The organism is Labrys sedimenti (assembly GCF_034424805.1).
GTDB classification, from domain to species: domain Bacteria; phylum Pseudomonadota; class Alphaproteobacteria; order Rhizobiales; family Labraceae; genus Labrys; species Labrys sedimenti.
Map to the genome: position 1 here is coordinate 509379 of NZ_JAXOUF010000001.1, position 57671 is coordinate 567049.

General features: G+C 63.1%; 52 protein-coding genes and 1 tRNA gene (1 of these 53 only partly in view). 42 read left to right on the plus strand and 11 right to left on the minus strand.

Features of this window, described 5'->3' with window-relative positions; all coding sequences use genetic code 11:
• From U1R88_RS02335 to U1R88_RS02345, 3 genes are all read left to right on the plus strand, one after another.
• On the plus strand, positions 1-297 hold the final stretch of the coding sequence (locus U1R88_RS02335; protein ID WP_322430487.1) for a homoserine dehydrogenase. It extends 1029 nt beyond the left edge of the window; the window shows 297 of its 1326 coding nt (coding positions 1030-1326); the start codon falls outside the window, past its left edge; its stop codon occupies positions 295-297.
• A gap of 88 nt (positions 298-385) precedes the next feature.
• A complete protein-coding gene (glpX, locus tag U1R88_RS02340) occupies positions 386-1384 on the plus strand; it encodes a class II fructose-bisphosphatase (protein WP_068282496.1) in 999 nt (332 codons plus the stop codon).
• On the plus strand, positions 1384-1827 hold the full coding sequence (locus U1R88_RS02345) for a GNAT family N-acetyltransferase (protein ID WP_322429804.1): 444 nt from the start codon (positions 1384-1386) through the stop codon (positions 1825-1827). The genes glpX and U1R88_RS02345 overlap by 1 nt, the downstream gene beginning before the upstream one ends.
• 23 nt (positions 1828-1850) lie before the next feature.
• Here the strand turns inward: U1R88_RS02345 and U1R88_RS02350 are convergent, their stop codons facing one another.
• Positions 1851-2924, minus strand: a complete 1074-nt coding sequence (locus tag U1R88_RS02350; RefSeq protein WP_322429805.1) for a class I SAM-dependent methyltransferase — start codon at positions 2922-2924, stop codon at positions 1851-1853.
• Between the two features lie 409 nt (positions 2925-3333).
• Here U1R88_RS02350 and U1R88_RS02355 point away from each other — a divergent pair, with 409 nt between their 5' ends.
• The 24 genes from U1R88_RS02355 (at position 3334) to ilvD (ending at position 28563) form a co-directional block, all read left to right on the plus strand.
• The gene (locus U1R88_RS02355; RefSeq protein ID WP_322429806.1) at positions 3334-4140 is read left to right on the plus strand and encodes a glycosyltransferase family 2 protein; all 807 of its coding nucleotides are present in this window, start codon (positions 3334-3336) and stop codon (positions 4138-4140) included.
• A 75-nt stretch (positions 4141-4215) separates the two neighbouring features.
• A complete protein-coding gene (locus tag U1R88_RS02360) occupies positions 4216-4407 on the plus strand; it encodes a DUF4089 domain-containing protein (protein ID WP_068282506.1) in 192 nt (63 codons plus the stop codon).
• A complete protein-coding gene (locus tag U1R88_RS02365) occupies positions 4404-5822 on the plus strand; it encodes an AtzE family amidohydrolase (RefSeq protein WP_068282513.1) in 1419 nt (472 codons plus the stop codon). The genes U1R88_RS02360 and U1R88_RS02365 overlap by 4 nt, the downstream gene beginning before the upstream one ends.
• 129 nt (positions 5823-5951) lie before the next feature.
• On the plus strand, positions 5952-6629 hold the full coding sequence (locus U1R88_RS02370; protein ID WP_322429807.1) for a COG3904 family protein: 678 nt from the start codon (positions 5952-5954) through the stop codon (positions 6627-6629).
• 96 nt (positions 6630-6725) lie between these two features.
• Positions 6726-6802: transfer RNA gene (locus U1R88_RS02375), tRNA-Asp, on the plus strand.
• Positions 6803-7284: 482 nt separating this feature from the next.
• The gene (locus U1R88_RS02380) at positions 7285-7650 is read left to right on the plus strand and encodes an NADH-quinone oxidoreductase subunit A (RefSeq protein WP_068282520.1); all 366 of its coding nucleotides are present in this window, start codon (positions 7285-7287) and stop codon (positions 7648-7650) included.
• On the plus strand, positions 7641-8228 hold the full coding sequence (locus U1R88_RS02385; protein WP_322429808.1) for a NuoB/complex I 20 kDa subunit family protein: 588 nt from the start codon (positions 7641-7643) through the stop codon (positions 8226-8228). The genes U1R88_RS02380 and U1R88_RS02385 overlap by 10 nt, the downstream gene beginning before the upstream one ends.
• Before the next feature lie 11 nt (positions 8229-8239).
• Positions 8240-8851, plus strand: coding sequence for an NADH-quinone oxidoreductase subunit C (locus tag U1R88_RS02390; RefSeq protein ID WP_068282525.1), 612 nt, complete (start codon positions 8240-8242; stop codon positions 8849-8851).
• A gap of 86 nt (positions 8852-8937) precedes the next feature.
• Positions 8938-10125: an NADH-quinone oxidoreductase subunit D gene (locus tag U1R88_RS02395; protein ID WP_322429809.1), complete on the plus strand. Its 1188-nt coding sequence runs from the start codon at positions 8938-8940 to the stop codon at positions 10123-10125.
• A 153-nt stretch (positions 10126-10278) separates the two neighbouring features.
• Positions 10279-11370 (plus strand): NADH-quinone oxidoreductase subunit NuoE, encoded by a 1092-nt coding sequence (nuoE, locus tag U1R88_RS02400; protein ID WP_322429810.1) that lies wholly within the window; start codon positions 10279-10281, stop codon positions 11368-11370.
• A 75-nt stretch (positions 11371-11445) separates the two neighbouring features.
• Positions 11446-12747 (plus strand): NADH-quinone oxidoreductase subunit NuoF, encoded by a 1302-nt coding sequence (gene nuoF, locus U1R88_RS02405; protein WP_322429811.1) that lies wholly within the window; start codon positions 11446-11448, stop codon positions 12745-12747.
• Positions 12748-12925: 178 nt separating this feature from the next.
• On the plus strand, positions 12926-15004 hold the full coding sequence (gene nuoG, locus U1R88_RS02410) for an NADH-quinone oxidoreductase subunit NuoG (protein WP_322429812.1): 2079 nt from the start codon (positions 12926-12928) through the stop codon (positions 15002-15004).
• Between the two features lie 9 nt (positions 15005-15013).
• Positions 15014-16063, plus strand: coding sequence for an NADH-quinone oxidoreductase subunit NuoH (gene nuoH / locus U1R88_RS02415; RefSeq protein WP_322429813.1), 1050 nt, complete (start codon positions 15014-15016; stop codon positions 16061-16063).
• The gene (nuoI, locus tag U1R88_RS02420; RefSeq protein ID WP_149255045.1) at positions 16060-16578 is read left to right on the plus strand and encodes an NADH-quinone oxidoreductase subunit NuoI; all 519 of its coding nucleotides are present in this window, start codon (positions 16060-16062) and stop codon (positions 16576-16578) included. The genes nuoH and nuoI overlap by 4 nt, the downstream gene beginning before the upstream one ends.
• Positions 16579-16683: 105 nt before the next feature.
• On the plus strand, positions 16684-17292 hold the full coding sequence (locus U1R88_RS02425; protein WP_068282540.1) for an NADH-quinone oxidoreductase subunit J: 609 nt from the start codon (positions 16684-16686) through the stop codon (positions 17290-17292).
• Positions 17293-17295: 3 nt separating this feature from the next.
• Positions 17296-17604, plus strand: coding sequence for an NADH-quinone oxidoreductase subunit NuoK (gene nuoK, locus U1R88_RS02430; RefSeq protein ID WP_068282543.1), 309 nt, complete (start codon positions 17296-17298; stop codon positions 17602-17604).
• 4 nt (positions 17605-17608) lie between these two features.
• Positions 17609-19753: an NADH-quinone oxidoreductase subunit L gene (gene nuoL, locus U1R88_RS02435; RefSeq protein ID WP_322429814.1), complete on the plus strand. Its 2145-nt coding sequence runs from the start codon at positions 17609-17611 to the stop codon at positions 19751-19753.
• Positions 19753-21252: an NADH-quinone oxidoreductase subunit M gene (locus U1R88_RS02440; protein WP_322429815.1), complete on the plus strand. Its 1500-nt coding sequence runs from the start codon at positions 19753-19755 to the stop codon at positions 21250-21252. The genes nuoL and U1R88_RS02440 overlap by 1 nt, the downstream gene beginning before the upstream one ends.
• Positions 21253-21266: 14 nt before the next feature.
• Positions 21267-22697, plus strand: a complete 1431-nt coding sequence (nuoN, locus tag U1R88_RS02445) for an NADH-quinone oxidoreductase subunit NuoN (protein WP_068282548.1) — start codon at positions 21267-21269, stop codon at positions 22695-22697.
• A gap of 13 nt (positions 22698-22710) precedes the next feature.
• Positions 22711-23466 (plus strand): biotin--[acetyl-CoA-carboxylase] ligase, encoded by a 756-nt coding sequence (locus tag U1R88_RS02450; protein WP_322429816.1) that lies wholly within the window; start codon positions 22711-22713, stop codon positions 23464-23466.
• A 183-nt stretch (positions 23467-23649) separates the two neighbouring features.
• Positions 23650-25320: a ribonuclease J gene (locus tag U1R88_RS02455; protein WP_322429817.1), complete on the plus strand. Its 1671-nt coding sequence runs from the start codon at positions 23650-23652 to the stop codon at positions 25318-25320.
• Positions 25321-25354: 34 nt separating this feature from the next.
• The gene (locus U1R88_RS02460) at positions 25355-26182 is read left to right on the plus strand and encodes a patatin-like phospholipase family protein (protein WP_322429818.1); all 828 of its coding nucleotides are present in this window, start codon (positions 25355-25357) and stop codon (positions 26180-26182) included.
• A 6-nt stretch (positions 26183-26188) separates the two neighbouring features.
• Entirely contained in the window at positions 26189-26542 is a 354-nt protein-coding gene (locus U1R88_RS02465) for a DUF3734 domain-containing protein (RefSeq protein ID WP_322430488.1), read from the plus strand.
• Positions 26543-26721: 179 nt separating this feature from the next.
• Positions 26722-28563 carry a dihydroxy-acid dehydratase gene (gene ilvD / locus U1R88_RS02470; protein ID WP_322429819.1) on the plus strand — a complete coding sequence of 614 codons (1842 nt, stop codon included), beginning with the start codon at positions 26722-26724 and terminating at the stop codon, positions 28561-28563.
• Between the two features lie 150 nt (positions 28564-28713).
• Here the strand turns inward: ilvD and U1R88_RS02475 are convergent, their stop codons facing one another.
• Positions 28714-29196 (minus strand): GNAT family N-acetyltransferase, encoded by a 483-nt coding sequence (locus U1R88_RS02475; protein ID WP_322429820.1) that lies wholly within the window; start codon positions 29194-29196, stop codon positions 28714-28716.
• Positions 29197-29271: 75 nt separating this feature from the next.
• Entirely contained in the window at positions 29272-29931 is a 660-nt protein-coding gene (locus U1R88_RS02480; RefSeq protein WP_068282561.1) for an alpha/beta hydrolase, read from the minus strand.
• A gap of 391 nt (positions 29932-30322) precedes the next feature.
• Between U1R88_RS02480 and U1R88_RS02485 the strand changes: the two genes are divergently transcribed.
• The 10 genes from U1R88_RS02485 to U1R88_RS02530 all read left to right on the plus strand — a co-directional run bounded on the left by U1R88_RS02485 (position 30323) and on the right by U1R88_RS02530 (position 38602).
• Positions 30323-31498, plus strand: coding sequence for a cysteine desulfurase family protein (locus U1R88_RS02485; RefSeq protein WP_322430489.1), 1176 nt, complete (start codon positions 30323-30325; stop codon positions 31496-31498).
• 54 nt (positions 31499-31552) lie between these two features.
• Complete coding sequence (gene sufB / locus U1R88_RS02490; RefSeq protein WP_068282566.1) at positions 31553-33025, plus strand: Fe-S cluster assembly protein SufB; 1473 nt, start codon at positions 31553-31555, stop codon at positions 33023-33025.
• 54 nt (positions 33026-33079) lie between these two features.
• Complete coding sequence (gene sufC / locus U1R88_RS02495) at positions 33080-33826, plus strand: Fe-S cluster assembly ATPase SufC (RefSeq protein ID WP_068282568.1); 747 nt, start codon at positions 33080-33082, stop codon at positions 33824-33826.
• A gap of 2 nt (positions 33827-33828) precedes the next feature.
• The gene (sufD, locus tag U1R88_RS02500; RefSeq protein ID WP_068282571.1) at positions 33829-35151 is read left to right on the plus strand and encodes a Fe-S cluster assembly protein SufD; all 1323 of its coding nucleotides are present in this window, start codon (positions 33829-33831) and stop codon (positions 35149-35151) included.
• 110 nt (positions 35152-35261) lie between these two features.
• Complete coding sequence (locus U1R88_RS02505) at positions 35262-36506, plus strand: cysteine desulfurase (protein ID WP_322429822.1); 1245 nt, start codon at positions 35262-35264, stop codon at positions 36504-36506.
• A gap of 11 nt (positions 36507-36517) precedes the next feature.
• On the plus strand, positions 36518-36901 hold the full coding sequence (locus U1R88_RS02510; RefSeq protein ID WP_068282576.1) for an SUF system Fe-S cluster assembly protein: 384 nt from the start codon (positions 36518-36520) through the stop codon (positions 36899-36901).
• 111 nt (positions 36902-37012) lie between these two features.
• Positions 37013-37390, plus strand: a complete 378-nt coding sequence (locus U1R88_RS02515) for a HesB/IscA family protein (RefSeq protein ID WP_068283007.1) — start codon at positions 37013-37015, stop codon at positions 37388-37390.
• Positions 37391-37403: 13 nt separating this feature from the next.
• Complete coding sequence (locus U1R88_RS02520) at positions 37404-37769, plus strand: TfoX/Sxy family protein (RefSeq protein ID WP_322429823.1); 366 nt, start codon at positions 37404-37406, stop codon at positions 37767-37769.
• Between the two features lie 33 nt (positions 37770-37802).
• A complete protein-coding gene (locus tag U1R88_RS02525) occupies positions 37803-38072 on the plus strand; it encodes a DUF1467 family protein (protein ID WP_311938224.1) in 270 nt (89 codons plus the stop codon).
• Positions 38072-38602 (plus strand): DsbA family protein, encoded by a 531-nt coding sequence (locus U1R88_RS02530; RefSeq protein WP_322429824.1) that lies wholly within the window; start codon positions 38072-38074, stop codon positions 38600-38602. Before U1R88_RS02525 ends, U1R88_RS02530 begins: the two co-directional genes overlap by 1 nt.
• Positions 38603-38755: 153 nt before the next feature.
• On the opposite strand, the gene U1R88_RS02535 is transcribed toward U1R88_RS02530, so the two are convergent.
• On the minus strand, positions 38756-38989 hold the full coding sequence (locus tag U1R88_RS02535; RefSeq protein ID WP_322429825.1) for a DUF2842 domain-containing protein: 234 nt from the start codon (positions 38987-38989) through the stop codon (positions 38756-38758).
• 331 nt (positions 38990-39320) lie between these two features.
• On the opposite strand from U1R88_RS02535, the gene U1R88_RS02540 reads away from it, so the two are divergent.
• Positions 39321-40406, plus strand: coding sequence for a COX15/CtaA family protein (locus U1R88_RS02540; RefSeq protein WP_322429826.1), 1086 nt, complete (start codon positions 39321-39323; stop codon positions 40404-40406).
• Here the strand turns inward: U1R88_RS02540 and U1R88_RS02545 are convergent.
• The 5 genes from U1R88_RS02545 to U1R88_RS02565 form a co-directional block, all read right to left on the minus strand.
• On the minus strand, positions 40385-41671 hold the full coding sequence (locus tag U1R88_RS02545; protein ID WP_322430490.1) for an O-acetylhomoserine aminocarboxypropyltransferase: 1287 nt from the start codon (positions 41669-41671) through the stop codon (positions 40385-40387). The two genes, U1R88_RS02540 and U1R88_RS02545, sit on opposite strands and share 22 nt — an antisense overlap.
• A 155-nt stretch (positions 41672-41826) precedes the next feature.
• On the minus strand, positions 41827-42348 hold the full coding sequence (locus U1R88_RS02550; RefSeq protein WP_322429827.1) for a CoA-binding protein: 522 nt from the start codon (positions 42346-42348) through the stop codon (positions 41827-41829).
• Positions 42349-42378: 30 nt separating this feature from the next.
• A complete protein-coding gene (locus U1R88_RS02555) occupies positions 42379-42981 on the minus strand; it encodes a hypothetical protein (protein WP_322429828.1) in 603 nt (200 codons plus the stop codon).
• 5 nt (positions 42982-42986) lie between these two features.
• Positions 42987-43766, minus strand: a complete 780-nt coding sequence (locus tag U1R88_RS02560; RefSeq protein WP_322429829.1) for an NAD kinase — start codon at positions 43764-43766, stop codon at positions 42987-42989.
• A 367-nt stretch (positions 43767-44133) separates the two neighbouring features.
• Complete coding sequence (locus U1R88_RS02565; protein ID WP_322429830.1) at positions 44134-46815, minus strand: Rne/Rng family ribonuclease; 2682 nt, start codon at positions 46813-46815, stop codon at positions 44134-44136.
• Between the two features lie 787 nt (positions 46816-47602).
• On the opposite strand from U1R88_RS02565, the gene U1R88_RS02570 reads away from it, so the two are divergent.
• The 4 genes from U1R88_RS02570 (at position 47603) to U1R88_RS02585 (ending at position 53730) form a co-directional block, all read left to right on the plus strand.
• Positions 47603-48925, plus strand: a complete 1323-nt coding sequence (locus U1R88_RS02570; protein WP_322429831.1) for an N-acetylmuramoyl-L-alanine amidase — start codon at positions 47603-47605, stop codon at positions 48923-48925.
• Positions 48926-49175: 250 nt separating this feature from the next.
• Positions 49176-51584 (plus strand): penicillin-binding protein 1A, encoded by a 2409-nt coding sequence (locus U1R88_RS02575; RefSeq protein ID WP_322429832.1) that lies wholly within the window; start codon positions 49176-49178, stop codon positions 51582-51584.
• 174 nt (positions 51585-51758) lie between these two features.
• A protein-coding gene (prfB, locus tag U1R88_RS02580) for a peptide chain release factor 2 (protein WP_156771346.1) occupies positions 51759-52890 on the plus strand; the annotation gives its coding sequence in 2 pieces (ribosomal slippage) (positions 51759-51827 and positions 51829-52890; 1131 coding nt in all).
• A 54-nt stretch (positions 52891-52944) separates the two neighbouring features.
• Entirely contained in the window at positions 52945-53730 is a 786-nt protein-coding gene (locus tag U1R88_RS02585) for an inositol monophosphatase family protein (protein WP_322429833.1), read from the plus strand.
• Positions 53731-53772: 42 nt separating this feature from the next.
• On the opposite strand, the gene U1R88_RS02590 is transcribed toward U1R88_RS02585, so the two are convergent.
• Both U1R88_RS02590 and U1R88_RS02595 read right to left on the minus strand, forming a co-directional pair.
• On the minus strand, positions 53773-55437 hold the full coding sequence (locus U1R88_RS02590; RefSeq protein WP_068282610.1) for an L-lactate permease: 1665 nt from the start codon (positions 55435-55437) through the stop codon (positions 53773-53775).
• Between the two features lie 241 nt (positions 55438-55678).
• Positions 55679-57508 (minus strand): PHA/PHB synthase family protein, encoded by a 1830-nt coding sequence (locus U1R88_RS02595; protein ID WP_082979424.1) that lies wholly within the window; start codon positions 57506-57508, stop codon positions 55679-55681.
• Between the last annotated feature and the right edge of the window lie 163 nt (positions 57509-57671).

Here is a 57671-nt window from a genome sequence, read left to right on the forward strand (position 1 = left end):
CAGGCCCATAAGGGCGGGTACTATGTTCGCCTTTCGGTGGCGGACAGGCCGGGTGCCGCGGCGGGCATCGCCACGCGCATGGCCGAGCGCGGGATCTCGCTGGAGTCGATCGTGCAGAAGCACCGCGGCGGCAAGGTCTATGGCGGTGACGATCCGAGCAAGGTCGCCGGCGCCGTGCCCGTCATCCTCATCACCTATGCCACGACCGAAGCCGATATTCGCGGAGCCGTCGATGCCATGGTTGCCGATGGCTACATCGTGGAAACGCCGCAATTGATCCGCATCGAGCGCGAGTAAGCAGCATCCCAGGGCGTGTCGCCAGGCAGGTTTTCTGCCTCGGACGCCAAGCCATAACTGACGACACACTCTAACAACGGAGGAAGCCATGTCGGAGATTATTCAGGTCAAGCCGACGGATGTCATCGAGCGCATCCTTTCCCTTGAACTGGTCCGTGTGACCGAACGCGCCGCCGTTGCCTCGGCATTGCTGCGTGGACGAGGGGATGAAAAGGCCGCCGACAAGGCGGCGGTCGACGCCATGCGGCGCGAGCTCAACAAGATGCCGATCGACGGCACCGTGGTGATCGGCGAAGGCGAGCGCGACGAGGCGCCGATGCTGTTCATCGGCGAGAAGGTCGGCAACGGCCTGGGCCCGAAAGTCGACATCGCCGTCGACCCGCTGGAAGGCACCACGCTCTGCGCCAAGGACATGCCGGGTTCGATCGCGGTGATGGCGATGGCCTCGGCCGGTTCGCTCCTCAACGCACCGGACGTCTATATGGACAAGATCGCCATCGGCCCCGGTTATGCCGAGGGTGTCGTCGATCTCGACGCCAGTGTGGAAGACAATCTGCATGCCCTGGCCAAGGCCAAGGGCGTCAAGCCGCGCGAACTGACGGCGCTGGTGCTCGATCGTCCGCGCCACGCGCCGATCATCGAGGCGATCCGCAAGGTCGGCGCCTCGATCCGCGTCATCACCGACGGCGATGTTGCAGGCGTCATCTTCACCACCAATGCGCATGAGACCGGCATCGACATCTATCTGGGCATTGGCGGCGCTCCTGAAGGCGTGCTGGCAGCTGCGGCGCTGCGCTGTGTCGGCGGCCAGATGCAGGGGCGCCTCATCCTCGACACCGAGGCCAAACGCGAGCGTGCCCTGAAGATGGGCGTCACCGACCCGAGGCGCAAATACAAGATGGAGGAACTCGCCTCCGGGGACGTCATCGTTGCCGCGACCGGCGTGACCGACGGGGCTCTGCTCCAGGGCGTGAAGTTCCGCGGGCCCGTGATCACCACCGAGACGGTGATCTACCGTTCGCTCAACGGCACGGTGCGCCGCATCCATGGCGAACATCGCCAGATGTCGAAATTCAATCTCGACTGATGGATATCCGTGCGCTCACGGCCGAGGAACGCCCTGCCTGGGAACCGCTCTGGCAGGGTTACCTCACTTTCTACAAGGCGTCGGTGCCCGAGGAGACGACGGCACTGACCTGGGCGCGGTTCCACGACCCCGCCGAGCCGATGTCTGCCTATGGCGCCTTCATCGACGGCAGGCTGGCCGGCATCGTGCATCTGATCCTGCATCGCTCGACCTGGACGCCGGGCCCCTATTGTTATCTGCAGGACCTGTTTACGGCCGAATGGGCTCGCCGCCGGGGTGTCGCCCGCGGCCTGATCGAATGGTCGTATCAGGAAGCCACGCGCTGCGGCGCCAGCCGCATCTATTGGCTGACGCATGAAAGCAATGTCGAGGCCCAGGCCGTCTACGACCAGGTGGCATCCCGTTCGGGCTTCATCCAGTATCGGAAGATGCTGCCGGCCTGAACGGCCGGCAGGCCTTGCCTCGGTCACGGCTTCGCTTCGAGGATGAGATTGAACGGCGTTTCCGTTGCGCGCCGGAAGCGGGTGAAGCCGGCTTCCGTCGCCACCTTGCGCAGACGCGCCTCGCCGGCCTGGGCACCGAGTGCCAGGCCGACCTCCTGATCCAGCGAAGCCGGCGTGCAGATGACGGTGGAGGCTGCATAGTAGACGCGTCCGACCGGATTGAAATTGTCCTCGAGCCGGTCATTGGCGAAGGGTTCCACCAGCATGCAGGTTCCGTCCGCCGCCATCGTGGACCTGATATGGCGCAAGGCCCCGACCGGATCGCCCATATCGTGCAGGCAATCGAAGAAGCAGACGAGATCGTAGCCGTGCGCCGGCACCGACTTGGCCGTGCTGACCTCGAATGTGACGCGGCCGGCCATGCCGGCAGCCTCGGCAGCGCTCCTGGCATCGTCGATCGAGCCGGGATGATAGTCGAAGCCGTAGAAGCGCGAATTGGGGAAGGCCCGGGCCATGATCATGGTCGAGACGCCGTGCCCGCAACCGATGTCGGCAACGGTCGCGCCTTGCTCCAGCTTTTCCACCACGCCCTCCAGGGCAGGCAGCCATTCCTGCACGAGGTGGTGGCGATAGGCGGTGCGGAAAAAACGGGCCGTGCCGCAGAACAGGCATTTGTCCCGCTTGTCCCAGCCGACGCCTCGGCCGGTGCGGAACGCATCGGAGATGGCGGGTTCGTCTCGCAGGGTTGCGGCGACGAGATCGCCCACGGCGCCCAGGAAGACGGGGCTGTCCTCGTCGGCGAAGACTGCCGCCTGTTCCGGTTGCATGGAAAAGCGGGCAGTTCCGGGATCGTAGACCACATAGTCCGAGGCGGCCTGGGCAGCCAGCCATTCGCGTATGTAGCGCTCGGAGGTATCGGTCTTCTCGGCGAGTTGCTGGGAGGTCATCGGCCCTGCCTCGGCAAGGGCCTTGTAGAGGCCGAGCTTGTCACCGATGAGGAGCAGCGACGCGTTCATCGCAGCACCGACATCATTGAGCATCTTGCCCATGAAGGCGTTGAGTTTGTCCGGGTCTATCGTTCCATTCTGTACGGCCATCGCTGTTCTCCTGTCGTCGAATGCGGCCTGCCGTCGCCGGCATCGGACTCCCTTGGCGATGCGATCCTAGTGTCCTTCGTTTCGAGACAGGTGTGGGGCATCGCTGCCTGACGACAGCAATCCGCGACTTGAACCATGAAAATTGACGACGCTTGAACTGGTTCGATCACGAGACGAAAGCGGAAGGTTTGCATGACGCCGCGCCGGGAACCCATGCCGGCGACGATGACATCTTCGTCCTGGCTGGATCTTTCGTTACAACCCTGATTTGCGCACGACGAATACTACCACAACAGGGTAGAGGCTGCTCCTGGCCATTAGGCGGATGCCGCAGCGTCGGTTCGGACAAAATCTCCGGCTTGCGGCTGATGGGCTGGCCATTTTTCGAGGCTTCGATTAGATCACCGGCATGTCGCCACCCGTACCAGCATCCGGGCAGCCCGGCCTGCCGCCCCTATCCGTCTTCATCATCGCCTTCAACGAGGCTGATCGCATCGGTGCGACGATCGAGGCCGTGCGCGGCCTGACGGATGACCTGATCGTGGTCGACTCAGGGTCGACCGACGGCACGCAGGCGATCGCCGAGAAGTTAGGCGCCAGGGTGATCCACAATTCCTGGCCCGGCTACGGCCCGCAAAAGCGCTTTGCCGAGACCCAGTGCCGCCACAACTGGATCCTCAACATCGATGCGGACGAGGTGGTGTCGCCGCAACTCTCGGCAGAGATCCGCGCCCTTTTCTCGGGTAACGGACCCGAAGCGGACGGGTACGAGATCAGCATCGCGGAAGTCTTTCCGGGGGAAAGGGAACCCCACCCCTGGGGGTACACGCTGGCGCCGGTGCGGCTCTATCGATTCGATCGCGGCCGCTATGCCGATTCGACCGTGCATGATCGCGTGCATTTCAACGACCAGCCGCGGATCGCTCGGCTGAAGGGGCGCATCCATCATTATTCGATCCGCTCGCTCGGTGATGAAATCGCCAAGTTGAACGCCTATACCGAGCAGCAGGCCGAAGATCTCGACAAGAGAGGCAAGACACTCAGCAGCTGGCGAATTCTGACCGAATTCCCTCTCAACTTCCTGAAGGCCTATATTGGGCGTCGTCATTTCGTTCGCGGCCTCTACGGCATCGCGACGGCGACGAACTATGCCTATTTCCGTTTTCTTCGCCTGGCCAAGCATATGGAGCGACGCCGTCTACGCAAACTTCGGTGATGCCGTATCATTTGGCTTGTCTTCGGGAGACGAAGGAGGGACAGTCCGCCTACATCTTTCTCGAGGGGCGATGCGATGAGCGGCAAACCCGAATTCGATGCGCAGGCGGTCATCGATGCGATGGCACCGATGATCGGAATCGAAATCGATCCCGATTTTCGTGAAGGTGTTGCCGCAAATCTGAAACTGACTGCCGATCTGGCACAACTGGTGCTGTCCTTTCCGGTCGAGGATGGCGACCAGCCCGCTGCGGTCTTCGAAGCATGACCAGCCTGCTCGATCAGGGCTGCTCGCCGCAACTGGGCATTCTGGAAATCTCCACCGGCATCCGCAGCGGCCGATTCACGGCCCGTGCTGCGATCGAGCATGCTCTCGCGCGCATCGAACGGCTGGACGGCAGGGTAGGGGCCTTCACGGCGGTGCTCGCCGAGCGTGCGCTGGCGCGGGCCGATGCCATCGATGCCCGCCATGCCGCCGGCAAGCCGGTCGGGGCCTTGGCTGGCGTCCCCTTCGCCGTGAAGAATCTCTACGATATCGCCGGCCTCGTCACCCTGGCAGGTTCCCGGATCAACCGGGACAACCCGCCGGCCACGCGGGATGCGACGCTGATCGAACGCCTGGAGGGGCAGGGGGCGATCTGCGTGGGCGCGCTCAACATGAGCGAATACGCCTATGATTTCACCGGCCAGAACCCGCATGAGGCGCCTTCGCGAAATCCCCATGCTCTCGACCATCTGGCCGGCGGGTCTTCCAGCGGCCCCGCCAGCGCGGTGGCGGCGGGTTTCGTGCCGTTGGCGCTCGGCAGCGACACCAATGGCGCGATCCGCGTGCCGGCCTCCCTGTGCGGGCTGTTCGGCCTGAAGCCGACCTTCGGGCGTCTCAGCCGCGCACGCAGCTTTCCCTTCGTCGCCAGCCTGGACCACATGGGCCCGCTGGCCCGCTCGGCCCGCGACCTCGCCTTCGCCTATGATGCTATGCAGGGGCCCGACCCCGACGATCCGAGTTGTGCCCAGCGCCCGGCGCAACCGGCCCTGTTCGAACTCGGGCGGGGCATCGAGGGGCTTCGTATCGCCGTGGCGGATGGTTACTTCCGCCCGGAGGGCAATCGCGATGCCCTGGAGGCCGTACGGCGCTGTGCCAAGGCACTCGACGCCAGTGAGGTCGTCGAGATCCCCCAGGCGGCCGTCGCCCGGGCAGCGGCCTTCCTGGTCACCATTACCGAGGGCGGGGCGCTCCATCGCGACAGGCTGCGTACGCGTGCCAAGGATTTTGCGCCGGGCGTCCGGGACCGTTTGATCGCCGGCAACATGGTGCCGGCGACCTGGGTGAGCGCGGCGCATCGCTTTCGTCATTGGTTCCGGGCGGAGATGCATCGGATCTTCGAACGAATCGATCTGATTCTAGCCCCGGCCACGCCGTGCCGCGCCCCCAGAATCGACGCGACCACCATCGAGGTCGGTGGCCAGGCCATGCCCGTTCGCGCGAATCTGGGACTGTTCACCCAGCCTATTTCCTTTATCGGGCTGCCTGTGGTCACGGTGCCGCTCTGGAACGAGGGCGAGAAACTCCCGATCGGCGTGCAGATCATCGCCCCCGCCTGGCGGGAGGATCTGGCCTTGCGTGCAGCCTGGGCGCTGGAAACGGCGGGAGTCGTGAGGGCGCCGGTAGCCGATATCGAATGAAGCCCGATCCGTCGGGCCATGGTGCGTTGCGATTTGGCGGAATCGCCAGGAAACGCAAAGGCGCGTAGAACCGAAGAGTGAGAGCAGACAAACGCCACACGCGTTTTGCTCGAAGGAAAAGCGGACATAATGGTGAGTTCTTTGTTGCGTGCCATCGGGTTGGGGGCGCTTGCGCTCGGGCTGTGCTGGAGCGCCCTGTCGCAGCCGGTCTTTGCTGCTGCCATGGATTTCAAGGTGGTGAGCCTGTCCTTCGGCTCCAAATGCGGCAAGCGTTGCCCTGGCGTGATGGTCGCCAATGGCGAGATGACGAGCGGCACGGTGGAGCGTTTCATCGCCTTCGCTCAGCAGGCCTCGAAACTCGGCACCAGCAACGTTCTGATCATCGATTCGCCTGGTGGCCATCTGGTCGAGGGGGTCAATCTCGGCCATGTGCTGCGCAAATTGCGCACGAGCGTCTTCGTCGGGCGCGTCGTCACGTTGGGCGGGCAGACGATTGCGGTCAATGGCTCCTGCATGTCGGCCTGCGTCTATGCGCTGATGGGGGGCAATAAGCGATTCGTCCCCACGGGATCGCGAGTCGGCGTGCACCGCGAATATCTGCCCAACAGTTCCGGCAGCGATCCGCTCTCGGTTCTGCGCAGCACGCGGCGATTCCCCGAAGTGACCCAGATGCTGCGTGCCTATTCGAAAAAAATGGGCGTGAACCCCGCTTTGATCGATCTAGCCGAGCAATATGGCGTCGGAAGCATCCGAATTCTGACGCCTGAGGACATCAAACGCTTTCGGCTGGCCCGCATTGCGAACTGAATTTCGAGTGCGTTGCGAATTGACGCTTGACACTGTGCGGGAGGCCCTCTAATCACCGCGCCACGCCAGCACGGTTCGCCGCCGCTGACGAGAGACGGGGGTGTAGCTCAGTTGGTTAGAGCGTCGGCCTGTCACGCCGAAGGTCGCGGGTTCAAGTCCCGTCACTCTCGCCATTTTGTGACAAAAAGCCAGCCTTCGGGCTGGCTTTTGCATTTTCAGCCCGGCAATATTCGCAAGTGTTCGGTTGCAAGCAGGCACTGTCTTGCAACTCATAACGGCTATGCGCCAAGATCATGCCAGAATCGCCCGATATTCTGCCGCAGTGCGGTAGGAATCTCTTGGCTGGAACGCTTCCAAGCTTGCGCCTCCCATAGCCGTGGTTTAAGGCTCGCTGCAGGTCGTCCACGACGCAGCGTGAAGGTGGTTTTCCAAAGCGCTGTAGAGGGATGACCGGCGTGAGCGCCGCTGTCGAAGCCCGCCCATGCCCGTATCGTCCAAACGTGGCGACCCCGAGTTCAAGCGCTCCCGGTCGATCACAGCTGGAGCAAAGCGCGTTTCAGCGAAAACGCCGCATTGCTCCAACTCTTTGTCTCGACGCGTCTTTGCGATTCTTGGTGAGCTCACCGGGTCGCAAAACGCTATAGGGTTCGTGCTGATGGACAACCTTCTCGCCGGCTATCTGCCGCTTATCATCTTCATCGGGGTCTCGGCCGTCATCGGCTTGGCGCTTCTGGTGGCGCCCTTCCTCGTGGCGTATCAGCGCCCGGATCCGGAAAAACTCTCCGCCTATGAGTGTGGGTTCAACGCCTTCGACGACGCGCGCATGAAGTTCGACGTGCGCTTCTATCTGGTGTCGATCCTGTTCATCATCTTCGATCTCGAAGTGGCATTCCTGTTCCCCTGGGCGATCACGTTCAAGGAAGTCGGCCTGTTCGGCTTCACCTCGATGATGATTTTCCTGGCCGTGCTGACCATCGGCTTCGTTTATGAGTGGAAGAAGGGCGCGCTCGAATGGGATTGAACCTGGAGACATCAGGCGGCACGCTGGTGGCGCCGGCGCCCAAGGGCATCATCGACCCGAATAGCGGCAAGCCGGTCGGGTCGACCGACCCGTTTTTCGTCGACATCAATGCCGAGCTGGCTGATCGCGGCTTCCTCGTTACTTCCGCCGACAACCTGATCAATTGGGCCCGCACCGGCTCGCTGATGTGGATGACTTTCGGCCTCGCCTGCTGCGCGGTCGAGATGATGCAGGTCTCGATGCCGCGCTATGATGTCGAGCGCTTCGGCTTCGCCCCGCGTGCTTCACCGCGCCAGTCGGACGTAATGATCGTCGCAGGCACGCTGACCAACAAGATGGCGCCGGCCCTGCGCAAGGTCTACGACCAGATGCCCGAGCCGCGCTATGTCATCTCGATGGGCTCCTGCGCCAATGGCGGCGGCTACTATCACTATTCCTATGCGGTCGTGCGCGGCTGCGACCGCATCGTGCCGGTCGACATCTACGTTCCTGGCTGCCCGCCCACGGCCGAAGCGCTGCTCTATGGCGTGCTGCTGCTGCAGAAGAAGATTCGCCGTACCGGCACCATCGAGCGTTGAGCGGAGCTGACATGGCAAACTCTGAAACTCTGCAGGGGATCGGCGAGGCGCTCCAGGCTGCTTTTCCGCAAGCCGTCTCCGATGTCCTGCATGCCTTTGGCGAGCTGACCGTCACCACCGATCCCGACAACATCCTGGCTGTGCTCAAGCACCTCAGGGACGACGCCGGAACGCGCTTCGTTTCGATCATCGATGTCTGCGGCGTCGACTATCCGGCGCGCGAAAAGCGCTTCGACGTGGTCTACCACCTGCTGTCGCCGACCAAGAACGTCCGCATACGCGTCAAGGTGGAAACCGACGAGGCGACCCCGGTTCCCTCGGCCGTCTCCCTGTTCCCCGGCGTGCTCTGGTTCGAGCGCGAAGCCTACGATCTCTACGGCATCCTGTTCACCGGCCATCCGGACCTGCGGCGGCTGCTGACCGATTACGGCTTCGACGGACATCCCTTGCGCAAGGACTTCCCGATGACCGGGTTCGTCGAGGTGCGCTGGGACGACGAGGCCAAGCGCGTGGTCTACGAGCCTGTCAGGCTCAACCAGGAATTCCGCAACTTCGATTTCCTGTCACCGTGGGAAGGGACAGAATATGTCCTGCCCGGTGACGAGAAGGCGAAGGCAGGCTGACGCGCTCCCGCGCGCCGGATCAGGACTAGCAAGACTCTCGAAATGGCTCCGAACCAGCTGGCCAACTCGGAAAGTTTGGAAACGACATGAACGACCAACCGCATCTACGCAATTTTGCGATCAATTTCGGCCCGCAGCATCCGGCGGCCCACGGCGTGTTGCGTCTGGTCATGGAGCTCGACGGCGAAGTGGTCGAGCGGGTCGATCCCCATATCGGCCTGCTGCATCGCGGTACGGAGAAGCTGATCGAAGCCAAGACCTTCATGCAGGCCATCCCCTATTTCGATCGGCTCGATTACGTCGCGCCGATGAACCAGGAGCATGCCTATTGCATGGCCATCGAGCGCCTGCTCGGCATCGAGGTGCCCAAGCGCGGCCAGCTCATCCGGGTGCTCTATTCGGAGATCGGCCGCCTGCTCTCGCATCTGCTCAACGTCACCACGCAGGCCATGGACGTCGGCGCGCTGACCCCGCCGCTGTGGGGCTTCGAAGAGCGCGAGAAGCTGATGATCTTCTACGAGCGTGCTTCGGGCAGCCGCATGCATGCCGCCTATTTCCGTGCGGGCGGCGTCCATCAGGACCTTCCGCCCGAACTGATCGACGATATCGAGGCTTTCTGCGACCCTTTCCTCAAGGTCTGCGACGATCTGGAAGGCCTGCTCACCGACAACCGCATCTTCAAGCAGCGCAATGTCGATATCGGCATCGTTTCCCTGGACGATGCCTGGGCCTGGGGTTATTCGGGGGTGATGGTACGTGGTTCGGGCGCTGCCTGGGACCTGCGTAAATCGCAGCCCTATGAATGCTATGCCGAACTCGATTTCGACATTCCGATCGGCAAGAATGGCGACAATTATGATCGCTACTGCATCCGCATGGAAGAGATGCGTCAGTCGATCCGCATCATGAAGCAGTGTTGCGCGCTTCTGCGCGCCACGAGCGGGCCGGTTTCGGCGGCCGACAACAAGGTCGTACCGCCCAAGCGCGGCGAGATGAAGCGCTCGATGGAAGCGCTCATCCACCATTTCAAGCTCTATACCGAGGGCTATCACGTGCCGGCCGGCGAGGTCTACGCGGCGGTCGAGGCACCCAAGGGCGAATTCGGCGTCTATCTGGTCTCGGATGGCGGCAACAAGCCTTATCGCTGCAAGATCCGCGCACCGGGTTTTGCGCATCTGCAGTCGATGGACTGGCTGTGCCGCGGCTACATGCTGGCCGACGTTTCAGCCATTCTCGGTTCTCTCGACATCGTGTTCGGCGAAGTCGATCGTTGATTTTGGGTCGCAACCGGCCTTGAGCCGGTTGCAAAAGCGTCTTGCGATTTGAGGGCATCATCCTGAATTGCAAAGACGTGTCGAAACCAGGAGTGAGAGTGAAAGTGCGTTTGCGAAGACGCGCTTTGCTCTAGCAGTTAAAGAGGAATGCGCATGTCCGTCCGCAGGCTCGCGCCCCAGGAACTCCAGCCGGCAAGCTTTGCCTTCACGTCCGAAAACGAGGCGTGGGTGGAAAAGCAGATTGCCAAATACCCGTCCGGCCGCCAGGCCTCGGCGGTGATTCCGCTGCTGTGGAAGGCGCAGGAACAGGCCGGCGGCTGGGTGTCCCAGGCAGCGATCGAGGTGATCGCGGCGCGCCTGGGCATGGCGAAGATCCGCGTTCTGGAGATCGCGACCTTCTACACCATGTTCAACCTGGAGCCGGTCGGCAAATATTTCATCCAGCTCTGTGGTACCACGCCCTGCCAACTGCGTGGCGCCGAGGCGATCCGCGACATCGTCAAGAAGCGCGTCGGTCCGGAGCGTCACGTGACCGCCGATGGCAATTTCTCATGGCTGGAGGTCGAGTGCCTCGGGGCTTGCTGCAATGCTCCGATGGTGCAGATCAATGCCGATTTCTATGAAGATCTCACCCCCGAGATCATGGAACGCATCATCGATGATCTGGCTGCCGGCAAGGAAGTGAAGCCGGGGCCGCAGAACGGCCGCTTCTCGTCCGAACCGGAGGGGGGAGCGCAGACGCTGACCGATCCGGCGCTCTATGACGGCTCGGTCATCGGCTCCTGGAAGAAGCGCTTCGAGGAAGAGAAAGCCAAGCTGGAAACCGCCAAGGCCGAGGCGGCCAAGGCTGAAGCCGCGAAGGCTGCCGGTACGCCCGCTCCTCCCGCTCCCGTTCCCGCGACGACGGCGGCACCCGTGGCTGCAGCTCCGGCGGCTGCACCTGCACCAGCCGCTCCGGTTTCCGACGAGCACAAGCCGGTCCTGCTGAAGGCCGCTCGCGAGGGCGGGCCGGACGATCTCAAGCTGATCCACGGCGTCGGTCCCAAGCTCGAGGAAATGCTGCACCAGATGGGTGTCTATCACTTCGATCAGATCGCCACCTGGAACGACACCAACCTCGCCTGGGTCGACCAGAATCTCGGCACTTTCAAGGGCAGGGCTCTGCGGGACGGCTGGATCGAGCAGGCCAAGAAATTGGCGACCGGCTGGCGCCCCGAAAACCCGGCCGGCGAAAAGTTGGATTGAAGTGGGCGGGAAGGGCCCTGACGCCGTTCTTCCCATCTGAGCGTTTTAAGAAGTTTCATTATTGACAGGTTCGCCATGCTTGCTGATCGCGACCGCATCTTCACCAATCTCTACGGCCTCCAGTCGCCTGGGCTGCAGGCGGCCATCAAGCGTGGCTCGTGGGATGGTACCAAGCAGATCCTCGAGATGGGCCAGGACTGGATCATCAACGAGATGAAGGCTTCGGGCCTGCGGGGGCGCGGCGGCGCCGGCTTCCCGACCGGCCTGAAATGGTCCTTCATGCCCAAGAAGTCGGATGGGCGGCCGAGCTACCTCGTCGTCAATGCCGACGAGTCCGAGCCGGGCACCTGCAAGGATCGCGAGATCATGCGGCATGACCCGCAGCATCTGGTCGAAGGCTGTCTGATCGCCTCCTTCGCCATGAATGCGCATGCCTGCTACATCTATATCCGTGGCGAATATATCCGCGAGCGCGAGGCCCTGCAGCGCGCTGTCGACGAGGCCTACGAAGCCGGCCTGATCGGCAAGAACAACAAGAATGGTTGGGATTTCGATCTCTACGTGCACCATGGTGCCGGCGCCTATATCTGCGGCGAGGAGACGGCGCTGCTCGAAAGCCTCGAGGGCAAGAAGGGCATGCCGCGCATGAAGCCGCCCTTCCCGGCGAATATGGGTCTGTATGGCTGCCCGACCACGGTCAACAATGTCGAGTCGATCGCCGTTGCTCCCACCATCCTGCGGCGCGGGGCCGGCTGGTTCGCCGGTATCGGCAATCCCAACAATGTCGGCACCAAGCTCTTCTGCGTGTCGGGGCATGTGAACAAGCCCTGCAACGTCGAAGAGGCGATGGGCATTCCCTTCCGCGAGTTGATCGAGCGCCATTGCGGCGGCATCCGCGGCGGCTGGGACAACCTGAAGGCGGTCATTCCGGGTGGATCGTCGGTGCGCATGGTGCCGGCCGAGCAGATCATCGACACGCCGATGGATTTCGACTCGCTGTCGAAGCTGCGGTCGGGCCTGGGCACTGCCGCCGTCATCGTGATGGACAAGTCCACCGACGTGGTGCGCACCATCGCCCGGCTTGCCTATTTCTACAAGCATGAGAGCTGCGGCCAGTGCACGCCTTGCCGCGAGGGCACGGGCTGGATGTGGCGCGTGCTCACCCGCATGGCGGAGGGACGTGCCCAGAAGCGCGAGATCGACATGCTGCTCGACGTCACCAAGCAGGTCGAGGGACATACGATCTGCGCTCTGGGCGACGCGGCGGCCTGGCCGATCCAGGGCTTGATCACCCATTTCCGTCATGAGATCGAAGCGCGCATCGATCAATATGCCGCCAACCCCCACTCCACCCCTGTCCTGCAGGCGGCGGAATAACAGGCCGGCTCCCGCCGGTTGCAACTTATCAGGGCCGGGATCGCCCCCCGTTTCCGGCCTTTCAGAGCGCTGAATTTTCGTTTCTCGATGTTGATCGCGGCACGGAATTTTGCGAAGTCGAGTTTGGAAAGAGTCTGGATTGCGTCTTGTAGTCCAGGCCTGATCGTCAAGGTTATCCATGGCCAAGTTGATCGTCGACGGACAGGAAATCGAGGTCCCGGCGGAGTACACGCTCCTCCAGGCCTGTGAGGTCGCGGGTGCCGAGATCCCGCGTTTCTGCTTCCACGAGCGCCTGTCGATTGCCGGCAATTGCCGCATGTGTCTGGTCGAGGTGAAGGGCGGTCCGCCCAAGCCCACGGCGTCTTGCGCCATGGCGGTACGCGACCTGCGTCCAGGCCCGAACGGCGAGCCGCCGGTGGTGCTCACCAAGAGCCCCATGGTCAAGAAGGCCCGCGAAGGGGTGATGGAGTTCCTGCTCATCAACCATCCGCTGGACTGCCCGATCTGCGACCAGGGTGGCGAGTGCGACCTGCAGGACCAGGCCATGGCCTACGGCGTCGACAAGAACCGCTATGCCGAGAACAAGCGCGCGGTCGAAGACAAGTATATCGGCCCGCTGGTCAAGACAGTGATGAACCGCTGCATCCATTGCACGCGCTGCGTCCGCTTCACCACCGAGGTGGCCGGCGTCTCCGAGCTCGGCGCCATCGGCCGTGGCGAGGATATGGAGATCACCACCTATCTGGAAAAGGCGATGAGCTCCGAACTGCAGGGCAATGTCATCGACCTCTGCCCCGTCGGCGCCCTGACCTCCAAGCCCTATGAATTCCATGCCCGCCCGTGGGAGCTTTCCAAGACCGAATCCGTCGATGTGATGGATGCGGTGGGCTCCGCCATCCGCATCGATGCGCGCGGCCGGGAAGTGCTGCGTATCGTGCCGCGCACCAATGAGCTGGTGAACGAGGAGTGGATCTCCGACAAGACCCGCTTCATCTGGGACGGCCTGCGTACCCAGCGCCTCGATCGGCCTTATCTGCGTGTCGATGGCCGCCTGAAGCCGGTGAGCTGGCAGGAGGCCTTTGCCGCCATCGCGGCCAAGGTGAAGGCGGCCAAGCCCGAGCGCATCGGCGCCATCGCCGGCGATCTCGCCGCAGTGGAAGAGCTGTTCGCGCTCAAGGACCTCATCGGCAAGCTCGGCTCGAAGAACCTCGACGCCCGCCAGGACGGCGCCAAGATCGATCCCGCCTTGGGCCGCGCCAGCTATCTTTTCAACCCGACGATCGCCGGTCTCGAAGAGGCCGACGCAATCCTGCTGGTCGGCACCAATCCGCGCAAGGAAGCGTCGGTGCTGAATGCGCGCATCCGCAAGCGCTGGCTTCGTGGCGCCAAGGTCGGCTTGATCGGCGAGCAGGTCGACCTGACCTACACCTATGATTATCTTGGCGCCGGCCCCGATACTTTGGCCGAGCTCGCCGCCGGCAAGGGCTCCTTCGCCGATCTGCTCAAGGGCGCGGCAAAGCCGGTCATCATCGTCGGTGGCGGCGTCTACGCCCGCACCGACGGCGCCGCCCTGCTGTCGCTGGCCGCCAAGGCTGCCCAGGCGCTCGGCGTGGTCAAGGACGGCTGGAACGGCTTCGGCGTGCTGCACAATGCCGCTTCGCGCGTCGGCGCTCTCGATGTCGGCTTCGTGCCGGGTGAGGGCGGTCTCGATGCTGCCGGCATGGCCAAGGCCGGTGCGCTCGACGTGCTCTTCCTGCTGGGCGCGGACGAGGTCACCATCGAACCGGGCGCCTTCGTGGTCTATCAGGGCAGCCATGGCGACCGCGGCGCGCATCGTGCCGACGTCATCCTGCCGGCGGCTGCCTATCCCGAGCGCTCGGGACTGTTCGTCAACACCGAGGGCCGGGTCCAGCTCGCCAACCGTGCGGCGTTCCCGCCCGGCGAGGCACGTGAGGACTGGGCGATCCTGCGGGCGCTGTCGGAAGCCCTTGGCGCCAAGCTCGGCTACGACTCGCTCGCTGCCTTGCGCAAGGTCCTGTTTGCCGCCATTCCCCATCTCGGCCGCATCGGTGACGTTGCAGCTGCGGATGCATCGGGCGTCACAGCCCTGGCCAATCTTGGGGGGGACTTCGACAAGGCGGCTTTCGCCGCTGCAATCGGCGATTTCTATTTGACCAATCCCATCGCGCGCGCTTCGGCCGTGATGGCGCAGTGTTCGCAGCTCGCCTCGGGCGCGCTGCCGCTGGCGGCGGAGTAAGGACAGGCCATGACGATCTGGGAAACACTCCTGTGGAAGGTGGGCCTGCCGGCGCTGCAAAGCGTGGTTCTGCTGGTCTGCCTGCTTGTCTTCATCGCCTATTACCTGCTGGCCGACCGTAAGGTCTGGGCGGCCGTGCAGCTGCGCCGCGGTCCCAACGTCGTCGGGCCGTTCGGGCTGTTCCAGTCCTTCGCCGACCTGCTCAAATTCGTGCTCAAGGAGCCGGTGATCCCGGCGGGCGCGAACAAGGGCGTCTTCCTGCTCGCTCCTTTCGTCACCTGCGTCCTGGCGCTGGCCGGCTGGGCGGTGCTGCCGGTCGCGGCGGGCACGATGATCGCCGACATCAATGTCGGTATCCTCTATGTCTTCGCCATCTCCTCGCTCGGTGTCTACGGCACCATCATGGCGGGCTGGGCCTCGAACTCGAAATATCCCTTCCTCTCGGCCCTGCGCGCCGCCGCCCAGATGGTCTCGTATGAAGTCTCCATCGGCTTCGTCATCATCACCGTGCTGCTCTGTGCCGGTTCGCTGAACCTCACGGCGATCGTCGAGGCGCAGCACAGCCGCGGTCTCGCCAGCCTGATCGGTCTGCCCTGGCTGACCTTCCTGAACTGGTACTGGCTGCCGCTCTTCCCGATGTTCATCATCTTCTTCATCTCGGCCCTGGCCGAGACGAACCGGCCGCCCTTCGATCTGGCCGAGGCCGAGTCCGAACTCGTGGCCGGCTTCATGGTCGAATATGCCTCGACGCCCTACCTCTTGTTCATGCTGGGCGAGTATGTGGCGATCATGACCATGTGCGCCCTGACCACCATCCTGTTCATGGGGGGCTGGAGCGCGCCGATCGATCTGCCGCCTTTCACCTGGATCCCGGGCTTCATCTGGTTCCTGGTCAAGGTGACCTTCGTGTTCTTCATGTTCGCGATGGTGAAGGCCTTCGTGCCGCGCTACCGCTATGACCAGCTGATGCGTCTCGGCTGGAAAGTCTTCCTGCCGCTGTCGATCGCCATGGTCGTGATCGTCGCAGGCTTCCTCCAGATCACCGGATGGGCACCATGACCGCCGCCAATCCCAGCCGGCCGCGCGTCGGCTTAGATCAGGCCGCCAAGGCCCTATTCCTGAAGGAATTCGTTTCGGCCTTCTTCTTGTCGATGCGCTACTTCTTCAAGCCGAAGGCCACGTTGAACTATCCCTTCGAAAAGGGCCGGCTGTCGCCGCGCTTCCGGGGCGAGCACGCCCTGCGCCGTTATCCCAACGGCGAGGAGCGTTGCATCGCTTGCAAATTGTGCGAAGCGATCTGCCCGGCCCAGGCCATCACCATCGAGGCCGGCCCGCGCGGCAATGACGGCACGCGGCGGACCACCCGCTACGACATCGACATGGTCAAGTGCATCTATTGCGGCTTCTGCCAGGAAGCCTGCCCGGTGGATGCCATCGTCGAGGGGCCGAACTTCGAGTTCGCCGTCGAGACGCGTGAAGAGCTTTTCTACGACAAGGAGCGTCTTCTGGCCAATGGTGACCGCTGGGAGCGGGAGATCGCCAAGAACATCGCCAAGGACGCACCTTATCGCTAGGCGCCGCGCGGACCTGACGGACCGAGTTTGTTTGTATGTGCTTCAGCCAGGCTGAAGCGGTTTGAGACTAGACGGCACGGAAACGGGCCGGAGAGGGGTTTGAACATGAATGTGGCGACAGCCTTCTTCTACCTGTTCGCCTTTGTTTGCGTGGCATCGGCCTTGATGGTCATCCTGTCGCGCAACCCTGTGCATTCGGTGCTCTATCTGATCCTGGCCTTCGTCAACGCGGCCGGCCTGTTCATGCTCACCGGGGCCGAGTTCCTCGCGCTGATCCTGATCGTGGTCTATGTCGGCGCCGTCGCCGTGCTCTTCCTCTTCGTGGTGATGATGCTCGACGTCGACTTCACCGAGTTGCGCCAGGGCTTCCTGCAATATCTGCCGATCGGTTTCCTGGTCGGCCTGATCGTGCTGATCGAGCTCTTGATGGTGGTGGTCGGCTGGGCGATCTCCCCCGGCATCGTGGTCAATCCGCAGACGCAGATCGACACCTCCGTCACCAACACCGAGGCGCTCGGCCGCGTGCTTTACACGCAATATGCCTTCTTCTTCCAGGGCGCCGGCCTGGTGCTGCTGGTGGCGATGATCGGCGCCATCGTGCTGACGCTGCGCCACAAGGAAGGCGTCAAGCGCCAGAATCCGGCCCTGCAATCGGCGCGCACCAAGGCGCAGTCGGTCGAGGTCATCAAAGTTCAGCCAGGGCAGGGGATCTGACACATGGCCGTCGATCTTTCCCATTTTCTCGCTGTCGCCGCCGTTCTCTTCACCATCGGCGTGCTCGGGATTTTCATCAACCGCAAGAACGTCATCGTCATCCTGATGTCGGTGGAGCTCATCCTGCTTGCGGTGAACATCAATATGGTCGCCTTCTCCGCGGCGCTGCACGACATTACGGGCCAGGTCTTCACCCTCCTGATCCTGACCGTCGCTGCCGCCGAGGCCGCGATCGGTCTGGCCATTCTGGTGGCGTTCTACCGTAACCGCGGTTCGATCGCCGTCGAAGATATCAACGTGATGAAGGGCTGAGGGCGTGTATAACGCAATTGTCTTCCTGCCGCTCCTCGGCTTCCTGATTGCCGGCCTCGCCAACATGCTGACCTGGCGCCTGGCGCCGGCCGATGCTGCCGAGACCTCCGGGCATGGCCATGGCGACCATGCGCATGGTGGTCACGGGCACGACGCACATGGCCACGAAGCACATGGCCATGACGACCACGGTCATGACTCCCATGCTCACGACGATCATCACGCCGTCGAGGAATCTCCGCATTCGCCCGGCAAGATCCGTTTTGCCGAATACATCACGACCGGCCTGCTGTTCGTGTCCTGCCTGCTGTCCTGGGTCGCCTTCATCAATGTCGGCTTCAACGGCGCCACCGCTTCGGTTCCGGTCCTCGACTGGATCCATGTCGGCAAACTGCAGATCGACTGGGCCCTGCGCGTCGATACGCTGACGGCCGTGATGCTGGTGGTGGTCACCACCGTGTCCTCGCTCGTCCACCTCTATTCCATCGGCTACATGGAAGAGGATCCTTCGCGGCCGCGCTTCTTTGCCTATCTGTCGCTGTTCACCTTCGCCATGCTGATGCTGGTGACCTCCGACAATCTGGTGCAGATGTTCTTCGGCTGGGAAGGCGTAGGCCTGGCCTCCTATCTCCTGATCGGTTTCTGGTACAAGCGCCCCACGGCCAATGCCGCCGCCATCAAGGCCTTCGTGGTCAACCGCGTCGGCGATTTCGGCTTCTCGCTCGGCATCTTCGCGGTGTTCGTGATCTTCGGCCAGGTCGGCTTCGAGGGCATCTTCAAGGAAGCCGCCAGCAAGGCCGAGACCAGCATCCACTTCCTCGGCTATACGTTGCCGGCACTGGAAGTCGCCTGCTTCCTCTTGTTCATGGGAGCCATGGGCAAGTCGGCGCAGTTCCTGCTGCACACCTGGCTGCCGGACGCGATGGAAGGCCCGACGCCGGTTTCCGCGCTCATCCATGCCGCCACCATGGTCACGGCGGGCATCGTGATGGTGGCGCGCCTGTCGCCGCTGTTCCAGCATGCCCCGAATGCGCTCGCCTTCGTCACCTTCATCGGTGCCACCACGGCCTTCTTCGCTGCCACGGTCGGCCTGGTCCAGAACGACATCAAGCGCGTCATCGCCTATTCGACCTGTTCGCAGCTCGGCTACATGTTCGTGGCGCTGGGCGTCGGCGCCTACAATGTCGGCGTGTTCCATCTGTTCACCCACGCCTTCTTCAAGGCGTTGCTCTTCCTGGGTGCCGGCTCCGTGATCCATGCCATGCATCATGAGCAGGACATGCGGCATATGGGCGGCCTGAAGTCGAAGATCCCGCTGACCTATTGGGCGATGATCATCGGCACCCTGGCGCTCACCGGCTTTGGTGTTCCCTTCACCCAGATCGGCTTCGCCGGCTTCAACTCCAAGGACGGCATCATCGAGGCCGCCTGGGCTGCCTATGCCGAAGGCGGTCGCCTGATCCCGCTCTATGCCTTCTGCATGACGGTGATCGCGGCCCTGATGACCTCCTTCTACTCCTGGCGCCTGATCTACATGACCTTCCATGGCCAGACCCGGGCCGATGCGCATACCTATGACCACGCGCATGAATCGCCGATGCCGATGATGATCCCGCTGGCGGTACTGTCGGTCGGCGCGGTGATCGCGGGCATGGTGTTCCACCATTCCTTCGCCACCGAGGAAGGGCTGGAGCATTTCTGGCGCGAGGCGGTTTCACTGGGCGAGGGCACCAAGATCCTCGAGGGCATGGAGCATGTTCCGTGGCTCGTCCATCTGGCGCCTTTCGCGATGATGGCCATCGGCTGGGCCACGGCCTATTACATGTACATCGTCAAGCCCTCGGTGCCGGCGGGCATCGCTGCCCGCAATCCGCTGCTCTACAACTTCCTGCTCAACAAGTGGTATTTCGACGAGTTGTATGACTGGGCCTTCGTCCGCCCGGCCAAGTGGCTCGGCCGCTTCCTGTGGAAGAAGGGCGATGGTGCCGTCATCGACGGTCTCGGCCCCGACGGTGTCTCCGCTCGCGTCGTCGACGTCACCCGCGGCGTCGTCAAGCTGCAGACCGGCTATCTCTATCACTATGCCTTCGCCATGCTGATCGGCATTGCGGCCTTGTTCACCTGGTCCATGCTCGGAGGCACGCACTGATGTCCTGGCCGGTTCTTTCCGTCACGACCTTCCTGCCCTTGGTGGGCGTGGTGCTGATGCTCGTGCTTCGGGGTGACTCCGAAAGCGTGAAGCGCAATTCGCGCATCATCTCGCTGTGGACCACCATCGCGACCTTCGTCGTCTCGCTCTTCCCGTTGTTTGCCTTCGATCCGACAAACACCAGCTTCCAGTTCGTCGAGAACACCAACTGGCTCGGCGGCACCACGGGCGGGGCGATCAACTATCGCATGGGCGTCGACGGCATTTCGCTGCCCTTCGTCATCCTGACCACCTTCCTGATGCCGTTCTGCATCCTCGCCTCCTGGCGCTCGATCCAGAACCGCGTGCGCGAATACATGATCGCCTTCCTGGTGCTGGAGACGCTGATGATCGGCGTGTTCTGCGCGCAGGACATCGTGCTGTTCTACCTGTTCTTCGAAGGCGGCCTGATCCCGATGTTCCTGATCATCGGCATCTGGGGCGGGCAGCGGCGCATCTATGCCAGCTTCAAGTTCTTCCTCTACACGCTGCTCGGCTCGGTGCTGATGCTGATCGCCATCATGGCGATGTATTGGAATGCCGGCTCCTCGGACATCGCCGTGCTGCTCAAGCACCCGTTCCCGGTGCAGATGCAGACCTATCTGTGGCTGGCTTTCTTCGCCTCCTTTGCCGTGAAGATGCCGATGTGGCCGGTGCACACCTGGCTGCCCGACGCCCACGTGGAAGCCCCGACGGCGGGTTCGGTCATCCTGGCCGGTATCCTCCTGAAGATGGGCGGCTACGGCTTCATCCGCTTCTCCCTGCCGATGTTCCCGGCGGCCTCCGAATATTTCGCGCCGCTGGTGTTCACCCTCTCCGTCATCGCGATCGTCTACACCTCGCTGGTGGCGCTGATGCAGGAGGACATCAAGAAGCTGATCGCCTATTCGTCGGTCGCCCATATGGGCTTCGTCACCATGGGCCTGTTCTCGATGAACGAGCAGGGCGTGCAGGGTGCGATCTTCCAGATGATCTCGCACGGCATCGTCTCGGGTGCGCTGTTCCTCTGCGTCGGCGTGGTCTATGACCGCATGCATACCCGCGAGATCGCGGCCTATGGCGGCCTGGTCAACCGCATGCCCTGGTATGCGCTGGCGCTGATGGTGTTCACCATGGCCAATGTCGGCCTGCCCGGCACCTCAGGCTTCGTCGGCGAGTTCCTCACGCTGGTGGGCGCTTTCTCGACCAACACCTGGGTGGCCTTCTTCGCCACGTTCGGCGTGATCCTGTCGGCGGCGTATGCGCTTTGGCTCTATCGCCGTGTCGTCTACGGCGCGCTGGAAAAGCCGAGCCTAGCCGGCATCGCCGACCTCACCGGCCGGGAGTTCATCATCCTGGCCCCGTTGGTGCTGCTCACGATCTATTTCGGCGTCTATCCCAAGCCGATCCTGAACATGAGCGAAGCCGCCGTCACCCATCTCATCCAGGCGGCGAAAGCTGCCAGCGTTGCGCTTAACTGATCCGAAGGCGAGCCATGTCTGCTTCTGAAATTGCAACGGCGCTTCCGGAAATCGTTCTGGTCCTCGGCGCCATCGCCTTGCTGATGATCGGTGTCTTCTCGGCGCCGCGCGGCTACGGCCTGGTCACCACGCTTTCGGTGGTGCTGCTGGCCGTCGTCGCGGTGCTGGTGGCCATGAGCACCGATGGCAAGGCCTTCAACGGTTCCTTCAGCGTCGATGCCTTCGCCCGCTTCACCAAGATCCTGGTCCTGATCGGCTCGGGAACGGCGATCGTGATGTCGAGCGACTTCCTGCGCTCGCGCGGCATCGAGAAGTTCGAATATCCGGTGATGATCCTGCTGGCCACCACCGGCATGATGATGATGCTGTCGGCCAACGATCTCATCGCCCTCTATATCGGGTTGGAATTGCAGTCGCTGGCGCTCTACGTCATCGCTTCCATCCATCGCGACGACCTGAAGTCCACCGAGGCGGGCCTGAAATATTTCGTCCTCGGTGCGCTCTCCTCGGGCATGCTGCTCTATGGCGCGTCGCTGATCTACGGCTTTGCCGGCACCGTGTCGTTCACCGGCATCGCCACCGCGGTGCAGGGGCATGTCGGCCTCGGCCTGGTCTTCGGCATCGTCTTCCTGCTCGCGGGCCTGGCCTTCAAGATCTCGGCCGTGCCCTTCCATATGTGGACGCCCGATGTCTATGAGGGCGCCCCCACCCCGGTGACTACCCTGTTCGCCGGCGCGCCGAAGATTGCCGCCATGGGCCTGCTGGTCCGCGTGATCATCACCTCCTTCCCGGCGGCCCTCGCCCAGTGGCAGCAGATCGTGGTGTTCATCGCCATCGCCTCGATGGCTCTCGGCTCCTTTGCCGCCATCGGCCAGAGCAACATCAAGCGACTGATGGCCTATTCGTCGATCGGCCATATGGGCTTTGCCCTGGTCGGCCTGGCGGCGGGTACCTCCGAGGGCGTGCAGGGCGTGCTGATCTATCTGGCGCTCTATCTGGCCATGACCATCGGTACCTTCGCCGTGATCCTGTCGATGAAGCGCAAGGGCGCCTATGTCGAGAGCGTCAGCGATCTTGCCGGCCTGTCGAGCAAGCAGCCGATCATGGCCTATGCGCTCGCTGCGCTGATGTTCTCGCTGGCGGGCATTCCTCCGCTCTCCGGGTTCTGGGCCAAGTGGTATGTGTTCGTCGCCGCCGTGCACCAGGGCCTGTGGCCGCTGGCAATCCTCGGCGTGCTTTCCAGCGTGGTGGGTGCCTTCTATTATCTGCGCATCATCAAGGTGATGTTCTTCGACGAGCCGGCCGAGGAGTTCGAGCCGATGTCGGCTTCGCTCGCCGGCGTGCTTGCCATCGCAACCGTCGTGACGGTGTTCTTCATCGTCTGGCCGACGCTGGTGACCGGTCCGGCCGCGGCGGCGGCCGCCTCGCTCCTGCCCTCGGGCTGATGCGCCCGGGGCAATGAAACTCGGAGCAGGGGCACAGGCGGCAGGCTTCCGTCATCTTCACTTCGACTCGATTGGTTCGACCAACGTCGAGGCCCTGCAGCGCGGCCAGGATCGCCTGTGGGTGACGGCCGGCCAGCAGGTCTCCGGCAAGGGGCGGCGCGGCCGTCCCTGGAGTTCCCCGCAAGGCAACCTCTATGCCTCGCTGCTGCTGGTCGATCCCGCCGAGCCGAGGCGGGCCGCCGATCTTTGTTTCGTTGCCGCCCTCGCGCTCAGCGATGCGGTGCTTGCAACCGCACCGCGCGCTGCTGCGGCGCTCGCCTTGAAATGGCCCAATGACGTCTTGATCGGCGGAGCCAAGCTTGCCGGTATCCTGGTCGAAGGCGCCCATGCCGGCGGCGGCTTTTCGGCGGTGATCGGTTGCGGGGTCAATATCGCCAGCCACCCGGAAGGCACACCCTATCCGGCCACGCATCTGGCGGCGAGCGATGCCGCCATCAATGTCGAGACCTTTTTTGCCGCCTTGACGGATGGCTTTGCCCGGCGCCTGGAGCAATGGCAGCGCGGCGCCGGCTTTGCCGCCATCCGCGAGGCCTGGCTGCAGCGTGCCGCCGGCATCGGACGCCGCATCGTGGTGCGCTTGCCCTCGGGTGACATCGATGGCGTGTTCGAAGCACTCGACGCTGAGGGCGTGCTGATCCTGCGCGACGATGCCGGGGCGCGGCGCGAAATTTCGGCAGGCGAGATCTTCTTTCCGGGCCTGATCCCTTGAGCAAGGCGCGTTCTGGGGAAACGCTCTTTAGCCCGAATGCTTTCGTTCGACGCGTCTTTGCGGTTCTTGGTGATTCCGCCGGATCGCAAAACGCTTTAATTCATCCGATTCATGAAGAGTTTGGCTGCCCTCGCTGCAGCCCGATGCGAATAATGGGGCCTGCGCGCCCGTAAGGAACCAGACATGGCACGCGATACCACCGACCTCGTCTTCTGCGCCCTGGGCGGCATCGGCGAGATCGGCATGAACATGGCGCTGTACGGCTATGGCCCGGCGAACAAGCGTCAATGGCTGATGGTCGATTGCGGCGTCTCATTTGGCGACGATAGCCTGCCCGGCGTCGACCTCGTGATGCCCGATACCCGCTTCATCGAAGCCCAGCGCAAGAATTTGACAGGCATCGTGATCACCCATGCGCATGAAGATCATTTCGGCGCGCTCATCCATCTGTGGCCGAAGCTCCAGGTGCCCGTCTATGCCACCAAGTTCACCGCGGCCTTGCTGGAAGCCAAGCGACTGCACGATCCCGATGCCCCCAGGATCGATCTGCGCATCATCCCCTCCCGCGCGCGGTTCAACCTGGGGCCGTTCGACGTCGAACTGATCAATGTCGCCCATTCCATTCCGGAGTCGAATGCGCTGGCGATCCGTACTCCCGCCGGCATGGTCGTCCACACCGGCGACTGGAAGATCGACGAGACGCCGGTGATCCCGCCCACGACCGATGCCGAGCGGCTGAAGGCACTGGGCGACGAGGGGGTGCTGGCCCTGGTCTGCGATTCCACCAATGCGATCCGCGACGGGCGTTCGCCCTCCGAGCGCGACGTCGCCAAGAACCTGGCGGAGATCATCGCCGCCAAGAAGGGCAGGGTGGCAGTGACCACCTTCGCCTCCAATGTCGGGCGCATCCGCTCGATCGCCGAAGCCGCCATGGCGAACGATCGCAGCGTGGTGATCGTCGGGCGGGCCATGGAGCGGGTCTGCCAGGTCGCGCGTGAATGCGGCCTGCTCGACGGCATTCCCGATTTCCTTTCGCCGGAAAGCTACGGTTTCCTGCCGCGCGAGAAGGTGGTTTGCGTGCTCACCGGCAGCCAGGGTGAGCCGCGCGCCGCGCTGGCACGCATCGCCCGCGGCGAACACCCCGAGGTGACCCTGGCCAAGGGCGACACGGTGATCTTCTCCTCGCGCACCATCCCGGGTAATGAGAAGGCCGTCGGCAACATCATCAACGGTCTCGTCAAGCAGGGTGCGGAGATTGTCACCGACCGCAACCAGCTCGTGCATGTCTCCGGCCATCCGCGGCGCGGCGAACTCACCGACATGTATCACTGGACGCGGCCGAAGATTGCCATTCCCGTGCATGGCGAAGCCTGGCACCTGGCCGAACATGCCGAACTCGCCCGTTCGCTCGGCGTGCCGGAAGTCGTCGCGGCTGGTGACGGCCAGATCATCGCGCTGCGCGAAGGTGATACCAAGGTGGTGGACGAGGCACCGACGGGGCGCATCTGCCTCGACGGTGACGTACTGATCAATGCCTCCGAGGAGACCATCCCCCAACGCCGGCGCCTGTCCTGGTCCGGTGCTGTCTCGGTTGCGCTCGCTCTGTCGGACAAGGGCGAGATCGTCAACGAGCCGGATGTGAAATTCTCCGGCCTGCCGCTACGCGTCGGCGACGGCCGCCTGATGGACGACGTCATCGCCGACGCCGCCTTGCTGGTGATCGACAGCCTGCCCAAGCCCAAGCGGCGCGATCCGGACGCGGTCGAACTGGCCGTGGAGCGCGCGGTGCGTTCGGCCGTGAATGCGGTGTGGGGTAAGAAGCCGGTTTGTCATGTGATCGTGCTGGTCGTCTGATAGCCGGCCAGGGTTCGCAGGATGGAACCTCGCCGTGACAGATGCAGATCGAACCCGCACCCGCTGTACCCGCAAACCCGTCGATGCCGAGGACGAGCGCAACGGTTTTCAGCGTATCGCCCTGCTATTGCAGGGCGGAGGCGCGCTCGGTGCCTATCAGGCCGGCGCCTATCAGGCGCTTGAGGAACGGGGCGTCCAGCCCAACTGGATTGCCGGCATATCGATCGGTGCCATCAACGCTGCCCTGATCGCCGGCAACGCCCCCGGCGAACGCGTCGCCAAGCTCCGGCGTTTCTGGGAGATGGTGAGCGACCCGCCCTTCGAGCCGGCTCTCGAATGGGTCCGCCTGTTTGCCCGGGAAGGCGATCGCCAGCACAGGCTGGTGAACCAGCTGCTGGCCGGCCAGGTTCTATTGAAAGGGGCGCCGAAATTTTTCGAGCCGCGCTTTCCGCCGCCCTATTTCATGCCGGCCGGCTCCGTCGGCGCCACCAGCTTCTATGACACCGCCCCTTTGAAGCAGACTCTACTGCAACTGGTCGATTTCGATCGGCTCAACAGTGGCGAGACACGCTTTGCAATCGGGGCGTTCAACATCGCCAGTGGCAATTTCGCCTATTTCGACAATGGTAACGGCGCGGCGCGCATCACGCCGGAACATATCATGGCAGGCGGCGCTTTGCCGCCCGGCTTTCCGTCGATCGAGATCGAGGGGCAGTTCTACTGGGATGGTGGCCTGGTCTCCAACACGCCGTTGCAGTGGATCCTGGAGCAGCAGGATCTCGATACACTCGCCTTCCAGGTCGACCTGTGGAGCGCCCGCGGTGACATTCCAAAGGACATGGCCGAGGTCGAGGTCCGGTAGAAGGAGATCCAACATTCCAGCCGCACGCGGGCGGCGACCACTCGCGCCCGCGAACGCCAACGCCTGCGCGGCGCCCTCAAGCGCATCCTGGCGGAGTTGCCGGCTGATTTCGGCCTGGAGCAGGATGTCGAGCTGCTCAGCGAGGCGGTCGAGCGCAAGGCCTGCAATGTCGTGCAACTGATCTACAGGGCGCGCAATTATGAAGGGGCCAGCAAGGACTATGATTTCTCCCGGCTGATGATGGAAGAGCATTGGGCCTCCGGCTACGAGGATGCCTGCCATGCGCTCGACCATCCGGAGATCTTCCGCAAGCCCCGCAATGCCGAAGCGTTCGCCAGCTTCGATTTCGGCAGAGGCTAACGCTCCCGGGACGACAGGCGTCTCGCCTGCATCTTCCTTTCCGACGAATGTTATGTTTTCTCTTGGGAGAGCAGGCAAGACGCCTGCGCTCCCAGGAGGAAACAAGCTTGCCATTGCCGGCCGGGCGGCTCATATACGAACGCTTTCCCGCCTGATTTAACGAACGCACAGAGACGCCGATGCCCGCCTATCGTTCCCGTACCACCACCCATGGCCGCAACATGGCCGGTGCCCGTGGCCTCTGGCGCGCCACCGGCATGAAGGACGGGGATTTCGGCAAGCCGATCATCGCGGTCGTCAACTCCTTCACCCAGTTCGTGCCCGGCCATGTCCATCTCAAGGATCTCGGGCAGTTGGTCGCCCGCGAGATCGAGCAGGCCGGCGGCGTTGCCAAGGAATTCAACACCATCGCGGTGGATGACGGCATCGCCATGGGCCATGACGGCATGCTCTATTCGCTGCCTTCTCGCGAGCTGATCGCCGACAGCGTGGAATACATGGTCAATGCCCATTGTGCCGACGCGATGGTCTGCATTTCCAACTGCGACAAGATCACCCCCGGCATGCTGATGGCGTCCCTGCGCCTCAACATCCCGACGGTGTTCGTCTCCGGTGGTCCGATGGAGGCCGGCAAGGTCATCCTGGGCGGCAAGACCAAGGCGCTGGATCTTGTCGATGCCATGGTCGCCGCCGCCGACGACAAGGTCTCCGACGAGGACGTCAAGGCGATCGAGCGCTCGGCCTGTCCGACCTGCGGCTCCTGCTCGGGCATGTTCACCGCCAATTCGATGAACTGCCTCACCGAGGCCCTCGGCCTGTCGCTGCCCGGCAACGGCTCGACGCTCGCCACCCATGCCGATCGCAAGCGCCTCTTCGTCGAGGCCGGCCATCTCATTGTCGATCTGGCACGCCGCTATTACGAACAGAATGACGAGAGCGTGCTGCCGCGCCAGGTCGCCAGTTTCGGCGCTTTCGAGAATGCCATGACGCTCGACATCGCCATGGGCGGTTCGACCAACACGGTGCTGCACATCCTGGCTGCCGCGCATGAAGGCGAAATCGCCTTCACCATGGACGACATCGACCGGCTGTCGCGGCGCGTGCCCGTGCTCTGCAAGGTCGCCCCGGCCGTCAGCCACGTCCATATGGAGGACGTCCACCGGGCCGGCGGCATCATGGGCATTCTCGGCGAACTCGATCGCGCCGGCCTGATCAACCGCGATCTTCCGACCGTGCATTCGGCCACCATGGCGGATGCGCTGGAACGCTGGGATATCGTGCGCACCAAGAGCGAGAGCGTACGCGAATTCTTCAAGGCCGCGCCGGGCGGGGTGCCGACCCAGGTCGCCTTCAGCCAGGATCGGCGCTGGGACGACGTCGATATCGACCGCGAGAAGGGCGTGATACGCTCAGCCGAGCATGCCTATTCCAAGGATGGCGGGCTCGCGGTGCTGAAGGGCAATCTGGCGCTCGACGGCTGCATCGTGAAGACCGCCGGCGTCGATGAATCCATCCTGAAATTCGCCGGCCCCGCCGTGGTGTTCGAGAGCCAGGACGCGGCCGTCGACGGCATCCTGAACGGCAAGGTCAAGGCCGGCGACGTCGTCGTCATCCGCTATGAAGGACCGCGCGGCGGGCCGGGCATGCAGGAAATGCTGTATCCGACCAGCTACCTGAAGTCGAAGGGCCTGGGCAAGGCCTGCGCCCTGATCACCGATGGCCGCTTTTCCGGCGGCACGTCGGGCCTGTCGATCGGCCATGCCTCGCCGGAAGCGGAAGAGGGCGGCACCATCGGCCTGGTCGAGCCGGGTGACCGCATCGAGATCGACATCCCCAACCGCACCATCGTGCTGGCCGTGCCGGAAGCCGAGCTCGATCGCCGCCGCGCCGCCAAGGGAGCCGCCCCCTGGCGCCCGGCCGCACCGCGCAAGCGCAAGGTCACCACGGCGCTGCGCGCCTATGCCGCCATGGCCACCAGCGCCGCCAAGGGCGCCGTGCGCCAGGTACCGGATTTCGATTGAGCCCGGCGTGCCGGTCTTCTGAACTTCATCGAGAGATGGAGTGGGACCGGCACTTTCTTCCTGGGATCGCCCGCTTCCAGCCGGCTCTTCCTCATCGGCGGGTGCAGTGCTTCCAAGAGCCGGCTGGAAGCCGGCGGTCCCGGAACATCCTCAGCCGCCTCTAGCCAGCTTCTCCAGTGCCTCGCCGGTCAGGCGGCAGCCGATCCATTCCTTGCGCAGCACCGCGCCCTGCCTTTCGTAGAAGCCGATGGCGGGCTCGTTCCAGTCGAGCACCGCCCATTCGAAGCGGCCGAGCTTTTCCGTGACACAGCGCTGGGCGAGATGGCGGAGCAGGGCCTGGCCGATGCGGTGGCCGCGAAACGCTTCCTTCACGAAGAGATCTTCGAGATAGATGCCGTGGCGGCCGAGGAAGGTCGAGTAGTTGTAGAACCACAGGGCGAAACCGGCGGTCTCGCCTTGCCACTGGGCTATCTCGCAGAAGACGCGCGGGTTGGGGCCGAACAGGCTGGCGCTGATGTCGGCTTCGGTGGCGACCGCCTCATGTTCGAGCTTCTCATAAAGCGCCAAGCCGCGGATCAAATCCAGCACGGTTGCGGTATCGGCCGGTTCGGCGCGGCGGATGGTCAGGGACATTGTCGTGCTCCAACAAAAAGCCCGCCTTGCGGGCGGGCTGACTGTGTTGCCTGAAACCGTGATTTCAACGCTAACTCAGGCTGCGTCGATATCGTTCAGGCCGAGGCGCTTGTCGAGATAGGACGAGCAGGAGGCGATCAGCTCATCCGTCTTGTTGTCGAAGAAATGGTTGGCGCCGGGGATGACCGACTGCTCGATGACGATGCCCTTCTGCGTCTTCAGCTTGGAGACCAGGGTCTCGACATCCTTGAGCGGCGCAACGCGATCGGCGTCGCCATGCACGATCAGGCCGGAGGACGGGCAGGGGGCAAGGAAGGAGAAGTCGAAGCGATTGGCCGGAGGCGCCACCGAGATGAAGCCTTCGATTTCCGGGCGGCGCATCAGGAGCTGCATGCCGATCCAGGCCCCGAACGAGACGCCGGCGATCCAGCAGGACTTGGCATCGGGCGTCACCGCCTGCACCCAGTCGAGCGCTGAGGCAGCATCGGAAAGCTCGCCCGCGCCGTGGTCGAAGGAGCCCTGGCTGCGGCCGACGCCACGGAAATTGAAACGCAAGGCCGAAAAACCGCGCTGCACGAAGGCATAGAACAGGTCGTAGACGATCTTGTTGTTCATCGTCCCGCCAAATTGCGGATGCGGATGCAGGACGATCGCAATGGGGGCTCCACGCTGCTTGGACGGCTGGAAGCGGCCTTCGATGCGGCCTGCCGGGCCGGTGAACGTAACTTCGGGCATATATTGAGTTGCCTTTTTCGTGTGCCAGAGCAGAGCTCGGTTGATCCGAACGGTTCCCGTGAGTCGAGTTCCGCGAGAACTTCGAAACCTCGCAGGATATCCGGGCCCTCCCTAGGGCGGACCACGAATTCCCGCTTGGGCTTCGCGCTCCGGCTCCGATGACTGGCCTTGACGGCTGAGGGAGGCAGGAGTATGACTTTAGAATAATTCTAATGACTTAGAGACATTCTAAAGTAGCCCATCGCTTGAATGCGATGCGCTTTGATCCATGCGCCGATGAGGACGCATTGCACCCAGCCCGCGTTCGGGTAGCGCTTCTTAACACGAAGAGCAGGGCGTTTTGCAAGCTTTTCCGCATTGGCAGAGCGGCAGAACAACGGATTTTTGGGGTTTGACCAGGTCGCGCACCTATCTGGACCACAATGCAACCACGTCGTTGCGGCAGGAGGCTCGCGCCGCTATGCTGTCCGCGCTGGATCTTTGTGGTGCGCCGTCTTCCGTTCATGCCGATGGGCGTGCGGTGCGCAGGGTGGTTGAGGCTGCGCGCCATGACGTCGCCGATCTTGTCGGCGCGCTCGCCAAGAACGTGGTTTTCTGCGCCTCCGCTACGGAAGCCAACAATCTGGCCCTCAATCTCGACTGGCAACGCCCCGGTAAGCCTCCCCTCCGGCGCATGGCTGTATCCAGCGTGGAGCATGCCAGCGTATTGAATGGCGTGCGTCCGCAGAACACCGAACTCGACCTCCTGCCGGTGGATGGAAATGGGGTGCTCGATCTCGGTGCACTCGAGGCCCGGCTTGCCACCTGGCGCGAATGCGGAGAGACGGGCCTGGTTTCGGTGATGCTGGCCAACAACGAGACCGGAGTGGTGCAGCCGGTGGCCGAGATCGCCGCTCGCGTGCGTGAAGCCGGCAGCCTGTTTCATTGCGACGCCGCGCAGGCCGCCGGGAAGATAGCGTGTTTTATCAATGAGATAGGAGCGGATCTTCTGACGATTTCGAGCCACAAGCTCGGCGGTCCGCTCGGCGCCGGCGCCTTGGTGCTGGCCAGCGACGGCTTGCACCAGCCCAATGCCCTCATCCGCGGCGGTGGCCAGGAGAAGGGTTTGCGGGCCGGGACCGAGAACGTGCCGGCACTCGCCGGCTTCGGCGCGGCAGCGCACGCCGCAGCGCGGGACCTTGCGGCTTATGGGCAGGAGAGCCTTGTCCTGCGTTCGAAGCTGGAGACCGCGTTGCGGGACGCATCGCCGGATATCGTGCTGTTCGGCGGGGGCGTGGAGCGCCTGCCGAACACGCTGAATTTCGCCGAACCGGGGATGGCGGCGGAAACGACGTTGATCGCGCTGGATCTTGAGGGTATCTCCGTCTCCTCGGGATCTGCCTGCTCGTCGGGCAAGGTGAAGGTCAGCCATGTGCTGACGGCGATGGGCGTGGCGCCGGCGCTGGCCGGTTGCGCCTTGCGCGTGTCGCTGGGACGGGAAACCACAGTCCAAGAGATCGAGTTTTTTGTCGCGACCTGGAAAAGGCTGCGCAAGAACTTACATGACAGAAGGCATCGGGCGGCTTAAACCCCCGTCCGATCTGTAAAATTTGCTGCTTTCGGGCGGCACCAGGAGACCAACATGCCTGCAGTCCAGGAAACCGTCGAACAGGTCCGGGCGATCGACGTCGACCAGTATAAATATGGCTTCGTCACGGACATCGAGATGGAGCTTGCGCCCAAAGGCCTGTCCGAAGAGATCGTTCGCTATATCTCGGCCAAGAAGGGCGAGCCTGACTGGATGACCGAATGGCGCCTCGACGCCTACCGGCGCTGGATCACCATGCAGGAACCGACCTGGGCGCGCGTTGAATATCCGCCGATCGACTTCCAGGATCTCTATTACTATGCGGCGCCCAAGCAGAACGCCGCGCCGAAATCGCTCGACGAGATCGATCCGGCCATTCTCAAGACCTATGAAAAGCTCGGCATTCCCCTGCGCGAAGTCGAGATCCTCGAAGGTGTGGCGCCGGCCAACCGCATCGCCGTCGACGCGGTCTTCGACTCGGTTTCCGTCGTCACCACCTTCAAGGATGAACTGAAGAAGGCCGGCGTGATCTTCTGCTCGATCTCCGAGGCGTTGCGCGAGCATCCGGACCTGGTGAAGAAATATCTCGGCACCGTGGTGCCGACCACCGACAATTTCTACGCCACGCTGAACTCGGCCGTGTTCTCTGACGGTTCCTTCGTCTACGTGCCGCCGGGCGTGCGCTGCCCGATGGAGCTGTCGACCTATTTCCGCATCAATGAGGAAAAGACCGGCCAGTTCGAGCGCACTTTGATCATCGCCGACAAGGGCGCCTACGTCTCCTATCTCGAAGGCTGCACCGCCCCGAGGCGTGACGAGAACCAGCTCCATGCCGCCGTGGTCGAGCTGATCGCGCTCGAGGACGCCGAGATCAAATATTCCACCGTGCAGAACTGGTATCCGGGTGACTCCGAGGGCAAGGGCGGCATCTATAATTTCGTCACCAAGCGTGGCGATTGCCGCGGTGCGCGCTCGAAGATCTCCTGGACCCAAGTCGAGACCGGCTCGGCCATCACCTGGAAATACCCGTCCTGCATCCTGCGCGGCGAAGGCTCCCAGGGCGAGTTCTACTCGATCGCAGTCTCGAACGGCCGCCAGCAGGTCGATAGCGGTACCAAGATGATCCATCTGGGCAAGAACACCAAGAGCCGGATCATCTCAAAGGGCATCTCGGCCGGCCATTCCAACAACACCTATCGCGGCCTTGTCTCTGCCCATCGCAAGGCCACGGGCGCCCGCAACTTCACCAATTGCGATTCGCTGCTGATCGGCGAGCACTGCGGGGCGCACACCGTGCCCTATATCGAGTCGAAGAACTCGACCGCGGTGTTCGAGCATGAGGCCACCACCTCGAAGATCTCGGACGATCAGCTGTTCTACTGCCTCCAGCGCGGCCTGTCGGCCGAGGAGGCCACGGCCCTGATCGTCAACGGCTTCGTCAAGGACGTGCTTCAGCACCTGCCGATGGAATTCGCGGTCGAAGCGCAGAAGCTCATCTCCATCAGCCTCGAGGGCAGTGTCGGCTGAGCCGGCGCATCACATCTTTCACGCTGCGGCGTCACTATTTCCAGGAACTCTACGATGCTCGAAATCAAGAACCTCCATGCCGAAATCGACGGCAAGCCGATCATCCAGGGGCTGAGCCTCACGGTGAAGGACGGCGAAGTCGCAGCGATCATGGGCCCGAACGGCTCCGGCAAGTCGACCCTCTCCTATATCCTGGCCGGCAAGGAGGATTATGAGGTCACGCAGGGCGAGATCCTGCTCGACGGCGAGAACATCCTCGAGATCCCGGTCGAGGAGCGCGCGGCGCGCGGCGTCTTCCTGGCCTTCCAGTATCCGCTCGAAATTCCCGGCGTCGCCACCATGACCTTCCTGAAGGCCGCCTTGAATGCCCAGCGCAAGGCGCGCGGCGAGGCCGAGCTTTCCACGCCGGACTTCATCAAGCGCGTGAACAGCGCTGCCGACGAGCTTAAGATCTCGAAGGAAATGCTGCGCCGTGCCTTCAATGTCGGCTTCTCGGGCGGCGAAAAGAAGCGCATGGAAATCCTGCAGATGGCACTGCTGCAGCCGAGCCTCGCCGTGCTCGACGAGACCGATTCTGGCCTCGACATCGACGCTTTGCGCATCGTGGCCGACGGCGTGAACGCGCTGCGCTCGCCCAAGCGCTCCTTCATCGTCATCACCCACTATCAGCGCCTGCTCAACCACATCGTTCCCGACAGCGTGCATGTCCTCTCCAAGGGGCGCATTGTGAAGTCGGGCGGCAAGGAACTGGCGCTCGAGCTCGAAGCCAACGGCTATCGCGACTACGAGGAAGCTGCGTAACCATGGCCAATATCGTTGCTGTGAAGACTTCGGCCGAGACGGCGCTGGACGAGGCGTTCGGCGGCCTGCGCGAGGCGCTGCCCGGTGTCGCGGCCGTGCGCGGCCTGCGCGACGGGGCCATTGCCCGTTTCCGCGAAAGCGGTTTGCCGCATCGCCGGGTCGAGGAGTGGAAATATACCGATCTGCGCAACCTGATGCGCGATGCCAATCCCGTCGCGACCGGTCCGCAGGGAACGCCCGCTGCGGCGGGCAAGGCGGAGGATTTTCTCGCCGGGCTCGACCATATTCGCCTGGTCGTCGTCGACGGTGCCTATTCGCCGGCGCTGTCGAACATTGCGGCATTGCCGGCCGGGCTGAAGGTGACTTCGCTCGCCGAAGCGCTTGCCTCGACGGATGATGCCCTCATCGCCGATCTCAGCGCCGGAGCGCCTGACAACGCGGTGCTCGATCTCAACACCGCCTTCATGAGCGATGGCGTGGTGGTGAGCGTCGATGCAGGCGTCGAGATCGGCCTACCGGTCGCCATCGAGACCCGCCACACCGGTACGGTGGCGCAGGCGACCTTCACGCGTTCGCTGGTGGTCCTGGGTGCCGGCGCCAAGCTGACGCTGATCGACAGCTATGAGGGCCCGGAGGGCGTTGCCCATCAGACCAATGCGGCGCTCGCCGTCAAGGTCGGCGATGGGGCCGAATTGCAGCGCATCAGCTTCCAGGTCCAGGGCCTCGAAGCCCAGCATATCTCCACCGTGCTGGCTTCGCTCGGCAAGGAGTCGGTGCTGCAGAGCTTTGCCCTGGAGGCGGGAGCCGCCGTGGCGCGCAACCAGCTCTTCGTCACCTATCGGGGTGACGACGCCAAGATCGTGCTGTCGGGCGCCACGCTGCTGGCCGGCAAGCGTCATGCCGACACCACTTTGGTGGTGGATCACATGGCACTTGGCGGTGAGAGCCGCGAACTCTTCCACGCGGTGATCGACGACGAAGCTCGCTCGGTGTTCCAGGGCAAGATCGTGGTCCGTCAGGGCGCACAGAAGACCGACGGACGCATGATGAGCCGGTCGCTGCTGCTGTCGGAAACGGCAGAGGCCAACGCCAAGCCGGAGCTCGAGATCTTCGCAGACGACGTCGTCTGCGCCCATGGCGCGACCTGTGGCGCTTTGGACGAGGATCTCCTGTTCTACTGCAAGGCCCGCGGCATCCCGCAGAAGGAGGCCGAGGCGATCCTCGTCCAGGCTTTCATCGGCGAGGCCATCGAGACGGTGGAGAACGAGGAACTGCGTGAGCGGCTCAATGCTCTCACCGAGGCCTGGCTCGACAAGCGGGCCTGACACGGGCGGGCGCCATTCATGCGAACGGCGCCCCTCGACAAAGAATGCTGGCGCGGCGCCATTCGAGGCTTCGCGCAAATCCGCAGCTCGCTGCTGGAAGGAATGGGAACGTGAACAAGCCCGTCGCCGCACTTCCTTATGACCTGGCCAAGGTCCGCGCCGACTTTCCGGCCCTGTCGCTGCAGGTCCACGGCAAGCCGCTGGTCTATCTCGACAACGGTGCTTCCGCCCAGAAGCCCCAGGCAGTGCTCGATCGCATGATGCATGCCTACACCCATGAATATGCGAATGTTCACAGGGGTTTGCATTACCTTGCGAATGCGGCGACGGAAGCCTACGAGGCCGGCCGCGAGAGCGTGCGCAAGTTCCTCAACGCGCCTTCGATTGAACAGATCATCTTCTCGCGCTCCGCAACGGAGTCCCTCAACCTCGTCGCCGCCTCCATGGGGCGGCTGCTCGAGATCGGCGAGGGCGACGAGATCGTGCTCTCGATCATGGAGCACCATTCCAACATCGTGCCCTGGCACTTTCATCGCGAGCGCGCCGGTGCCGTGCTGAAATGGGCGCCGATCCGCGAGGACGGCTCCTTCGATATCGAGGCTTTCGAAAGGCTCCTGGGGCCGCGCACCAAGATGGTGGCAATCACCCATATGTCGAACGTGCTGGGCACGGTGACGCCGCTCAAGGAAATCGTTGCTTTGGCCCATGCCCGCGGCATTCCGGTGTTGGCCGACGGCAGTCAGGGTGCTGTGCATCTCGACGTCGACGTGCAGGATCTCGACGTCGACTTCTATGCCTTCACCGGCCACAAGGTCTACGGGCCCACCGGCATCGGCGTGCTCTACGGCAAGAAGGAATGGCTGGAGCGCATGCCGCCCTTCAACGGCGGCGGCGAGATGATCGGCGAGGTGACCGAAGACAACATCACCTACGCCACGCCGCCCCATCGCTTCGAAGCCGGCACGCCGCCGATCGTGCAGGCGATCGGCCTGGGCGCCGCGGTGGACTATATGATGGCGCTTGGCCGTGATAACATCCGGGCTCACGAGGAGAAGCTCCTGCATTATGCCCAGGAGCGCCTATCCAAGCTCAATTCGATCCGGATTTTCGGTGAAGCGCCGGGCAAGGGCGGTATCGTCTCCTTCGAGTTGAAGAATGCCCATGCCCATGACGTAGCGACCGTGCTGGATCGCTACGGTATCGCGGTGCGCGCAGGAACGCATTGCGCTCAACCGCTTTTGGCGCGATATGGCGTAACTTCGACCTGCCGCGCCTCCTTCGGGCTTTACAATACGCTCGACGAGGTAGATGCACTGGTCGAGGCGCTGATCAAGGCGCAGAGCTTTTTCGCATGACGGAGGCAGTGATGGCCGACGGAAATCTGGCCGAGACCCGGCCCAATGAACCGGCTGTCGCAGGGGCGACGGCCTTGCCGCCGGAAGAGATCGATCGGCTGACCGATGCGATCGTGGCCGCCCTCAAGACCGTCTACGATCCGGAAATTCCGGCCGACATCTACGAGCTCGGCCTGATCTACCGTGTCGAGATCGCCGACGATCGCAAGGTGAGCATCGACATGACGCTCACGGCGCCAGGTTGCCCGGTTGCGGGCGAGATGCCCGGCTGGGTGGAGAATGCCGTGGCGAGCGTGCCCGGCGTTTCCGAGGTCCAGGTGAAGATGGTTTTCGATCCGCCGTGGGATCAGTCGCGCATGTCCGATGAAGCACGCGTCGCGCTGGATATGTGGTGAGGGATCCAATTCCCTCCCTCTCGCATTCGCGCCGAGTCGCGCTTATATTCGTGGGGTAAACCGAGCGCCGGGCCTTGAACCCGGTGTTGTTGGAGTGTTCCAGTGAGCAAGATCCGTCCGAAGTTCAAGGTCGTTTCGCTGACCGATGCCGCGGCTGACAAGATCAAGGCCATCATGGCCAATGCCGAGCGGCCCTATGAAGGCGTGCGCGTCGGCGTCAAGAATGGCGGCTGCGCCGGCATGTCCTACACGATGGAATATGCCGAAACGGCCAATCCGCTCGACGAGGTGGTCGAGGACAAGGGTGTCAAGGTCCTGATCGATCCCAAGGCCGTGCTGTTCTTGCTCGGCACGGAGATGGACTACAAGACCGACAAGCTTTCGGCTCAGTTCGTGTTCAACAACCCCAACCAGACCTCCGCCTGCGGCTGCGGCGAGTCGGTGGCGATCACGCCGGCTGCGAGTGGCGCGCTGGAAGCAACGGCCTGAGGCCTGTCGCAGGATGGATCACGAGCATCTGCGCGATCTCTTCGCCGGTATGCCGCGTCTATCCATTCGCCGCTTGTTCGGCGGGGTCGGCCTTTATTCCGATGGCGTGGTCTTCGCGCTCGGTGCTTTCGATGAGATCTGGATCAAGGCGGATGCCGAGAGCCAGCCTCTGTTCGAACAGGCAGGTTCGCGCCCTTTCCGCTACCGGGGCAAGAACCGGGACGTGCAGCTGCCTTATTGGAGCTTGCCGGACCAGGCGCTGGACGATCCCGACGAGGCGCTGAAATGGGCTCGGCTCGGCCTCATGGTTTCCTTGCGCGCGCCGAAGCAGGCGTCTAAAGCAAAACGTTCCAGGAAGAGCACGTCGCAGCCTTTGTGAGTGTTCTCGTATCCTCGATATCGGACCGTCGCCATGTCCATCGTGCTTTCGATCGCCCTGTTCTTCGTCATCTGGTGGATGACGCTGTTCGCCGTGCTGCCGCTTGGCGTGAAGAGCCAGTTCGAGGGCGGCGAGGTGGTGCCAGGCACCGAGGCTGGCGCGCCGCAAAGGCCGATGCTTCTGAAGAAGGCGGGCATCACCACGGTGATCGCCGCGGCGATCTTCACCTGCGTCTACCTCGTCGTGTCGAAACATTGGATGCCGCACCAGATCTTCGACATCGTACCGGACCTGAAGCAATAATGGCCGTGCTTTCACGCGATGTCGGTGCGCAGGACCATGTGAAGGGGCCGGCCGATGCGCCGGTCACCCTGGTCGAGTACGGCGATTTCGAATGCCCCTATTGCGGGGAGACCGTCGGCGTGATCGACGGCGTCCAGCGTCTGATGGGTGACAGGCTGCGCTATGTCTTTCGACATTTTCCCCTGGTCGAGCCGCATCCCTATGCCCTGCATGCCGCCGGCCTGGCCGAGGCAGCGGCGGAAGTCGGGCGGTTCTGGGAGGCGCATCGCATTCTCTACGACAACCAGCACGCACTCGATGACAGGGCGCTGCGCAGTTACGGGCGCCGGCTCGGCCTCGGACAGGAAGTCGTCGAGGCAGCCTTGGGAGGGCGCTATGCCGCCAGGATTGAGCTCGATTTCCAGAGCGGCATCGCCAGCGGCGTGAATGCGACGCCGACCCTGTTCATCAATGGCGCCCGTCACGATGGCCGGCGCGATCTCAGGGGGCTGCATGCGGCCCTGCTGGCTGCCGCGGAGGGTGGCCGCTGAGCGAGGGTTAGCGTCGCGCGTGTTGCCGCCCCGGTAAGGGAAGGCGGGTGCAATATGGTGTGCCGATCTTCAGATCGGCATTCCGCCGGCTTTCTCGAAAAGTGCCGATCTGAAGATCGGCACACCAGGGGGAGGGGCGAGCAGTTACCCGGCCTATCCCTTCGGCTTGCTCCCGGGCTTTTCCATCCATTTGATGATGAGCATGGCCGGGAAGATCCAGGCAAGGCCCAGAATGGCATAGAGGATGGGTTGCAGCCAGGCGGGGGCATCGGTGATGCGGCCTTCCGCCAAGGCCATGGCGAGGAGGGCGTAGACCACGACCAGCACCAGCATCGCCAGCGAACCGACCAGTTTGCGCAGGGACGGGGCCTTGTAGTCTTGGGCCATGATCTCGAACTCCGTGGCCAGCGCCGGTACGGGGCGGCGAGGCGGGTATTGCCTTTGAAGTGCGACGCGAGCGCGCGTTGCTCCGGCCAGGCGATTTCTATATCTGTGCGCCCTAGAGCAAAGCGCGTTCGTGACCGAACGCTTGTTTGCTCTAACTCCTTGTTTCGACGCGTCTTTGCGATTCAAGGTGATTCCATGTAATCGCAAAACGCTTTAGAACAAAGAGCGTTTCGACGGAAACGCTTCTTTCTTCCGGCTCGGTGTTTCGCTGCGCGTTCCAGATGTCGCAAAGCGCGCGATGCGAGCCGGTCGATCAGGAAAGGCAATCAACGTGGCCGCCATTGCAGACAATCCCGCCACCATCGGCATGAGTCGCGGCCACCTCGCTGCCATCCGCGCCTGGCTCGTCGTCGTAGCGGTGCTGGTGATTGCCATGGTGGTGGTGGGCGGCGCCACGCGCCTGACCGAATCCGGGCTGTCGATCACCGAATGGCAACCGATCAAGGGCACCATTCCGCCGCTGTCCGCCGGCGAATGGGCGGCTGAATTCGAGAAATACAAACAGATCCCGCAATATGTGAAGCTGAACCTCGGCATGACGCTCGAGGAGTTCAAGTTCATCTATTGGTGGGAGTGGAGCCACCGCCTGTTGGGCCGCCTGATCGGCATCGTCTTCGCCGTGCCTTTCCTGATCTTCTGGCTGCGCGGCTGGCTCACGCCCAGGCTCACCGTGAAGCTGGTCGGCCTGCTCGCGCTCGGGGGCAGCCAGGGATTGCTGGGCTGGTGGATGGTGAAATCGGGCCTGGCCGATCGGACAGAGGTCTCCGAATATCGCCTGGCCATGCATCTGACCCTGGCCTGTCTCATTCTCACTGCGATCGTCTGGGTGGCATCCTCGCTCAAGGAAGAACGCTTCGGCGGGGCCGTGCCGGGAGCTGCGAGGGCGATTGCCTATGCCCTGGTGCCGCTGATCCTGGTTCAGATCTTCATGGGCGGCCTCGTCGCCGGCCTGAGGGCCGGCATGGCCTACAACACCTGGCCTCTGATGGACGGCCATTTCATCCCGACGCTGAACAATCTCTACATCATGGCACCCACCTGGGTGAACCATTTCGAGAACGCGCTGACCGTGCAGTTCCAGCACCGCATGGTGGCCTATCTCATCGTGGCGCTGGCGCTGCTGCAGGCCTGGCTGGCTGTGCGTGGCGGCAACGGCCCGGCGCGCGGCCGGGCCCTGCTGGTGGCGGCCGTGGCGCTGAGCCAGGCCGTGATCGGTATCATCACGCTCGTGCTGGTCGTGCCGCTCTGGGCAGGCATCCTGCACCAGCTCGGCGGCGTCCTGCTGCTCACCGCTGCGACGGTGCACGCACAGCGGCTGGTTGCAGGGCCGGCGCCTCAGTCTCCGGCGAGGGCCTGATCGAGGTCGGCAATGATGTCCTTGACATCCTCGATGCCGACGGAAATGCGCACCACGTCGGGACCTGCGCCCGCTGCCTTCTTCTGCTCGTCGGACAATTGCCGATGGGTGGTCGAGGCCGGGTGAATGATCAGCGAGCGGGTATCGCCGACATTGGCGAGATGCGAGAACAGTTTGACGTTCGATACCAGCTGGATACCGGCCTCGTTGCCGCCCTTCAGGCCGAAGGTGAACACCGCCCCGGCGCCCTTGGGGCAGTATTTGCGGGCGAGGGCGTTGTAGCGGTCGGCATCGAGGCCAGGATAGGACACCCAGGCCACGCCCGGATGCTCGGCCAGATATTGCGCGACGGCCAGGGCGTTGTCCGAGTGCTTTTGCATGCGCAGCGGCAGAGTCTCGATGCCCGTCAGGATCAGGAAGGCGTTGAAGGGCGACAGCGCCGGGCCGAGGTCGCGCAGGCCGAGCACCCGCGCGGCGATGGCGAAGGCGAAATTGCCGAAGGTTTCGCCGATGACGATGCCGTTATATTCCGGGCGCGGTGCCGACAGGAAGGGATAGCGGCCCGAGGAGAGCCAGTCGAACTTGCCGCCATCGACGATGACGCCGCCGATCGAGTTGCCATGCCCGCCCAGGAATTTGGTGGCCGAGTGGACCACGATGTCGGCGCCGAAGTCGATCGGGCGGGTGAGATAGGGCGAGGCCAGGGTGTTGTCGACGATCAGCGGTACGCCGGCCTTCTTGGCAATGGCGGCAATGGCGGCGATGTCGGTGATGATGCCGCCGGGATTGGCGATGGATTCGATGAAGATCGCCTTGGTCTTCGGCGTCACCGCCGCGGCAAAAGTGGAAGGATCATTGGCATCGGCCCAGCGGACGTTCCAGTCGAACGAGCGGAAGGAATGGTTGAACTGGTTGATCGAGCCGCCATAGAGCTTGTTGGAGGCGATGAACTCGTCACCCGGCTGCAACAGGGTATGGAACACCAGCATCTGTGCGGCATGGCCCGAGGCGACGGCCAGGGCGGCGGTGCCGCCTTCCAGCGCGGCGACGCGCTCTTCCAGCACCGCATTGGTGGGGTTGGTGATGCGCGAATAGATGTTGCCGAAAGCCTGCAGCCCGAACAGCGAGGCGGCATGGTCGACATCGTCGAAGACGAAGGACGTCGTCTGGTAGATCGGCGTGGCACGCGCGCCTGTAGTCGGGTCGGGTTGTGCGCCCGCGTGAACGGCAAGCGTTGAAAACCCTGGTTGTTGCCCAGCTGACATCATGATCCTCCTTGGATGGTCTTGTGGAATGCTTGGCCGCAATGACGCGGCGTTGGTGAATTGGTGTCATTGCGAGCGCAGCGAAGCAATCCAGTTTTTGTAGGAGGCCTCTGGCTTGCTTTGCTGCGCCTGTAATGACAGACAGTATCAGCAGCCTACCGGCGCAGGCCGAGGCGCTGGAAGCCGCGATTGTCGCGTGTGGCGCGTTTGGAAGAAATGGCGCCGGAATTGACGCCGGCCCAGCCGATCTCGCCGGAAAGTCGGCCATACTCGATCTTGGGGCAGCGATTCATCACCACCTCGATGCCAGCGGCTTCCGCTTTCGCAGCCGCCGCATCGTTGCGCACCGTCAACTGCATCCAGATCACCTTGGGCAGGACAGGCAGGGCCAGGATTTCGTCGACCACAGCGCCGGCTGCCTCGGAGTTGCGGAAGATGTCGACCATGTCGACGGGGCCGGGCAGGGCTGCCAGGCTGGCATAAACCGGCAGATCCAGGATGGTCTTGCCGGCGAGGCCGGGATTGATCGGGAACATCTGATAGCCACGCAGCTTGAGATATTTCAGCACGAAATAACTCGGCCGGACCTCATTGGCCGAAGCGCCGACCATGGCAATGCTGTGAACCTTGCGCAGGATGTCGCCGATACAGTCGTCAGAATAGCTGTCGTGGTTCATTCACACATCCGTCGGTCGTCGATCGGTCAATCAATTGGCTTCGGCTATCGGTTTGAGCTTGTCGAGGAAGGGTTTCACCACCTCGGCATTGCCGGGAAGGGGCGTCAAGGCTTGCAGAGAGGCAAACTGCTCGTCGAGCTGCTGCAGCGCTTCCTTCTTCTTTTCGGGAGTGAGGCTTTGGTCCGCCTCGATCTCGGCCCGTGCCTTGGCTTTGTCTGTCTCGGGATCGTTCTGGCTGCTGTCGGCGGCACCGTTATTGTCGGGGACATCGGCCTGATAGGCCAGCATCACCGAGTTGGTGACGATATCGAGCGCGTCGAGATCCTTGAAATCATATTTGGCCAGGATCGCATCGGTGCGTGTCTTGGCTTCGGCGATGTCCTGGAATGCCGGCAGGGAGGCCACCGGATCGTCGCCGGGCGTGTCGGAACGGTCGCCATATTTCTTGGTGAGATCAGCGGCAAGGACCGTCAACTCGGCGCGGGCGGCGATGAACTTCTCCACCATCGGCGCGGTCAGCTTGACCTGGTCGTCGCTCGCACCGGCCGGATCGACGAGGAAACAGGCCGATAGAGCCAGGCCCGAAGCAAGACATAGGCGGCGGGCGAATTGCCTGAAGGTGGAAGCGTGCATGTGGGCTACCAATCGAATTGCTCGCGCAGGATGCGTTCGTCGAGTGAATGCCCCGGATCATGCAGCATGACGAGGTCTTGCGACGAATCCATGGCTATCTCGACGCGCTGCACGTCTTTGACCTCAACATTGTCGCCGACCGCATTGACCGGCCGCTTGGCCGGCTCCAGCACTTCTATGGTGACGCGCGCGCGCTGCGGCAGGATGGCACCGCGCCATCGGCGAGGGCGAAACGCCGAGATCGGAGTGAGCGCCAGCAGGGGCGCCTCCAGGGGCAGGATCGGACCGTTGGCCGACAGATTATAGGCGGTCGATCCGGCCGGCGTCGCTACGATCAGGCCATCGCAGATCAGGCTCTCCAGCCGGACATGCTCATCGATCGAAATTCTCAGCTTGGCTGCCTGGAAACGGGCGCGCAGCAGCGATACCTCGTTGATGGCATAGGATTTCGATGTCTGGCCACGCGTGTCGACCGCGCACATCGCAAGCGGATGCACCACGCTGCGCCGGGCCTTGGCCAAGCGGTCATGCAGGTCGTTTTCGCGGAACTCGTTCATCAGGAAGCCGACGGAGCCACGATTCATGCCGTAAATCGGAAGCTTGCGGCCCATCAGTCTGTGCAATGTCTGCAGCATGAGGCCATCACCGCCGAGAGCGACGACAACCTCCGCCTCCTCGATCGGGACGTTGCCATAGCGGGCCGTGAGCGACTTGAGCGCCTTGCGCGCCGAAGCGGTCGCGGTGGCCACGAAGGCGATCTTCTCGAAATGCTGTTTGCTGGTCACGAATGGAATCGCAATGGGAATGTTCGCTGGACCAGGGCAAGCCCGGGTCGATGGGTAAGGCAGGCGACGCATGCCCGGCGCCAGCCTATCGCGAAAAAATGCCGGCTGCCAATGCCCAAAGCGTCTTGCCATCGGGCGCCAACGCCCAGAATTGCATGAACGCTTCCCAGCTCCATGGCCACGCCATAAGAAAACGCCGCATTGACCATTAATGCGGCGCCTTCAAGCATCCCGAAGCGCCCTGCCATCTGACGCAAGCGCCGCGAATCGCAAAGTCGCTCTGGCCTATCGTCGGGCTGGCCTGGAAACGAAGAGACGGAGCAAAGGAGCGTTCGGTCATGAACGCCCTCTGCTCACGTCGATCACATCATTTCTTCGACCACCATCCGGCCTTCTTCGGCTTGGCCGGATCGACGGCGTCGACATAGACATAGGCGGAAGGGTTGGACACCACGACTTCGCGCGCCGCGGCAGATGCCACAGCTTCCTGAACCGGCTCCGGCTCGGCGACTGGAGCCGGTGCCGGGGGGGGCTCGGCCTGAACGGGCTCGGCCTCCGGGGCAGGGACCGGCGCAGGCTCGCTCTCCGCTTCGGTCTTGATCGCTACCTGCTTGCGACCCCGGCGCTTGGGCTTCGGCTTTTCCTCGACGACCGCCTCGGGTGCGACCTCGGCGACGGCGGGGGCCTCCACGGCTTCTGCTGCCACGGCTTCAACGGTCGCGACTTCAGGGGCAGAAGCCTCGGCTGCGGGCGCTTCGGCTTCGTCAACGGCCGGCGTCTCCACTTCGGCCTCGCGGCGACCGCCACGACGCCCGCGGCGGCGGCGCTTGCCGGTATCGGCACTCTCATCTTCGCTCGGTGCGGCAGCTTCGGCGGCCGGAGGCGTTGTCACCTCCTCGGCGACGGGGGACTCGGCGGCAACCTGCTCGGCAGCCGGCGCGGCATCCTCGCCTTCACCTTCGCTTTCACCCTCGTTTTCATTGGCTGCGTTCTGTGCATCCGCCTCGGTGCCGGTGCCATTGCCCCGACGGCGACGGCGGCGGCGGCGACGCTTGCGCCCGCCTTCCCCGCCTTCGGCTTCGCCATCGGCGGCCTGATGGCGCGGCTTGCGGCCGCCCTCGGCCTCCTTTTCCTCCTCCTCGTCGGCTTCGACTTCGATCTCGACTTCGGCCACTTCTTCGGCCGGCGGGAAAGAATCGACCTGGACCGTGGTCGCCACGGGGCGGGGTTCCAGCGGCGTGGCGATATCGCCGCGCTCGATCAGGTAGTTCTGGTTGCCCACGATGGTCTCATCGGCGCTGACCGTGATCGAGACGCCGAAACGAGCCTCAAGCGCGTAGAGATGGCCACGCTTGTGGTTGAGCACGTAGAGCGCGGTGGCCGTCCGGGTGCGCAGCACCAGATTGTGCGTGGCGCTCTTGAGAAGTTGGTCTTCCAGGGCGCGCAGGATGTGCAGCGCCACCGAGGTAACGGAGCGGACATGGCCGCTGCCGCCGCAATGGGCGCATACTTCGGTGGAAGATTCCAGCACGCCGGTGCGGATACGCTGGCGCGACATCTCCATCAGGCCGAAATGCGAGATGCGGCCGACCTGGATGCGGGCCCTGTCGTTCTTCAGGCAATCCTTGAGCTTGCGCTCGACCGAGCGGTTGTTGCGGCTCTCGTCCATGTCGATGAAATCGATGACGATCAGGCCGGCAAGGTCGCGCAGGCGCAGTTGGCGGGAGATTTCCTCCGCCGCTTCGAGATTGGTCTTGAGGGCGGTGTCCTCGATATTGTGCTCGCGCGTGGCGCGGCCCGAGTTGACGTCGATCGAAACCAGCGCCTCGGTCTGGTTGATGACGATGTAGCCGCCCGATTTCAGGCTGACGGAGGGCGAGAACATCGCATCGAGCTGGGCTTCCACGCCGAAACGCTGGAACAGCGGCGCCGCCTCGCGATAGGCCTGCACGTTCTTGGCATGGCTCGGCATGAGCATGCGCATGAAGTCCTTGGCCTCGCGATAGCCCTCGTCGCCGGCGACGATCACCTCGTCGATATCCTTGTTGTAGAGGTCGCGGATCGAGCGCTTGATCAGCGAGCCCTCTTCATAGACGAGCGTCGGAGCCGCGGACTTCAGCGTGAGATCACGCACGTTCTCCCACAGGCGCAGCAGATATTCGAAGTCGCGCTTGATCTCGACCTTGGTGCGCGAGGCACCGGCCGTGCGCAGGATCACACCCATGCCATCAGGCACGTCGAGTTCGCCGGCCACGGCCTTCAGGCGCTTGCGGTCGACGGCATTGGTGATCTTGCGGGAGATGCCGCCGCCACGGGCGGTGTTGGGCATCAGCACCGAATAGCGGCCGGCCAGCGAAAGATAGGTGGTGAGGGCAGCGCCCTTGTTGCCGCGCTCTTCCTTGACGACCTGGACCAGCAGCACCTGGCGGCGCTTGATCACTTCCTGGATCTTGTACTGCTTGCGGGGGCGGGAGACACGCTCCGGGATGTCGTCGGCAACATCCCCGCCGCCGAGCGCCTCGACATGCTCCTCGTCGGAGCCGGAGCCAACCTCGACGATTCCGCCCGAACCGCCTTCCTCGCCGGTGCTGTCCTCGGACGCTTCAGGCTCGGGCGCAGAAGCAACGACGGCAGCCGTCTCGGCTTCCGCGGCCTCGGTGCGGTTCTGGCCGCGCCCACGGCGACGGCGTGAACCGCTCCGGCGTCCTTCACTCGCGCCATTGGCGTTGCCGTTTTCCTCGTCTTCATCCTCGTCGCGATGCGAGCGCTGTTCCTCGGCCAGCAAGGCCAGGCGATCGGCAACGGGGATCTGATAGTAGTCGGGATGGATTTCTGAGAAGGCGAGGAAGCCATGGCGGTTGCCGCCATATTCCACGAAGGCCGCCTGAAGGGACGGTTCAACGCGGGTGACCTTGGCAAGATAGATATTGCCGCGCAGCTGCTTGCGATTGGCTGCCTCGAAGTCAAACTCCTCGACGCGATTGCCGCGGACCACCACGACCCGGGTTTCCTCCGGGTGGGCGGCATCGATCAACATTTTGTTGGCCATTATTATTTTCTCTCTGGCAAGCGCGGCCGGGGTCATGCGCGACGGGGCTGCTGGCGACGAACACCGATACAGCCCTGCCGATGCGGCAGGCGCTTGCTCTGTTGGCTGGGACAAGGCTCGATGAGGGGCGAATGGTATGTCCCGAAGGCGAAAGCGGCAGTATTCGTGCAAACCGCTCGGGGAGTGCACGCTGCATCACTTCTCGACGTCCGGGGGATGCTGTTGTTTGCATCGCTCCATCACCGGGTTCGGGTCTCGGGACTGCTCCCGGGACGGCGCTCTCGGTCGATGGGCGGGACGGGATATCCGACCGGCGCTCGCGCCGATCCGGATCGCTGGGCGATCCGCACGCCACCCGTGATTCTCCTTATCCTCTAAGGACACATCAGCAGCCGGATAACCTCGGCTTGGCCGGCACCGCATACGATCGTCACGCTTTCACGGCGCAACCGGTCTGCAGGGACCATTCTGATGCTCGAATTCGGCATGGTCGGAGAACCATTCGAGAGCAAATTCGTTTTATCGAGTTCTTGTTCGATTTGGCAAGGATTTCCGTTGGCTGTTGCAGGAAGGACACGCAGAACATCGGGTCTACGTTAACGTCGGAGATACCCTTCGAGGCCTTCATCATTGTTTCGCCACTTCCAAGCGGATATTGGCAAGGCCGGATTTCGCGCCGGACCCAGCCTTTCCGCGGACGGGGAGCCGCGGCCGGGCATGCCAGGCGGAATTTCGATATGCCGGGCACCGGCAGGCGTGACAGCCGTGTTCGGCGGGAAAACTGGAGATGATGGGCGGAATGAGGCTCGCCGCGATTGGCATGCTGGTCTTGTTGGGGATGGGGCAGGCCCAGATGAGCCATGCCGCCCAAGGTCCCGTTGCCCCCCCTGCCACGGCCGAACCCGCAGTGACACCGCCCCCCGCGGCAGTGGCGCCGTCGTCCCTGACGGCCAGTGACGCAAGGCTGGCGGGTGACGACAAGCGCACCCGCCTGATCGTCGATCTTCACGGTTCCGTGAACGAGCTGAATTTCCGCGTCTTCGTGTTGCCCGATCCCTATCGCGTGGTGGTGGATCTGCCGCAGATCGAGTTTGGCATGCCGCCGGAGACCGGCAAGCAGGGGCGCGGCGTGGTGAGCGCCTATCGGTTCGGCCTGATCGCGCCCGGGAAATCCCGCATCGTCCTGGACCTGACCGAGCCGGCAGCCGTGGACAAATCCTTCCTCCTCGACGCGCTGGACGATCAGCCGGCGCGGCTGGTGATCGATCTCGTCAAGACGGACAGGGCTGCCTTCCTGCGCACGGCGGCCAGCCAGAAGAGTTCGGACATGAGTGCGCACCCGCAGCCGTCCTCGCCGCCGCTCCTGCCGGAAAGCCAGCCCGGCCGGCCCGTGGTCGTGGTCGATCCCGGCCATGGCGGCATCGACATGGGTGCGACCTCCAAATCCGGCGAGCAGGAAAAGACCATCGTGCTCGAATTCGCCAAACGGCTCGCCGACAAGATCAACGAGACGGGGCGCTACCGGGCTGTGCTGACCCGTGACGGCGATACCTTCATCTCGCTGGCCGGCCGCGTGCAGTTCGCACGCGCCAACCGCGCCTCGCTGTTCATCTCGGTGCATGCCGACACCCTGCACGACCCGTTCGGCGTCAGGGGAGCTACGATCTACACGCTCTCGGACCGGGCCTCCGATGCCGAATCGGCTCGTTATGCCGAGCAGGAGAACAAGGCCGACGCGATCGCGGGCGTTGACCTTGCATCGGAGCCTGGCGATGTCGCCGATATCTTGATCGACCTCACGCGGCGCGAAACCAGATCCTTCTCCAACGGCTTTGCCAAGGTCCTGATCGACCAGTTCCAGGCCGCAGCCACGCTGAACAAGAACCCGCACCGCTCGGCTGGCTTCAAGGTGCTGACGGCTCCCGACATTCCCTCGGTGCTGCTGGAGCTCGGCTATCTGTCGAGCCGGGACGACGTGAAGCTGCTGACCTCCGATGATTGGCGCAACCGGGCGGCCGATGCCATCGTGACGGCGATCGATGGCTTCTTCCAGCAGCGCCGCGCCAACCAGCCGGCAGCCTCCAGCGGTTCTGCGCCGGCAACGCCCTGAACATTCGGTCGCGGCTCTCGCAGAACGGGTTCCCGCAGGGGTCTTGCACAGGCATGTTGCGGGGGAGCCGCAGTTTCTCCACAAAAGCCCTGCAAAAGCGTCGAGGTGCAGTTGCCGCGCTTGGGTTCGACTGGCCTGGCATGTTAGATGTCAAACGAATGTGCCGGGGCTGCCGGTATGAAAACGAACGGCTTTGGCCCAAACCCGGCAATGGCAGGGCAGGGAAGATATTGCCGATGAAAGCGTTGTGATGAGACTTTTCGTTCGGTTCCTTGGATTTTTGTTCACAACGGCATCGATGTTGTTCCTTGTCGGGGGATCGTTCGTGGCCCTCTATGTCTGGGCCAACACACGCGACCTGCCCGATACCGCAGCGCTCAAGGATTACGAACCACCGGTCATGACCCGCGTGCACGCGGGCGATGGCGCACTCCTGGCCGAATATGCCCGCCAGCGCCGCCTCTATCTGCCGATCGAGGTGATGCCGCCGCTCCTGATCCACGCTTTCATGTCGGCGGAAGACAATGATTTCTACAATCATGTCGGCATCGATCCCAAGGGCGTGCTGCGCGCGCTGATCGCCAATGTCACGCATAAGGGCCGCCGCCAGCAGGGGGCATCGACCATCACGCAGCAGGTCGCCAAGAACTTCTTCCTCGCGCCCGACCAGAACATCGTGCGCAAGATCAAGGAGGCCATCCTGGCCCTGCGGATGGAGCAGACCTATTCCAAGGACAAGATCCTCGAGCTGTATCTGAACGAGATCTATCTGGGCATGGGCAATTACGGCGTGGCCGCCGCTGCCCTCAATTATTTCGGCAAATCGGTCGACGAACTCGGCGTCGCCCAGGTCGCCTATCTCGCCGCCCTGCCGAAGGGGCCGAACAACTACAATCCGATCCGCAATCACGATGCGGCCGTCGGTCGACGCAATTGGGTGATCGACCAGATGGTTTCCAATGGCTACATCTCCAAGGAGGAGGGGCGGAAGGCCCAGGCGGAGCCCCTGGCCGTGACGCCGCGCTCCTTCGAAGGCGCCCAGAGCTATGCGGCCAATTATTTCACCGAGGAAGTCCGGCGCGAGATCGCCGAGCGCTATGGCGAGGACAAGCTCTATGAAGGGGGCTTGTCGGTACGCACCACGCTCGATCCGAAGCTCCAGCGCCTAGCGCGTGATGCCATGGTGGCCGGACTGGTGCGCTTCGACGAGCGCGGCGGCTTCCGCGGCCCGGTTAAGAATGTCGACCTCGGCGAGGACTGGGGCGTGACCCTGGGTGCGGAAAAGCGCCTGAGCGACATCAAGCCCTGGCAACTTGCCATCGTCCTCGATGCCGGCGACAACTCCGCCCGCATCGGCCTGCAGCCGCCGCTGGACCGTTTCGGCTCGATCTCCACCGAACGCCCGACCGGCACCCTCAATCTGGATGGCGTGAAATGGGCGCGCAGCCGGGTCGGCAAGGTCAGCCAGATCCTGAAGGTCGGCGACATCATCTATGTCGAGCCCAGGGCCGACGGCACCTTCCGCCTGCGCCAGATCCCCGAAATCTCCGGCGCCATGGTGGTGATGGATCCCTATACCGGCCGTGTGCTCGCAATGGTGGGGGGCTTTTCCTTCGACCAGAGCGAGTTCAACCGCGCCACGCAGGCACAACGTCAGCCTGGCTCCTCCTTCAAGCCCTTCGTCTATGCCACCGCAATCGACAATGGCTATACGCCGGCTTCCGTGGTCATGGACGCGCCGATCGAAATCAACCAGGGCAATGGCGAGACCTGGCGGCCGTCCAACTATTCCAACAAATTCTACGGCCCGCAGACCTTGCGTTTCGGCATCGAATATTCGCGTAACGTCATGACGGTGCGGCTTGCCCAGGACGTGGGCATGCCGCTGATCGCCGAATATGCCCGTCGCTTCGGCGTCTATGACGACCTGCCGTCCTATCTGTCGGGCGCACTCGGCGCCGGCACCACCACCGTGATGCGCATGGTTGCCGGTTACGGCATGCTCGAGAATGGCGGCCGCCTGATCAAGCCGACCTTGATCGACCGCATCCAGGACCGCTGGGGCAAGACCATATACAAGCATGATGAGCGCATCTGCCAGGGCTGCAATGCCGACGACTGGAGCAATCAGGACGAACCCAAGCTGCTTGATCCGCGCGAGCAGGTGCTCGATCCGATGACGGCCTATCAGGTCACCTCCATGCTGGAAGGCGTAATCCAGCACGGATCGGCCCAGACGCTGCGCTCGCTCAATCGCCCGATTGCCGGCAAGACTGGCACGACCAGCGACGAGAAGGATGCCTGGTTCATCGGTTATTCGCCCGACCTCGTCTGCGGCCTCTATGTCGGCTACGACACGCCGCGCCATATCGGCAACAAGGTCACGGGCGGCAGCCTGGCGGCGCCGATTTTCGGCACTTTCATGAAGACGGCCCTGGCCGATAAGGCACCCGTGCCCTTCCGCGTGCCGCCCGGCATCAAGCTGATCCGTATCGACCGCAAGACCGGCATGCGTTCGGATGGTGGCGGCGCCATCCTGGAAGCCTTCAAGCCCGGCACGGCACCGCCCGACAACTACACTGTCATCGGTTCTGGCAGCGGTGGCTCGGAGGGCGGCGGTGGCGGGCCCGTCTCGATGGGGACGGGTGATCTCTACTGATTGTCCTTTCCCTCGCCGAACAGCTTGCCTATATGAAGCCCGGCGAGGGTAAAGTGCGAATTCTCCGAATCGGACTTCTTCTCCAACTCTTTGTTTCGACGCATTTTCTGAAGCGAAAAGTCTGTCGACCTTTCTCGAAAATGCTTTTGCCAATCTCGAACGGGCGATTCTTTCATGCGCGCTGAAATCCTGTCCCTGGCGGACGAAATCAAGCAGTCTGCTGGACTGCTGAGGAGGCATCTTTGACTGGGATACTTCCTACGCCCGCTTGCAAGAACTGAACCACCTCTCCGAACAGCCTGACTTCTGGAACGACGCCGAGAAGGCCCAGAAGCTGATGCGCGAGCGTACCGATCTCGACGATCGGTTGTCGTCGCTCGTCCGCATCGAGAAGGACCTCGACGAAACGCTCGAGCTTGCCGAGCTCGGTGAAGCCGATGGCGACGAGTCGATCGTCGACGAGGCCCAGACCGCATTGGAATCATTGAAGAACGAGGTCGTCGAACGCCAGTTCGAGGCTCTGTTCTCCGGCGAGGCCGACAACAACGATACCTATATCGAAATCAATTCCGGCGCCGGCGGCACCGAGAGCCAGGATTGGGCCAATATGCTCCTGCGCATGTATACGCGCTGGGGTGAGCGGCATCGTTTCAAGGTGGAGTTGATGGATTTCACGGATGGTGAAACCGCCGGTATCAAGTCGGCCACCATCCTGGTGAAGGGAACCAAGGCCTATGGCTGGGCCAAGGTGGAATCGGGCGTGCATCGCCTCGTGCGCATCTCGCCCTACGATTCCAACGCCCGCCGGCATACGTCCTTCGCCAGTGTCTGGGTCTATCCGGTGATCGACGACTCGATCAACATCGAGATCAATGAATCCGACTGCCGCATCGATACCTACCGTGCTTCGGGCGCTGGCGGACAGCACGTCAACCGGACGGACTCGGCCGTGCGCATTACCCATATTCCCTCGGGTATCGTGGTGGCCTGCCAGCAGGACCGTTCTCAGCACAAGAACCGTGCGACGGCCTGGGCCATGCTGAAGGCCCGCCTTTACGAGGCGGAGCTGAAGAAGCGCGAAGAGGCCGCCATGGCCACCCATGCCGGCAAGACCGATATCGGTTGGGGGCATCAGATCCGCTCTTATGTCCTGCAGCCCTATCAGATGGTGAAGGATACCCGCACGGGCTACACCTCGGGTACGCCTGGCGATGTGCTGGACGGTGACCTCGACGACTTCATGAAGTCGGCCCTGGCCCAGCGCGTCTATGGCGGCGGGCCCGATGCGGTCGAGGATATCGACTAGTGACAAGCCGGGGTTCCACCCCGGCTTTTTTCTTTTGAATCGAGCAAGTTACCGATGAGTTCCGATCTGATCTATCAACGCTATTCCTTTGCCCATGGCCTGATCAAGGAGGCCGGTGCCCTGGCGCTTGGCTATTTCAACGAGCTGGGCAGCCTGACGGTGAAGAGCAAGGGCTTGCAGGATGTGGTCAGCGAGGCCGATCTGCAGACCGAACTGCTCATCAAGAAGCGTATCGCCGAATCCTATGCCGAGGATGGCTTCTTTGGCGAAGAGACCGGGCCGAGCGGCGTCGGCGACAAGCGCGGCATCTGGGTCGTCGATCCTATCGATGGCACCCAGCCTTTCCTGAGTGGCCTGTCGTCCTGGTGCGTGTCGATCGCCTTCGTCTATGACGGTGAATTGCAGTTCGGCCTCGTCTATGCGCCGAAGGACGATGAGCTCTTTGCCGGCGGGCTGGTCGCTCCCGCCACGCTCAACGGCCGGCCGATCGAGCCGCACAAGGGCGGGGCTCTCAGCGATGGCGTGGTCAGCGTCGGCTACAACAATCGTATCAAGCCCAGCGAAGTGCTGGCGGTGCTGGCGCGCCTTCTCGATGCCGGCGGTATGTATCAGCGCAACGGCTCGGGGGCGTTGTGCCTGTGCTATGTCGCTTGTGGCCGCCTGCTCGGCTATGTCGAATCCCACATCAATTCCTGGGATTGCCTTGGCGCGATTGCCATCATCCGCGCCGCCGGCGGCCAGACCAACGACTTCCTGGCCGAAGACGGCTTGGTGAAGGGCAATGCCATCATGGCCGGAGGGTCGGCCATCTATCCGGCTCTCCAGGAATTGCTCGGCTGAACCGAGATCCAGGCCGGCTGTCACCCCGGCCTGGAGACAATGTCACCCGAGCACCATGGCGGTGAAGGGATAGACATAGGCCTGCAGTGTCACGAACAGGCCGACCAGGCAGGCCAGGACGATCGAGTGTATGAACACGTAGCGCAGGATTGTGCCTTCATGACCGTACCAGTTGGTGGCGGTGGAGGCGACGACGATCGACTGTGCGTCGATCATCTTGCCCATCACGCCGCCGGAGGAGTTGGCTGCCGCCATCAACACCGGTGACAGGCCCAATTGCTGCGAGGTGATCTTCTGCAGATTGCCGAACAGCACGTTGGAGGAGGTATCGGAACCCGTCAGTGCGACGCCGAGCCAGCCGAGCAGCGTTCCGAAGAAGGGGTAGAACACGCCCGTCGCCGCGAAGGCGAGGCCAAGGGTGGCGTCGACGCCCGACAGGCGCGTCAGCGTGCCGATGGCGAGCATGGCCGAGATGGTGATCAGCGAGATCGAGCACACCTTGATGGTGCGGCCATATTCGGCGATCAGCTTGGCTGGCGAGAACCCCATCAGCAGGCCCGACACGATGGCGGCCAGAAGCATGCCCGTGCCGGTGAAGGAGAGATAGGTAAAGGCGAACACCGCGGTTTCGGGCGTGGGTTTGGCCACCACGGGCGCCACCTTGTTGATCTGGTTGTGCAGGTCCGGCACCTGATAGTTCCAGGAGAAGATGGCATTGGCCCAGGTCTTGAAGGCGCCGGTGCCCCAGACCAGCATGAAGATGCAGACCAGGATCCAAGGAAGCAGCGCCCCCCAGAGCTGGGCTTGCGTCAAGGGTTTGCGATCGGCATCCGTGCGAGGCCTTGCCAGATCCGCTGACGGATCGTTGGTGCGCAGGGCGGGCGAGAGCCAGAGCTCCTTGGGCTGCCAAACCTTCAGGAAGAGGATCAGGCAGGCCATCGAAATCAGCGAGGCACCGATGTCGACGATCCAGGGGTTGATGTAGTTGGAGATCAGGAATTGCGGCACGGCGAAGGAGATGCCCGTGACCAGGATGGCCGGCCACACCCCGATCATGCCCCGCCAGCCGGCGAAGGCGCCGATCACCCAGAAGGGCACGATCAGTGAAAACAGCGGCAATTGCCGGCCGACCATGGCTCCCAGCACATAGGGGTCGAGCCCGGTTACCGACGCCAAGCCCTGGATCGGCGTACCCAAGGCGCCATAGGCGACCGGCGCGGTGTTGGCGATCAGGGAGAGGCCGGAAGCCGCCAAGGGTGAGAAGCCAAGGCCGATGAGGATCGCGCCGGTGATGGCAACAGGCGTGCCGAAGCCGGAAGCCCCTTCGAAAAAGGCGCCGAAGGAGAAGGCGATCAGCAGCAATTGCAGGCGCCTGTCTTCGGTGACACCGCCGATGGCACGCTGCAGCAATTCGAAGCGGCCGCTCTCGACCGTGATGCGGTAGAGATAGATCACGTTGAGAACGATCCAGCCGATCGGGAAGAAGCCGGTGACGACACCGAGCAGGGAGGCCCGGATCGACAGGCCCGCGGGCATGGTAAAGATGAATATCGTGATGAGATTGGCGACGATGAGAGCGATCACCGCCGCGATATGCGCCTTGACCTTGCCGCTGGCGATCAGAACTAGCAAGGTTACCGCAGGGATGGCGGCTGCGATGGTGGACAGTACTTCGTTGTCGAGAGGGTTATAAATCTGGTTCCACATGTGATGGCTTCCCGATTACGACTTTTATCGTTGGGGTATGCCATGCGGAAGTTCTGCTGATTTGACCGTAAAATCAAGACAGGTATCAATATAGGCCCTGCAAGCGTGTGCAGGAGCCTTACGATGCGTCCGGTCTTGCCCTAGAGCAAAGCGCGTTTACACGCGAACGCTTGTTTGCTCTAACTCTTTGTTCCGACGCGTCTTTGCGGTTCTCGGAGATTCCGAGAAATCACAAAACGCTTCAGGACTTCACGCGCACATAACTTCCCGGCGCGTCGCCGAGAGGCTTGCGGCGTCCACCCGGCTTGCGCTTGTCGGCGGGAACCTCCTCGGGGGCCTGCTTCCTCAGCCAGGTCAACCAGTCCGGCCACCAGGAACCGGGGTGTTCGGTGGCTCCCTCCAGCCAGTCCTCATAGCTGCCGGCGACGGCGCCGCCGAGCCAGTACTGGTATTTCTTGCGGGCAGGTGGGTTCACCACGCCGGCAATGTGACCGGAGCCGGACAGGACGTAGCGGACCGGCCCGCCAAAGGCCTGGGCACCGATGAAGACGGAATTGGGCGGGGCGATGTGATCCTCGCGGGTCGCCAGCTCATAGATCGGGATCTTCACCTTCTTGAGATCGAGGGTCTCGTCACCCACTACCATGCGCCCGCGCGTGAGATTGTTCTCCAGATAGCAATTGCGCAGATAGAAGGAGTGGTTCTTCTCGGGCATGCGGGTGGCATCCGCGTTCCAATAGAGCAGGTCGAAAGGTGTGGGCTGCTTGCCGCGCATGTAATTGTTGACGAGATAGGGCCAGATCAATTCTTGGCTGCGCAGCATGTTGAAGGCGGCGGCCATCTTGGAACCGGGAAAATAGCCGTGCTCGGCCATGGTTTTCTCGATCCATTGAATGTGGTCCTCGTCGGCGAAGACCTTGAGATCGCCGGCCTTGTCGAAATCGACCTGGGTGGCGAACAAGGTGGCCGAGGTTATGCGGGTATCGCCCTTGGCAGCCAGCCAGGCCAGCGTCACCGAGAGCAGGGTGCCGCCGACGCAATAGCCGATGGCGGAGACTTCCTTCTCGCCGGTGATCTTGCCGATTTCATCGAGGGCTGTGACCGGCCCTTCCTTCATATATTCCAGGAAGCCTTTGTTGCGCTGCTTCTCGTCCGGGTTCACCCAGGAGATCACGAATACGGTCAGGCCCTGGTCGACGCACCATTTGATGAAGCTCTTTTCGGGCGTCAGGTCGAGCACGTAGAACTTGTTGATCCAGGGCGGGCAGATCAGGATGGGCCGCTTCAGCACGCTGGCCGTGGTCGGCGTATATTGCAGAAGCTCCATGGTGGCGTTGCGGAAAACCACCTTGCCCGGCGTGGTGGCGAGATTGACGCCCACTTCGAATTTCGAGGTATCGGACTGGCGTATCTTCAGATCGCCATCGCCGGCATCGATATCCTCTTTCAGCATTTCCAGGCCGCGCACCAGGTTTTCGCCGTTCTCGGCCAGCGTGTCGCGAATGAGCGAAGGATTGGTGGCGATGAAATTGCTCGGCGAGATCGCGGCCGAGACTTGCCGCACGTAGAAATCGGCCTTATGGCGCAGGCGCGGCTCCAGGCCATCGGCCTCGTGGACCAGCTTCTCCGCCCAGCGGCTGGTAATCAGATAGGCCTGCTTGAGCAGGTCGAAATACTGGTTCTGGCTCCATTCGGGGTCGCGAAAGCGGGCATCCTTGGGGTCGGGCTCCGCGGCAGGCTTGGCTTCCTCGCCGGCCATACGCTGCAGCGAGGAGGTCCACAGGGACATGAAACCACTGGCGAGGCTGGTCTGGGCCTGCAGGGCGCGCTGCGGGTCGGACAGCCAATATTGCGCCAGATGACCGATGGAATTGACCGCGTCGGCGACCTCCTCGGTGATGTCGCTCTTGACCCTGCCGTCCTCCCGCGGGCGCAGATAGGCCGCCAGAGCCTTGCCGCCTTCCTCCACCGCGCGCCCCATATTACGGGCAAGCGTCTCGATATCGACTGGTCCAAATGAGGTCAGCGACTCGGCCGAGGGAGGGGGATTGGAGTTTTTCTCGTTCTTCATCGCGCCCCATCTTGGCTCTTTACGGCCCTTCATTAGAACATGTTTTTCCTTCCTGTGAATGCTTCTTCGCATCGCTTTGTGAACCATGACGGTGATTTCATCGATTTTCCCTGTTTGCCGATCGGCCGGCGCTCTATAAGAGAGGGGAGAAATTGCGAGAACG

Coding starts and splice junctions, on each gene's coding strand:
- glpX (WP_068282496.1), top strand. CDS start 386: ATGTCGGAGATTATTCAGGTCAAGCCGACGGATGTCATCGAGCGCATC.
- U1R88_RS02345 (WP_322429804.1), top strand. CDS start 1,384: ATGGATATCCGTGCGCTCACGGCCGAGGAACGCCCTGCCTGGGAACCG.
- U1R88_RS02350 (WP_322429805.1), bottom strand. CDS start 2,924: ATGGCCGTACAGAATGGAACGATAGACCCGGACAAACTCAACGCCTTC.
- U1R88_RS02355 (WP_322429806.1), top strand. CDS start 3,334: ATGTCGCCACCCGTACCAGCATCCGGGCAGCCCGGCCTGCCGCCCCTA.
- U1R88_RS02360 (WP_068282506.1), top strand. CDS start 4,216: ATGAGCGGCAAACCCGAATTCGATGCGCAGGCGGTCATCGATGCGATG.
- U1R88_RS02365 (WP_068282513.1), top strand. CDS start 4,404: ATGACCAGCCTGCTCGATCAGGGCTGCTCGCCGCAACTGGGCATTCTG.
- U1R88_RS02370 (WP_322429807.1), top strand. CDS start 5,952: ATGGTGAGTTCTTTGTTGCGTGCCATCGGGTTGGGGGCGCTTGCGCTC.
- U1R88_RS02380 (WP_068282520.1), top strand. CDS start 7,285: ATGGACAACCTTCTCGCCGGCTATCTGCCGCTTATCATCTTCATCGGG.
- U1R88_RS02385 (WP_322429808.1), top strand. CDS start 7,641: ATGGGATTGAACCTGGAGACATCAGGCGGCACGCTGGTGGCGCCGGCG.
- U1R88_RS02390 (WP_068282525.1), top strand. CDS start 8,240: ATGGCAAACTCTGAAACTCTGCAGGGGATCGGCGAGGCGCTCCAGGCT.
- U1R88_RS02395 (WP_322429809.1), top strand. CDS start 8,938: ATGAACGACCAACCGCATCTACGCAATTTTGCGATCAATTTCGGCCCG.
- nuoE (WP_322429810.1), top strand. CDS start 10,279: ATGTCCGTCCGCAGGCTCGCGCCCCAGGAACTCCAGCCGGCAAGCTTT.
- nuoF (WP_322429811.1), top strand. CDS start 11,446: ATGCTTGCTGATCGCGACCGCATCTTCACCAATCTCTACGGCCTCCAG.
- nuoG (WP_322429812.1), top strand. CDS start 12,926: ATGGCCAAGTTGATCGTCGACGGACAGGAAATCGAGGTCCCGGCGGAG.
- nuoH (WP_322429813.1), top strand. CDS start 15,014: ATGACGATCTGGGAAACACTCCTGTGGAAGGTGGGCCTGCCGGCGCTG.
- nuoI (WP_149255045.1), top strand. CDS start 16,060: ATGACCGCCGCCAATCCCAGCCGGCCGCGCGTCGGCTTAGATCAGGCC.
- U1R88_RS02425 (WP_068282540.1), top strand. CDS start 16,684: ATGAATGTGGCGACAGCCTTCTTCTACCTGTTCGCCTTTGTTTGCGTG.
- nuoK (WP_068282543.1), top strand. CDS start 17,296: ATGGCCGTCGATCTTTCCCATTTTCTCGCTGTCGCCGCCGTTCTCTTC.
- U1R88_RS02440 (WP_322429815.1), top strand. CDS start 19,753: ATGTCCTGGCCGGTTCTTTCCGTCACGACCTTCCTGCCCTTGGTGGGC.
- nuoN (WP_068282548.1), top strand. CDS start 21,267: ATGTCTGCTTCTGAAATTGCAACGGCGCTTCCGGAAATCGTTCTGGTC.
- U1R88_RS02450 (WP_322429816.1), top strand. CDS start 22,711: ATGAAACTCGGAGCAGGGGCACAGGCGGCAGGCTTCCGTCATCTTCAC.
- U1R88_RS02455 (WP_322429817.1), top strand. CDS start 23,650: ATGGCACGCGATACCACCGACCTCGTCTTCTGCGCCCTGGGCGGCATC.
- ilvD (WP_322429819.1), top strand. CDS start 26,722: ATGCCCGCCTATCGTTCCCGTACCACCACCCATGGCCGCAACATGGCC.
- U1R88_RS02475 (WP_322429820.1), bottom strand. CDS start 29,196: ATGTCCCTGACCATCCGCCGCGCCGAACCGGCCGATACCGCAACCGTG.
- U1R88_RS02480 (WP_068282561.1), bottom strand. CDS start 29,931: ATGCCCGAAGTTACGTTCACCGGCCCGGCAGGCCGCATCGAAGGCCGC.
- sufB (WP_068282566.1), top strand. CDS start 31,553: ATGCCTGCAGTCCAGGAAACCGTCGAACAGGTCCGGGCGATCGACGTC.
- sufC (WP_068282568.1), top strand. CDS start 33,080: ATGCTCGAAATCAAGAACCTCCATGCCGAAATCGACGGCAAGCCGATC.
- sufD (WP_068282571.1), top strand. CDS start 33,829: ATGGCCAATATCGTTGCTGTGAAGACTTCGGCCGAGACGGCGCTGGAC.
- U1R88_RS02510 (WP_068282576.1), top strand. CDS start 36,518: ATGGCCGACGGAAATCTGGCCGAGACCCGGCCCAATGAACCGGCTGTC.
- U1R88_RS02520 (WP_322429823.1), top strand. CDS start 37,404: ATGGATCACGAGCATCTGCGCGATCTCTTCGCCGGTATGCCGCGTCTA.
- U1R88_RS02525 (WP_311938224.1), top strand. CDS start 37,803: ATGTCCATCGTGCTTTCGATCGCCCTGTTCTTCGTCATCTGGTGGATG.
- U1R88_RS02530 (WP_322429824.1), top strand. CDS start 38,072: ATGGCCGTGCTTTCACGCGATGTCGGTGCGCAGGACCATGTGAAGGGG.
- U1R88_RS02535 (WP_322429825.1), bottom strand. CDS start 38,989: ATGGCCCAAGACTACAAGGCCCCGTCCCTGCGCAAACTGGTCGGTTCG.
- U1R88_RS02545 (WP_322430490.1), bottom strand. CDS start 41,671: ATGTCAGCTGGGCAACAACCAGGGTTTTCAACGCTTGCCGTTCACGCG.
- U1R88_RS02550 (WP_322429827.1), bottom strand. CDS start 42,348: ATGAACCACGACAGCTATTCTGACGACTGTATCGGCGACATCCTGCGC.
- U1R88_RS02555 (WP_322429828.1), bottom strand. CDS start 42,981: ATGCACGCTTCCACCTTCAGGCAATTCGCCCGCCGCCTATGTCTTGCT.
- U1R88_RS02565 (WP_322429830.1), bottom strand. CDS start 46,815: ATGGCCAACAAAATGTTGATCGATGCCGCCCACCCGGAGGAAACCCGG.
- U1R88_RS02570 (WP_322429831.1), top strand. CDS start 47,603: ATGATGGGCGGAATGAGGCTCGCCGCGATTGGCATGCTGGTCTTGTTG.
- U1R88_RS02575 (WP_322429832.1), top strand. CDS start 49,176: ATGAGACTTTTCGTTCGGTTCCTTGGATTTTTGTTCACAACGGCATCG.
- U1R88_RS02585 (WP_322429833.1), top strand. CDS start 52,945: ATGAGTTCCGATCTGATCTATCAACGCTATTCCTTTGCCCATGGCCTG.
- U1R88_RS02590 (WP_068282610.1), bottom strand. CDS start 55,437: ATGTGGAACCAGATTTATAACCCTCTCGACAACGAAGTACTGTCCACC.
- U1R88_RS02595 (WP_082979424.1), bottom strand. CDS start 57,508: ATGAAGAACGAGAAAAACTCCAATCCCCCTCCCTCGGCCGAGTCGCTG.